Source organism: Enterobacter sp. LM3 (genome assembly GCF_046622475.1).
Lineage (GTDB): Bacteria > Pseudomonadota > Gammaproteobacteria > Enterobacterales > Enterobacteriaceae > Enterobacter > Enterobacter cloacae_P.
The window spans coordinates 217,205-258,423 of sequence record NZ_JBJURN010000005.1 but is presented as its reverse complement, the minus strand read 5'-3'; the positions used below and the strand labels follow the sequence as shown (position 1 = coordinate 258,423).

The 41,219-nt window shown below is 54.7% G+C and carries 35 protein-coding genes, 1 tRNA gene, 1 pseudogene and 1 other annotated feature (1 of these 38 cut by a window edge); of the genes and pseudogenes, 26 read left to right on the top strand and 11 right to left on the bottom strand.

Annotation, left to right across the window (positions count from 1 at the left end; genetic code table 11):
* Positions 1-105: 105 nt before the first annotated feature.
* Together ACJ9N4_RS08870 and rsmC are read right to left on the bottom strand one after the other, a co-directional pair.
* Positions 106-192: transfer RNA gene (locus tag ACJ9N4_RS08870), tRNA-Leu, on the bottom strand.
* 173 nt (positions 193-365) lie between these two features.
* A complete protein-coding gene (rsmC, locus tag ACJ9N4_RS08865) occupies positions 366-1,394 on the bottom strand; it encodes a 16S rRNA (guanine(1207)-N(2))-methyltransferase RsmC (RefSeq protein ID WP_411500404.1) in 1,029 nt (342 codons plus the stop codon).
* Between the two features lie 102 nt (positions 1,395-1,496).
* Here rsmC and ACJ9N4_RS08860 point away from each other — a divergent pair, with 102 nt between their 5' ends.
* From ACJ9N4_RS08860 to ACJ9N4_RS08830, 7 genes and pseudogenes are all read left to right on the top strand, one after another.
* A complete protein-coding gene (locus tag ACJ9N4_RS08860) occupies positions 1,497-1,910 on the top strand; it encodes a DNA polymerase III subunit psi (RefSeq protein ID WP_182919367.1) in 414 nt (137 codons plus the stop codon).
* Complete coding sequence (gene rimI, locus ACJ9N4_RS08855) at positions 1,879-2,322, top strand: ribosomal protein S18-alanine N-acetyltransferase (RefSeq protein ID WP_182273649.1); 444 nt, start codon at positions 1,879-1,881, stop codon at positions 2,320-2,322. The genes ACJ9N4_RS08860 and rimI overlap by 32 nt, the downstream gene beginning before the upstream one ends.
* 19 nt (positions 2,323-2,341) lie before the next feature.
* Positions 2,342-3,019 carry a pyrimidine 5'-nucleotidase gene (gene yjjG, locus ACJ9N4_RS08850; protein WP_182919368.1) on the top strand — a complete coding sequence of 226 codons (678 nt, stop codon included), beginning with the start codon at positions 2,342-2,344 and terminating at the stop codon, positions 3,017-3,019.
* A gap of 92 nt (positions 3,020-3,111) precedes the next feature.
* Positions 3,112-4,701: a peptide chain release factor 3 gene (prfC, locus tag ACJ9N4_RS08845; RefSeq protein ID WP_182919369.1), complete on the top strand. Its 1,590-nt coding sequence runs from the start codon at positions 3,112-3,114 to the stop codon at positions 4,699-4,701.
* 304 nt (positions 4,702-5,005) lie between these two features.
* Positions 5,006-5,383: pseudogene (locus ACJ9N4_RS08840) on the top strand (BON domain-containing protein); the annotation flags it as partial.
* A gap of 131 nt (positions 5,384-5,514) precedes the next feature.
* Positions 5,515-5,676, top strand: coding sequence for a DUF1328 domain-containing protein (locus tag ACJ9N4_RS08835; RefSeq protein WP_002887716.1), 162 nt, complete (start codon positions 5,515-5,517; stop codon positions 5,674-5,676).
* 185 nt (positions 5,677-5,861) lie between these two features.
* On the top strand, positions 5,862-6,644 hold the full coding sequence (locus tag ACJ9N4_RS08830) for a TatD family hydrolase (RefSeq protein ID WP_182919370.1): 783 nt from the start codon (positions 5,862-5,864) through the stop codon (positions 6,642-6,644).
* Here ACJ9N4_RS08830 and ACJ9N4_RS08825 read toward each other — a convergent pair.
* The gene (locus ACJ9N4_RS08825; RefSeq protein WP_182919371.1) at positions 6,639-7,499 is read right to left on the bottom strand and encodes a YjjW family glycine radical enzyme activase; all 861 of its coding nucleotides are present in this window, start codon (positions 7,497-7,499) and stop codon (positions 6,639-6,641) included. The genes ACJ9N4_RS08830 and ACJ9N4_RS08825 overlap by 6 nt on opposite strands.
* Positions 7,474-9,021, bottom strand: coding sequence for a YjjI family glycine radical enzyme (locus ACJ9N4_RS08820; RefSeq protein WP_182919372.1), 1,548 nt, complete (start codon positions 9,019-9,021; stop codon positions 7,474-7,476). Before ACJ9N4_RS08820 ends, ACJ9N4_RS08825 begins: the two co-directional genes overlap by 26 nt.
* A gap of 261 nt (positions 9,022-9,282) precedes the next feature.
* Between ACJ9N4_RS08820 and deoC the strand changes: the two genes are divergently transcribed.
* The 4 genes from deoC (at position 9,283) to deoD (ending at position 13,566) form a co-directional block, all read left to right on the top strand.
* Positions 9,283-10,062, top strand: coding sequence for a deoxyribose-phosphate aldolase (gene deoC, locus ACJ9N4_RS08815; protein ID WP_196390787.1), 780 nt, complete (start codon positions 9,283-9,285; stop codon positions 10,060-10,062).
* Between the two features lie 54 nt (positions 10,063-10,116).
* On the top strand, positions 10,117-11,439 hold the full coding sequence (gene deoA, locus ACJ9N4_RS08810; protein WP_411500403.1) for a thymidine phosphorylase: 1,323 nt from the start codon (positions 10,117-10,119) through the stop codon (positions 11,437-11,439).
* A 52-nt stretch (positions 11,440-11,491) separates the two neighbouring features.
* Positions 11,492-12,715, top strand: coding sequence for a phosphopentomutase (deoB, locus tag ACJ9N4_RS08805; RefSeq protein WP_182273658.1), 1,224 nt, complete (start codon positions 11,492-11,494; stop codon positions 12,713-12,715).
* 131 nt (positions 12,716-12,846) lie between these two features.
* Positions 12,847-13,566, top strand: a complete 720-nt coding sequence (gene deoD / locus ACJ9N4_RS08800; RefSeq protein ID WP_182273659.1) for a purine-nucleoside phosphorylase — start codon at positions 12,847-12,849, stop codon at positions 13,564-13,566.
* A 95-nt stretch (positions 13,567-13,661) separates the two neighbouring features.
* On the opposite strand, the gene ACJ9N4_RS08795 is transcribed toward deoD, so the two are convergent.
* The 3 genes from ACJ9N4_RS08795 to ACJ9N4_RS08785 all read right to left on the bottom strand — a co-directional run bounded on the left by ACJ9N4_RS08795 (position 13,662) and on the right by ACJ9N4_RS08785 (position 21,636).
* Positions 13,662-19,538 carry an autotransporter adhesin BigA gene (locus ACJ9N4_RS08795; protein WP_411500402.1) on the bottom strand — a complete coding sequence of 1,959 codons (5,877 nt, stop codon included), beginning with the start codon at positions 19,536-19,538 and terminating at the stop codon, positions 13,662-13,664.
* A 397-nt stretch (positions 19,539-19,935) separates the two neighbouring features.
* On the bottom strand, positions 19,936-20,952 hold the full coding sequence (gene lplA / locus ACJ9N4_RS08790; protein WP_395121852.1) for a lipoate--protein ligase LplA: 1,017 nt from the start codon (positions 20,950-20,952) through the stop codon (positions 19,936-19,938).
* A gap of 39 nt (positions 20,953-20,991) precedes the next feature.
* Complete coding sequence (locus ACJ9N4_RS08785; RefSeq protein WP_182273662.1) at positions 20,992-21,636, bottom strand: YtjB family periplasmic protein; 645 nt, start codon at positions 21,634-21,636, stop codon at positions 20,992-20,994.
* A gap of 117 nt (positions 21,637-21,753) precedes the next feature.
* Between ACJ9N4_RS08785 and serB the strand changes: the two genes are divergently transcribed.
* The 4 genes from serB (at position 21,754) to ACJ9N4_RS08765 (ending at position 26,559) form a co-directional block, all read left to right on the top strand.
* On the top strand, positions 21,754-22,722 hold the full coding sequence (gene serB, locus ACJ9N4_RS08780) for a phosphoserine phosphatase (RefSeq protein WP_182273663.1): 969 nt from the start codon (positions 21,754-21,756) through the stop codon (positions 22,720-22,722).
* An 11-nt stretch (positions 22,723-22,733) separates the two neighbouring features.
* Positions 22,734-24,119 carry a DNA repair protein RadA gene (gene radA, locus ACJ9N4_RS08775; protein ID WP_182273664.1) on the top strand — a complete coding sequence of 462 codons (1,386 nt, stop codon included), beginning with the start codon at positions 22,734-22,736 and terminating at the stop codon, positions 24,117-24,119.
* A 159-nt stretch (positions 24,120-24,278) separates the two neighbouring features.
* The gene (gene nadR, locus ACJ9N4_RS08770) at positions 24,279-25,511 is read left to right on the top strand and encodes a multifunctional transcriptional regulator/nicotinamide-nucleotide adenylyltransferase/ribosylnicotinamide kinase NadR (RefSeq protein WP_182919376.1); all 1,233 of its coding nucleotides are present in this window, start codon (positions 24,279-24,281) and stop codon (positions 25,509-25,511) included.
* Positions 25,512-25,662: 151 nt separating this feature from the next.
* On the top strand, positions 25,663-26,559 hold the full coding sequence (locus tag ACJ9N4_RS08765; protein WP_182273666.1) for a LysR family transcriptional regulator: 897 nt from the start codon (positions 25,663-25,665) through the stop codon (positions 26,557-26,559).
* A 101-nt stretch (positions 26,560-26,660) separates the two neighbouring features.
* Here ACJ9N4_RS08765 and ettA read toward each other — a convergent pair whose 3' ends face one another.
* The gene (gene ettA / locus ACJ9N4_RS08760) at positions 26,661-28,328 is read right to left on the bottom strand and encodes an energy-dependent translational throttle protein EttA (protein ID WP_182273667.1); all 1,668 of its coding nucleotides are present in this window, start codon (positions 28,326-28,328) and stop codon (positions 26,661-26,663) included.
* 227 nt (positions 28,329-28,555) lie between these two features.
* Here ettA and sltY point away from each other — a divergent pair, with 227 nt between their 5' ends.
* On the top strand, positions 28,556-30,493 hold the full coding sequence (gene sltY, locus ACJ9N4_RS08755; RefSeq protein WP_411500401.1) for a murein transglycosylase: 1,938 nt from the start codon (positions 28,556-28,558) through the stop codon (positions 30,491-30,493).
* A gap of 55 nt (positions 30,494-30,548) precedes the next feature.
* Positions 30,549-30,875, top strand: a complete 327-nt coding sequence (trpR, locus tag ACJ9N4_RS08750; protein WP_182273669.1) for a trp operon repressor — start codon at positions 30,549-30,551, stop codon at positions 30,873-30,875.
* A 56-nt stretch (positions 30,876-30,931) separates the two neighbouring features.
* Here the strand turns inward: trpR and yjjX are convergent, their stop codons facing one another.
* Entirely contained in the window at positions 30,932-31,447 is a 516-nt protein-coding gene (yjjX, locus tag ACJ9N4_RS08745; protein WP_182273670.1) for an inosine/xanthosine triphosphatase, read from the bottom strand.
* 50 nt (positions 31,448-31,497) lie between these two features.
* Between yjjX and gpmB the strand changes: the two genes are divergently transcribed.
* Positions 31,498-32,145 (top strand): 2,3-diphosphoglycerate-dependent phosphoglycerate mutase GpmB, encoded by a 648-nt coding sequence (gene gpmB / locus ACJ9N4_RS08740; protein ID WP_182273671.1) that lies wholly within the window; start codon positions 31,498-31,500, stop codon positions 32,143-32,145.
* Here the strand turns inward: gpmB and robA are convergent.
* Entirely contained in the window at positions 32,142-33,011 is an 870-nt protein-coding gene (gene robA, locus ACJ9N4_RS08735; RefSeq protein ID WP_182273672.1) for an MDR efflux pump AcrAB transcriptional activator RobA, read from the bottom strand. The two genes, gpmB and robA, sit on opposite strands and share 4 nt — an antisense overlap.
* 211 nt (positions 33,012-33,222) lie before the next feature.
* Between robA and creA the strand changes: the two genes are divergently transcribed.
* The 4 genes from creA to creD are packed head-to-tail and all read left to right on the top strand — an operon-like array spanning position 33,223 to position 37,230.
* Positions 33,223-33,693, top strand: a complete 471-nt coding sequence (gene creA, locus ACJ9N4_RS08730; RefSeq protein WP_182273673.1) for a protein CreA — start codon at positions 33,223-33,225, stop codon at positions 33,691-33,693.
* A gap of 14 nt (positions 33,694-33,707) precedes the next feature.
* The gene (gene creB, locus ACJ9N4_RS08725; protein ID WP_182273674.1) at positions 33,708-34,397 is read left to right on the top strand and encodes a two-component system response regulator CreB; all 690 of its coding nucleotides are present in this window, start codon (positions 33,708-33,710) and stop codon (positions 34,395-34,397) included.
* Positions 34,397-35,821, top strand: coding sequence for a two-component system sensor histidine kinase CreC (gene creC, locus ACJ9N4_RS08720; RefSeq protein ID WP_182919377.1), 1,425 nt, complete (start codon positions 34,397-34,399; stop codon positions 35,819-35,821). Before creB ends, creC begins: the two co-directional genes overlap by 1 nt.
* 56 nt (positions 35,822-35,877) lie before the next feature.
* The gene (creD, locus tag ACJ9N4_RS08715; RefSeq protein ID WP_182919378.1) at positions 35,878-37,230 is read left to right on the top strand and encodes a cell envelope integrity protein CreD; all 1,353 of its coding nucleotides are present in this window, start codon (positions 35,878-35,880) and stop codon (positions 37,228-37,230) included.
* A 45-nt stretch (positions 37,231-37,275) separates the two neighbouring features.
* Here creD and arcA read toward each other — a convergent pair whose 3' ends face one another.
* Positions 37,276-37,992 (bottom strand): two-component system response regulator ArcA, encoded by a 717-nt coding sequence (arcA, locus tag ACJ9N4_RS08710; RefSeq protein ID WP_003856501.1) that lies wholly within the window; start codon positions 37,990-37,992, stop codon positions 37,276-37,278.
* 95 nt (positions 37,993-38,087) lie between these two features.
* On the opposite strand from arcA, the gene yjjY reads away from it, so the two are divergent.
* The 4 genes from yjjY to thrA form a co-directional block, all read left to right on the top strand.
* Positions 38,088-38,228, top strand: coding sequence for a protein YjjY (yjjY, locus tag ACJ9N4_RS08705; RefSeq protein ID WP_001541509.1), 141 nt, complete (start codon positions 38,088-38,090; stop codon positions 38,226-38,228).
* A 399-nt stretch (positions 38,229-38,627) separates the two neighbouring features.
* Complete coding sequence (locus ACJ9N4_RS08700; RefSeq protein ID WP_395121859.1) at positions 38,628-39,314, top strand: tRNA/rRNA methyltransferase; 687 nt, start codon at positions 38,628-38,630, stop codon at positions 39,312-39,314.
* A gap of 211 nt (positions 39,315-39,525) precedes the next feature.
* The gene (gene thrL / locus ACJ9N4_RS08695; protein WP_072039575.1) at positions 39,526-39,594 is read left to right on the top strand and encodes a thr operon leader peptide; all 69 of its coding nucleotides are present in this window, start codon (positions 39,526-39,528) and stop codon (positions 39,592-39,594) included.
* Positions 39,533-39,650, top strand: a sequence feature (Thr leader region). (Overlaps the previous gene by 62 nt.)
* Positions 39,651-39,674: 24 nt before the next feature.
* On the top strand, positions 39,675-41,219 hold the 5' portion of the coding sequence (gene thrA, locus ACJ9N4_RS08690) for a bifunctional aspartate kinase/homoserine dehydrogenase I (RefSeq protein WP_182919380.1). Its footprint extends 918 nt past the window's final position; 1,545 of the gene's 2,463 nt are visible here — the first part of the coding sequence; its start codon is at positions 39,675-39,677; its stop codon lies beyond the right edge, outside the window.

Genomic DNA, 41,219 nt, shown 5'->3' with positions numbered 1-41,219 from the left:
GGGGGGGACTCGAACCCCCACATCCTAAGGACACTAACACCTGAAGCTAGCGCGTCTACCAATTCCGCCACCTTCGCCCAGTGCGAGCAATATCAACGTGATTTATGGTGCGAGGGGGGGGACTCGAACCCCCACATCCGTAAGGACACTAACACCTGAAGCTAGCGCGTCTACCAATTCCGCCACCTTCGCATACCATCGATACTGTAAAAGTATCGTAACCACGGAGGCGCATTCTAGATGTTTTCAGCTTTACGTCAACTGAAAAGTGCGCACCTTTTATTGATTGCTGCAAAAATGGTCGGAACAGAGACGCCTGTTTGCCGGATGGCGCTGGCGCTTATCCGGCAAACAAACATGACGAATTATTTTTTCGCCTGACGTGTCATCACGGTGCGGTAAACCTTAAAGCGGCCGGTCTGGGCGATCACTTCGTGGAAGCCAAAGGTTTCATCCAGCACTTTCGGGTACGCCAGGAAGGCGTTCGCGACGATACGCAACTCGCCGCCGCTGTTGAGGTGACGGACTGCACCACGGATCAGCGTTTGCGCCGCCTCAAGGCTGGTCTCCATCCCGTCGTGGAACGGTGGGTTAGAGATAATCATGTCAAAGCGACCAGTCACATCAGAGAAGACGTTGCTGGCCATCACTTCGCCTTCAATGCCGTTGGCCGCAAGCGTTGCGCGGCTGGCTTCCACCGCTGGAGCACTGACATCACACAGCGTTAAACGCACTTTTGGCGAGTGGCTGGCAAGTACTGTCGCCAGTACGCCCGCACCACAACCCACGTCCAGCACTTTGCCTTTGGTGTGCGGCGTCAGGGTGGACAGCAGCAGCTTACTGCCAACATCCAGACCGTCGCGGCTGAAGACGCCCGGCAGGGTTTTGATGGTCAGACCGTCAAGCTGATATTCGCCCCAGTATTTATCTGCATCAAACGATGGCTGTTTTTCCAGGCGACCGTGGTACAGGCCGCAGCGACGGGCGCTGTCGACTTTGTTCAGCGGGGCATACTCTTCGAGCATCTGCTCTGCGCTACGCACGCCGCTGCGGTTCTCACCGACAACGAAGATGTCGCAACCGACCGGCAGCAGGGAGAGCAGGTTCATCAGCTGGAACTGGGCTTCCGGTTTGTTCTTCGGCCAGTAATAAATCAGCGTATCGCAGTTGGCAACATCGCTCTGCTCTGCCACCAGGCTAAAGCGCGCGCGCTCGCCCATCTGGCGGCTCAACACCTGCCAGTGGTGGTAATATTGGGTGTGGGCACGGCTTTCAGCACAGTCGAAACGCGCAGGCAGGTCATCCTGCATATCTCCGGCAAACAGAATACGGCTTTGTTCGAAATCATCACTGTGGCGCAGCAAGACTTCACTTGCCGGGGTAAATGCAGACATGAATTGTTCCTCAATAAACTCAGGCGGGGATTATAGTAGGTAGATGGCGCACTTTCGACACATTTGCTATATTTGCGCGCCTGAGAGACAGGAGTTTTCGCTATGACATCCCGACGAGACTGGCAGTTGCAGCAACTGGGCATTACCCAGTGGGCCTTGCGTCGCCCGACGGCGTTGCAGGGTGAAATCGCGATCTCCATCCCTGCGCACGTGCGCCTGGTGATGGTGGCGGAAGAACTGCCTGCCCTGAATGAACCCCTTATCGGTGATGTCCTTCGTAGCCTGAAGCTGACCTCCGATCAGGTTTTACAGCTGACGCCAGAGCGGGTCGCGATGCTCCCTCCTGACAGTCGCTGCAATAGCTGGCGAATGGGGGAGCCAGACGAGAGCACCCTCCAGGGGAGCCAGATCAGCTCGCCCGCGCTGGAAGAACTGAAAGCCAACCCAAACGCGCGCCGCGCGCTATGGCAACAAATCTGCGAATATGAACACGATTTCTTCCCTCACGACGCCTGACCTGACAACAGCGTTCGCGATTGAAACACGCGCCCACGCATTTCCGTGGAGCGAAAAAACGTTCGCCAGCAACCAGGGTGAACGGTACCTGAACTACCGCCTGGATGTTGACGGCACAATGGCCGCGTTTGCGATTACTCAGGTCGTCCTTGATGAGGCAACGCTGTTTAATATCGCCGTTGATCCTGCGTTTCAGCGTCGTGGGCTGGGCAGGGAACTGCTTGAGCATCTCATCCGCGAGCTGGAAATCCGTGACGTTTTCACCCTGTGGCTGGAAGTGCGTGCATCGAATGTCGCCGCCATCGCACTCTACGAAAGCTTAGGCTTTAACGAGGCGACAATCCGCCGTAACTACTACCCCACCGCAGAGGGACGTGAAGACGCCATTATTATGGCTTTGCCGCTTGGATAACTAAAATAAGGTTGTAACGATGAAATGGGACTGGATTTTCTTTGATGCCGACGAAACGCTGTTCACGTTTGACGCATTCGGTGGCCTGCAGCGGATGTTTCTGGATTATAGCGTCACCTTCACCGCTGAAGATTTTCAGGACTATCAGGCGGTAAACAAACCGCTGTGGGTGGATTACCAGAACGGTGCCATCACCGCGTTACAGCTGCAGCACCAGCGCTTTGATGCATGGGCGGAGCGGTTAAACGTCAGCCCGGGTTTGCTGAACGACGCGTTCCTGAACGCGATGGCCGAGATTTGCGCACCGCTGCCAGGGGCGGTTTCCCTGCTGGATTCGCTGAAAGGCAAGGCGAAGCTTGGGATCATCACCAATGGCTTTACCGCGCTGCAGCAGATCCGCCTTGAGCGCACCGGCCTGCGCGATCATTTCGACGCGCTGGTGATCTCGGAAGAGGTCGGCGTGCCAAAACCTGATCCGCGTATTTTTGATTATGCGCTTGAACAAGCGGGTAATCCTGACCGTGAGCGTGTACTGATGGTCGGCGATACTGCCGAATCAGACATTCTTGGCGGCATGAACTCAGGTCTGTCGACCGTCTGGCTGAACGCGCATGGCCGCGCGCAGCCGGAAGGGATCGAGCCGACCTGGACCGTCACGTCATTGAACGAACTGGAGCAGCTCCTGTGTAAACAATGATTGCCTGCCCCCCATTGATGGGTAAAATAGCCGCATTTTTCGTATTCCATGATGCGCGGCCTGCTGTCGCGCTTACATAAGAAGATTTGATTATGACGTTGTCTCCTTATCTGCAAGAGGTGGCCAAACGCCGCACTTTTGCCATTATTTCGCACCCGGATGCCGGTAAAACGACCATCACCGAGAAGGTGTTGCTGTTCGGACAGGCGATCCAGACCGCCGGTACCGTAAAAGGCCGTGGCTCCAGCCAGCATGCAAAATCCGACTGGATGGAGATGGAAAAGCAGCGTGGTATTTCAATTACCACTTCCGTGATGCAGTTTCCGTATCACGACTGCCTGGTAAACCTGCTGGATACCCCGGGCCACGAAGACTTCTCCGAGGATACCTACCGTACCCTGACGGCGGTAGACTGCTGCCTGATGGTGATCGACGCCGCGAAAGGTGTAGAAGATCGTACCCGTAAGCTGATGGAAGTCACCCGTCTGCGCGATACGCCGATCCTCACCTTCATGAACAAACTCGACCGTGACATCCGCGACCCGATGGAGCTGATGGATGAAGTGGAAAACGAGCTGAAGATCGCCTGTGCGCCGATCACCTGGCCGATTGGCTGCGGTAAGCTGTTCAAGGGCGTTTACCATCTCTATAAAGACGAAACCTACCTGTACCAGACCGGTAAAGGCCACACCATTCAGGAAGTGCGCATTGTAAAAGGTCTGGATAACCCGGATCTGGACACGGCAGTCGGTGAAGAGCTGGCCGCGCAGCTGCGTGACGAGCTGGAGCTGGTGAAGGGGGCGTCTCATGAGTTCGACAAAGAGCTGTTCCTGAGTGGCGAAATTACACCGGTCTTCTTCGGTACCGCACTGGGTAACTTCGGCGTTGACCATATGCTGGACGGTCTGATTGAGTGGGCACCACGCCCGATGCCGCGTAAAACCGACACCCGTGAAGTGGAAGCACAGGAAGAAAAATTCACTGGCTTCGTCTTTAAAATTCAGGCCAACATGGACCCGAAACACCGTGACCGCGTAGCGTTCATGCGCGTGGTGTCCGGTAAGTATGAAAAGGGCATGAAGCTGCGTCAGGTGCGTATCGGTAAAGACGTGGTGATCTCCGACGCACTGACCTTTATGGCGGGCGACCGTTCCCACGTTGAAGAAGCGTATCCGGGTGACATCATCGGCCTGCACAACCACGGTACCATCCAGATCGGTGATACGTTCACCCAGGGTGAGATGATGAAGTTCACCGGTATTCCGAACTTCGCACCGGAGCTGTTCCGTCGTATTCGCCTGCGCGATCCGCTGAAGCAGAAACAGCTGCTGAAAGGGCTGGTACAGCTCTCCGAAGAGGGTGCTGTACAGGTGTTCCGTCCGATTGCCAACAACGATCTGATCGTGGGCGCTGTCGGTGTGCTGCAGTTCGACGTGGTCGTTGCGCGTCTGAAAAGCGAGTACAACGTCGAAGCGATTTACGAATCAGTCAACGTGGCCACGGCGCGCTGGGTTGAGTGTTCTGACGTGAAGAAATTCGAAGAATTTAAGCGTAAGAACGAAATTCAGCTGGCGCTGGATGGCGGTGATAACCTGACCTATATCGCGCCGACAATGGTGAACCTGAACCTGACGCAGGAACGTTATCCTGACGTGCAGTTCCGCAAAACGCGCGAACACTAATCTCCTCTCAGAGCACGGCAGCCGCCGTGCTCTTCTTTAAATCCAGTCTTATTAATCCCTTGCGGAATGTTCTTAAATCATCGCATTTTCCTGAATGCTGCTCGTTTTTTGACCTATTCTGAATGCGACACAGGGATAGTGATCTATATTTAACTCAGTGTTTAGCACCGAATGTGGATGAATTAACTATTCAGAATATATTTTCTGGTTCGCTATTTTATCCGGGTGTTTATTCGCAATATATCAATCTGTCTGTAAGGAAAATATGTTGCCCAAATAACGGGTAAAACACAGGAATATATCGATGAATATGACAAGACTGAAGATTTCGAAAACTCTGCTGGCGGTCACATTGGGTAGCATCCTCGTGAGCAGTTCTGTCCTCGCGGAAACCAACACAATGGATAACGTGCAGTCCACCGCAAATAGCGCAGGGGAAAAAATCGATAGCTCTCTGAATAAAGTCGGTAATTTCATGGATGACAGCTCAATTACAGCAAAAGTGAAAGCTGCGCTGGTGGATGATAAAAATATCAAGAGCGCTGGTATTTCCGTTAAAACCGACAATAAAGTTGTCACCCTGAGTGGTGTTGTCGAGAGTCAGGCTCAGGCTGAACATGCCGTATCCATTGCGAAAGCCGTTGAGGGTGTGAAGAGCGTCAACAACGATCTGAAGACGAAGTAAATGAGCACAATTCGCCCGTCTGGCTGAGGCCTGAGGGCGAAATAAGAACTACACCTGGAAAAACGCCGGTGAGTAGCCTGAGCGCTCATGCTTAGCGGCCGACATTAACTATGGTAAAGGAGAGGCTTATGTTTCGTTGGGGCATTATATTTCTGGTTATCGCGTTAATTGCCGCCGCGCTGGGCTTTGGTGGTCTGGCGGGGACGGCAGCGGGTGCGGCGAAAATTGTCTTTGTCGTCGGCATTATCCTGTTCCTGGTCAGCCTGTTTACTGGACGTCGCCGTCCATAGCTATGCATTACTCTGACAGCGACACTGAAGCCAGTCCTTGCGACTGGCTTTTTCTCATTTGAGTACCCGTGGGGATGTGCGTTACTGTGTCTGAACATGACCACGGGCTGGAGGAGCATAAATGGATTATCACCTCGCCAGCCAGGCGCAGCGAATGAGGCACAATTTGATAGCGAGGATCTGGCGTGATGCACTGCTTTGTCGACACCCATTGCCACTTTGATTTTCCGCCGTTTACGGGTGATGAAGAACAAAGCATTGCGAGAGCCGCCGAAGCAGGCGTTCAGGCGATCATTGTACCTGCGATCGAAGCGGCTAATTTTGAGCGTGTTCTTAACCTCGCTCAGCACCATCGCGCCATATATGCTGCACTTGGGCTGCATCCGATAGTTATTGAGCGTCATCTTGATGAGCATATTGAGAAGCTGGATGTGGTTTTGCAAACCGCCGGGAACAAACTCGTCGCCATCGGTGAGATCGGGCTCGATCTCTGGCGCGATGATCCGCAGTTTGAGCGCCAGCAGGCTCTCCTGGATGCACAGCTCAGGCTGGCAAAACGCCACGATCTGCCGGTGATCCTCCATTCCAGACGTACCCATGACAAACTGGCAATGCATCTGAAACGTATCGATCTGCCGCGAACGGGCGTTGTGCATGGTTTTTCTGGTAGCCTGCAACAGGCACAGCGGTTTATTGAACTGGGTTATAAAATTGGCGTTGGTGGGACAATTACCTACCCGCGTGCCAGCAAAACCCGGGAGGTGATGGCACAATTGCCGCTGTCAGCGTTGTTACTGGAAACGGATGCCCCCGATATGCCGCTCAACGGTTTTCAGGGACAGCCTAATCGCCCGGAGCAGGCGGCGCATGTGTTTACCACGCTGTGCGAGCTGCGTGAGGAGCCAGAAGTGCTCATTGCCGGGGCGTTGCTTGAGAATACCCGTTCACTCTTTGGCGTCACACTATAGATAAAGCGCCGGGCGGATCACCGTAATCTTTTGTTTTTCCATCGCCAGTGCCAGCGGTTCAACGTCGTCCGGCGTGGCGCTGCGCCATGACGCTGCCTCACCGTAAACCCCCTGTGCGTGAAAGGCATTGATCCGCACCGGGACATCCCCCAGAGAACGGATAAAGACGATCAGCGGTTTGAGATGTTCCAGATAATCACACTGATCCGGGATCACCAGCAGCCGCAGTTCCGTTAACCGTTGATGTTGCGCCAGCCAGCGGATGCTGTGTTTGATCTGCGGGTTTTCACGCCCGGTCAGGAAGCGGTGATGCTCATTTCCCCAGGCTTTCAGATCCAGCATGGCACCGTCAAACACCGGCAGCAGTTTTTGCCAGCCGGTTTCCCCTAACAGACCATTACTGTCCACCAGACAGGTTAAATGACGTAGCGCGGGATCGGTTTTGATCGCCGAGAAAAGGGCGATCAAAAACGGCAGCTGCGTGGTGGCTTCTCCGCCGCTTACGGTAACCCCCTCTATAAACGGTGCTGCTTTGTGAATTTGCGTGAGGATCTCTTCCACGCTGAAGCGGTGCGCCATGGGTGTCGCCTGTTGCTGGCATAAATGCAGGCAGGTATCGCACTGCTGGCAGTGGCTCTCCTGCCACCAGACGCGTCCGGCCTGAATGTTCAGCGCATCGTGCGGGCAATGGGGGACGCAATCGCCGCAGTCGTTGCAGCGACCGATTGTCCACGGGTTGTGGCAGGTTTTGCAGCGCAGGTTGCAGCCCTGCAGGAACAGCGCCAGGCGGCTGCCTGGACCGTCCACACAGGAGAAGGGGATAACCTGACTAACTAAAGCGCATCTGCTGTTCATGGCTTATCACGCGTGGCTGACGTTCCAGAATGCGGGTATTTCGCGCGGCCTCCTCGCCAAGCCACGTCGTGTTCGTGCGCGACCCGGCTTCGCGGTATTTTTCCAGATCCGACAGGCGCACCATATAGCCGGTAACGCGCACCAGATCGTTACCGGCGACGTTGGCGGTAAATTCGCGCATACCCGCGTTAAACGCCCCCAGACAAAGCTGTACGACCGCCTGCGGGTTACGTTTTACCGTCTCTTCCAGCGTCAGAATATCGCTGATCCCGGACGTGTAGTGTTGATGGTGCGGTGCTACGGCCAGCAGGTGGCTGATGGGATCGGGTTCATCACCGTAAGGCAGACGTGCGCCCGGCGTGGTGCCTGAGTCGGAACTGATCCCCGACTGTGCATGCAGGAGCGCGCGCTGTTTCCAGCCGTATTTCACCGGGGTGTTTTCAACAAACGCCGAGAGCTGCTCGCTAATGCGATAGCCCAGTGCGTTGGCCTGCTCATCCTTACCGTAACGACCTTTGATACCGCCTTTCTCACAAAGCAGGTTCACCGCTTCAGCCAGACCGTACATGCCAAACATTGGCACGAAACGATCGCTATCAATCAGCCCCTCTTTGACCAGGAAGCTATTCTCAAAGAAGCCGGATTTTTCATACAGGAACGCGCAACGCGCATCAATGATGGCTATCTGTTGCTGGCAGTAGTGCGGCAACGTGCGGGTGAAGAAGTCTTCAGGGGAATGGCTGCGTTCAGCAATCGCCTTCAGGTTGAGGCGTACCAGAGTGCTGCCACCGCCTGCGAGCGGCAGGGAGTTGTAACAACTCACCACACCATAGCGGCCTTTTGTGAAAATTTTATCATTGACTGGGCCATTAGAAACATGTGGTTTACTGCATTCACAAATGTTTTTTGCCACGCTCAGCAGCAGAGTGTCGGGCGTAACATCCGGGTCATAAATAAAGGTCAGATTGGGTGCGACCTGCTTCATTTCTGCATCCGCACGTAGAATGGCACGCGTGATGGGGGTGTCCGCCGGGCCGATGTTGGCATGCATAAAAGCATCAGGTAGCGTTCTGTCGAGGTAACGCCAGAAACGTTTTATTCGAACATCGATTTCTTCTTGTGTTAGAATTCTAACATACGGATCCAGTAACGCATCGAGTTGTCCCAGGTAGACCGGCATTGATGTGACGGATGGCACATGGTGATACAGGATGGTTAACAGCGAGAGGGCATCATCAAGATCTTTTGCCCCTTCCAGCTCCAGCCATTCCGAGCCGTTAGCCAAAAATTTTGCGTAATCCGGCAGGACGTAACGGGGTTTGTAAGGCGCATGGCCTTCGAACATGTCGCAGATAACGCCCTCGTCCAGTGCGGCACGGGCAGCCTGAGGCAGGTCTGGATAGGGGAGATTGTTCTCCGCTTCCAGCGCCAGAAAATGCCGCTTTTGCTCCGGGGTTAATACCGGGCTTGTCACAATGTTCTGACAACGTTGTTGCAGGGCGTCGGGGCCGGCGTGGGACATATTCGCTTCCTTTATTGTTCTGCGGATGATGAACGGATTGTAGGAAGCCATCCCGTCAGGGCCTTTGATCCGACAGGGGTAATCGCTGCTTTAGTCAGCAATTAGCGAACTAAAGTTTGAAGTTGATCTCATTACAGTAATGCAAATTTGTACGCAGTTTTCATTAACTGTGATGAATGTCGAAGTGTAAGTGCGGGTGAATGTTAGAATACTCACAGACCCGCAAGGTAAATTTATACGGCAATGCCGTTGGAGAATGTTATGACCGATTTAACTGCAAGCAGCCTGCGCGCGTTGAAACTGATGGACCTGACCACCCTGAACGATGACGACACCAATGAGAAAGTCATCGCCCTGTGCCATCAGGCGAAAACGCCCGTCGGTAATACCGCAGCCATCTGTATTTACCCGCGTTTTATCCCGATTGCACGTAAGACTCTGAAAGAGCAGGGCACGCCGGACGTGCGTATTGCTACCGTGACTAACTTCCCGCACGGCAACGACGATATCGACATTGCGCTGGCAGAAACCCGCGCGGCCATTGCCTACGGTGCTGATGAAGTTGACGTGGTGTTCCCGTATCGCGCACTGATCGCGGGCAACGAGAAGATTGGTTTCGACCTGGTGAAAGCCTGTAAAGACGCGTGTGCTGCGGCAAACGTGCTGCTTAAAGTCATCATCGAAACCGGTGAACTGAAAGAAGAGGCGCTGATTCGTAAAGCGTCTGAAATCTCCATCAAAGCCGGTGCGGATTTCATCAAAACGTCTACCGGTAAAGTGCCGGTTAACGCTACCCCGGAAAGCGCACGCATCATGATGGAAGTGATCCGTGATATGGGCGTGTCCAAAACCGTTGGTTTCAAACCAGCTGGTGGCGTGCGTACCGCTGAAGACGCGCAACAGTTCCTGGCGATTGCTGATGAGCTGTTCGGTGCGGACTGGGCGGACTCCCGTCACTACCGCTTTGGCGCATCCAGCCTGCTGGCAAGCCTGCTGAAGGCGCTGGGTCACGGCGACGGTAAGAGCGCAAGCAGCTACTAAGATTTGAAATGCCGGGTGGCGCGTAGCGAGCCCGGCCTACTTCGGGAGGTTACCGTGTTTCTCGCACAAGAAATTATTCGTAAAAAACGTGATGGTCATGCATTAAGCGATGAAGAAATCCGCTTCTTTATCAATGGTATTCGTGATAACACCATCTCTGAAGGGCAAATTGCTGCTCTGGCGATGACCATTTTCTTCCACGATATGTCGATGCCTGAGCGTGTATCGCTGACCATGGCGATGCGAGATTCAGGAACCGTTCTGGACTGGAAAAGCCTCGACCTCAATGGTCCGATTGTAGATAAACATTCCACCGGTGGTGTGGGTGACGTAACCTCGCTGATGCTTGGCCCAATGGTCGCGGCCTGCGGGGGTTACATTCCGATGATCTCCGGGCGTGGCCTGGGACACACTGGCGGTACGCTCGATAAACTGGAAGCCATTCCGGGCTTCGATATCTTCCCGGATGACAACCGCTTCCGCGATATTATTAAAGATGTGGGTGTGGCGATTATCGGCCAGACCAGCTCTCTTGCTCCGGCAGACAAGCGTTTCTACGCTACCCGCGATATCACCGCAACCGTTGACTCCATCCCGCTGATCACCGCCTCGATTCTGGCGAAAAAGCTGGCGGAAGGTCTGGATGCGCTGGTGATGGACGTGAAAGTGGGCAGCGGCGCGTTTATGCCAACGTATGAACTTTCTGCTGCACTGGCCGAGGCTATCGTTGGTGTTTCCAACGGTGCGGGCGTGCGTACCACTGCACTGCTGACCGATATGAACCAGGTGCTGGCTTCCAGCGCCGGTAACGCCGTTGAAGTGCGTGAAGCCGTGCAATTCCTGACCGGTGAATACCGTAACCCGCGCCTGTTCGACGTGACAATGGCACTGTGCGTGGAGATGCTTATCTCCGGCAAACTCGCCAAAGACGACGCAGACGCGCGCGTGAAACTGCAGGCGGTACTGGACAACGGTAAAGCGGCAGAGATCTTTGGCCGTATGGTTGCCGCGCAGAAAGGCCCGGCTGATTTCGTGGAAAACTACGCAAAATACCTGCCAACCGCGACGCTCAGCAAAGCCGTTTATGCTGATACCGCTGGGTTTGTTTCTGCGATGGACACCCGTGCGCTCGGCATGGCGGTGGTCTCAATGGGCGGTGGTCGTCGTCAGGCGTCGGACACCATTGATTACAGCGTCGGTTTTACCGATATGGCCCGCCTGGGTGACAGCGTCGACGGACAACGCCCACTGGCGGTGATCCACGCGAAAGATGAAAACAGCTGGCAAGAAGCGGCAAAAGCCGTGAAAGCCGCCATCCAGCTCGACAATAAAGCACCAGAAAGCACACCAACGGTCTATCGTCGTATTACCGAATAGCAGTATACTGATCTGATCACTTACTTTTGAGCACTACGTACGGAGAACAATTATGAAACGTGCATTTATTATGGTGCTGGACTCCTTCGGCATCGGCGCGACAGAAGATGCAGAACGTTTTGGTGACGTGGGTGCCGATACGATGGGTCACATCGCTGAAGCCTGTGCCAAAGGCGAAGCGGACAACGGTCGTAAAGGCCCTCTGACTCTGCCAAACCTGACGCGTATGGGTCTGGTGAAAGCGCACGAAGGTTCTACCGGTAAGATTGCAGCCGGTATGGATGCTAACGCGGAAGTGGTGGGCGCGTACGCCTGGGCGCATGAGCTCTCTTCCGGTAAAGATACCCCGTCTGGTCACTGGGAAATTGCCGGTGTGCCGGTTCTGTTTGACTGGGGCTACTTCTCCGATCACCAGAACAGCTTCCCGCAGGCGTTGCTCGACAAACTGGTTAAGCGCGCCAACCTGCCGGGTTACCTCGGTAACTGCCACTCTTCCGGTACCGTGATCCTGGATGAACTCGGTGAAGAGCACATGAAAACCGGCAAGCCGATTTTCTACACCTCTGCTGACTCCGTGTTCCAGATCGCCTGCCACGAAGAGACTTATGGCCTGGATAAACTTTACGAGCTGTGTGAAATCGCCCGTGAAGAGCTGACCGAAGGCGGCTACAACATTGGCCGTGTTATTGCGCGTCCATTTATCGGTGACAAAGCAGGTAACTTCCAGCGTACCGGTAACCGCCACGACCTGGCCGTTGAGCCTCCAGCGCCAACCGTGCTGCAAAAACTGGTCGAAGAGAAAGACGGTCACGTGGTTTCCGTGGGTAAAATTGCGGACATCTATGCCAACTGCGGTATCACTAAAAAAGTGAAAGCCACCGGCCTGGATGCGCTGTTTGATGCCACCATCAAAGAGATGAAAGACGCGGGCGATAAGACCATTGTCTTCACCAACTTCGTTGACTTCGACTCTTCCTGGGGTCACCGCCGTGACGTGGCTGGCTATGCTGCCGGTCTGGAGCTGTTCGACCGCCGTCTGCCAGAGCTGATGGAGCTGGTCGGGGAAGATGACATTCTGATCCTGACTGCTGACCACGGCTGCGACCCAACCTGGACCGGAACCGACCACACGCGTGAGCACATTCCGGTGCTGGTGTACGGCCCGAAAGTGAAACCTGGTTCGCTCGGCCACCGTGAAACCTTCGCGGATATCGGTCAGACGATTGCAAAACACTTTGGTACGTCCGACATGGATTATGGCAAGGCCATGTTCTGAGTCACATTGGGTGAGGCCTGATGCTCTCACCCAGGTCCTCTCCCACGGGAAATACGGGTGTGGCCTGATGCCCTCACCCCAACCCTCTCCCACAGGGAGAGGGAGAACACATAACGAATAAGGAACTGAAGATGGCAACTCCTCACATTAACGCAGAAATGGGTGATTTCGCTGACGTCGTCTTGATGCCGGGTGACCCGCTGCGCGCGAAGCACATTGCAGAAACTTTCCTCGAAGACGTGCGTGAAGTGAACAACGTTCGCGGCATGCTGGGCTTCACCGGTACCTACAAAGGCCGCAAAATCTCGGTAATGGGCCACGGTATGGGTATCCCGTCCTGCTCCATCTACACCAAAGAGCTGATCACTGATTTCGGCGTCAAGAAAATCATTCGCGTGGGTTCCTGCGGCGCTGTTCGTATGGACGTTAAACTGCGTGACGTGGTTATCGGTATGGGTGCCTGCACCGATTCCAAAGTGAACCGTATTCGCTTCAAGGATCACGATTTTTCCGCGATTGCTGACTTCGATATGGTGCGTAACGCGGTAGATGCGGCAAAAGCGCTGGGCGTTGATGCGCGCGTGGGCAACCTGTTCTCGGCTGACTTGTTCTATTCCCCGGACGGTGAAATGTTCGACGTAATGGAAAAGTACGGCATCCTGGGCGTGGAAATGGAAGCGGCGGGCATCTACGGTGTGGCGGCAGAGTTTGGTGCGAAAGCCCTGACCATCTGCACAGTGTCTGACCACATCCGTACGCACGAGCAGACTACGGCTGCTGAGCGCCAGACTACCTTCAACGACATGATTAAAATCGCGCTGGAATCCGTTCTGCTGGGCGATAAAGCGTAAGAAAGTTTGTGCCCGGAGGTGCTAGCTTACCGGGCCTGCATATAACCGGGGAGGCGTTTACGTCTCCCCGGTTTTGCGTTTTATCCGCCGGGTAATCAGAAGGTTTTCTTCAGGTTCAGCATAAAGCCTTTATCGCTGATGTTGTCTTCCTTCCACTGGTAAGCATCGACGCTCAGGCGGGTATCTTTGGCGCTGTATTTCACGCCGACCGTCGCCAGACCGTTGATGCCACCGCCTTTCTGACCATCATCGACGCTGAACTGCTGGCCTGCCGCGCCCTGAAGCGAGGCGGTACGCTGGCTTTTGGCGTAGCTCAGGTTCGGGCCGCCTTCCAGCGTGGCGCTGGCACCCCAGCCGTTTTTACCGGCGTAGTCCAGCTTCAGGCCAAACACGGAATCCACCGCCGTTTCGCTGCTCGCATTCATACTCAGGTTAAAGTCCCCGGCGCTGTGCTCCTGATAACCGTCTTCCAGCGTATGACGGAACTTCACTCCGGCATACGGCGTCACTTTCAGCGCATCATCCAGCAGGGAGAAGGTTTTTGCCCCTTCGCTGCGGAACTCCATGTACTGCTGACGGGCGCTGGAATCTGCGACTTTACTGACGTCGCCGTAGGAGACGGCGCGGCTGCTGTCGAGGCTGTGTACATCGTAGCGTAGGGCGTTGTTCCAGGCGAGACCGCTGTCAAACGCCATGCTGTGCTTCAGGCCGAAGAACTGGCTGTAGCCGCCGGTCAGACCGTTGTCGCCTGCACTCTGCGAACCGTTACCGTCGATGCGGGCGATGCCGTACTCCAGCGTCAGGTTCTGGTTTTCCGTTAAGTCCAGCGTCTGGCGCAGCGCCAGCATGTCGTACTGGGTGTCGTTACCCAGCTCGGCACGCGGATCGCCTTTTGCCACCGCGTTAAACGACAGACCCTCTTTCACCTGCGGCGCAGCATCGGCCAGCATGTTAAAGCGGTTGCTGAGTATGCGCGCCTCGCGGAAGGCGGTGGTGGCCTGGCTGCCGCTTACCTGCTTCAGGGCGTTGTTCAGCTCGGCGGTGGTACCCACGTTGAGGCTGGTGTACAGCTCGTTGTTGGTGTAGCCCGCATCCAGCGCTTTTGCCACGCTGTTCACGCTGGTGTCAGTGGCGACAGCGGTGTAGGCGTTTTTGGTCATGGTCACGTCAACGTTGCCGTCGGTATCGGTGCTGCCCTGCGCATTCCAGACCACGGAGGTGGACTGGATGGCGCTGGCATCGGTCAGATTACTGCCTTCGACCACGTTATCAAACGTGACGGTGGTGTCAGCGGTGCCAGCGGTAAAGCCGGTGTTAATGCCAACACCATTCATGCTGGCGTTGCTGACCTGGAGCTTACCTGCGCTGCCGTCGGTGTTAGTGCCGACCACGTAGCCCGACAGGTCGTTCATATCGGAGGAGGAAGCGGGGGTGGAAGACGACGAGCCGGATACCGTGGATGGCGTCCCCGGCAAGGTATAGTCGGTGTAATGCACCTCGCTGCTGTTGCCGTTATTGCCGTTTGTGCCTTCCACGTTAACGGTATCGCCCTGTTTGATAAGACCGGAACCGGCCACTGTCGGGTCAATTACCACCGTACCGTTGTTGACGACATGTCCCGCGCCCGCCACGCTGAAGGCGTAAGAGTTGCTGGCATGGATATTGATGGTGCCGTTGTTTTCAATCACCGCATCTGCCGTGGCGTTCGCGTCCAGCGCCATAGCGACCATGCCGGTATCGGTGGTACCTGTGGTACCCAGGTTGATGGTGCCGTTGTTCACCAGTTGGGCGTTTTTGCTGCCGTTCATCGCGATGGCATTGTTGCCGCTGATGTTCATGGTGCCGTCGTTCTGCGCCACGTAGTTATTGTGGGTGAAGTTGACGGCTTTACCGTTATCGACGTCGTAGTTAACGATACCGCCATCCTGGTTCCAGAAGAAAGCGTGACCGCTGTCGGCATTCCCGGCGCTTGCCATCATGGACTGCGCCGTAGCGTTCACCACGCCGGCGTTGATGAACGTGCCTACGCCTTTCTGAACCGTGATACCGGCACCCGCTATGGCATTGGTGATCTCGATATCTCCAGCGCTGGTGTTATAGAGCACGCCATTGTAAGAGATGTTAACGTTGTTTTGCGCGTTATTAATAACCAACTTGCCGCTGTTGTTGAAGACCGCGCTACCATTGATGTCGAGCGTGCCTTTGTAGTTCCCTTCTCCCATATAGCCGAGAGTCCAGATGCCGCTGTTATTGACCACCGTCTTGCCATTCAGTTGCGCGCCACGCAGTACCTGACTACCTGAACGCGTGTTTAACGTGCCGCCGTTCGTGATGATATGTTGGGTTATCGTGCCGTCATTATTGAATGTTCCACCATTAAGGGCGACGCTATTCACCGTCCCTTCGTTGTTCACGATGCCATCGTTGAGGGTGATTTTGCCGTTAATGATGCCGGACGCGTTGTTGGTCATGGTGCCTTCATTGACGGTAACGCTGGTGTTGATAACGCCGGTGGCATCGTTGGTCAGCGTACTGCTGCTGTCGCTGAGGGTTAACTGACCGCTGCCGCTCACCGTCCCGTCATTGGTGACGTCGCCCTGAATCAGCCCACCACCGGTAAGCGTGACCGTTTCACCTGTGGCGGCGATCACCCCACCGGAATAGAGTATGCTTACATAAGGGTCTGTTGGGTTATAGGCTGCGCTGTCCTGGCAGACTCCCTGAATACAGATGGTGCCGTAGTTAAGGACGATGCCGCCCCCGGTGGACAGGAATGGCTGGCCGTAGGCGGCGTCAATATTGATGATGCCGGTGGTGTCATTGATGACTTCGCCGCCCGAGAGCGCCGCCATGCCGACCAGTTGATTCGCCTCCCCGGTATTGCCGTCGGCGGTCAGGGTGATGGTTCCCTGGTTAATCGCCGTACCGCCGTACATGGCGCTCATGCCGTAGCCCGCGTTATGCACGATGATGGTGCCGGTGTTCGTGGCGGTGGCTTTGCTGCCGTCATTGTTTTCCGAACCGGCGACCATGCCCGTGCTGGGCAGTTGAGCCGAAGAGGCTTTCCAGTATTGTTCACCGGTGATATTACCGTCGGCATCCAGTATCTGCTTAAAGCCATCAACATAGATGTCGCCCGCATTGCTTGCCGTCCCGTCGGTCACACCCATGCCGTACAGACCTGCGCCAGACACCGAGATCTCGCCCCCGGCCTGGTTGTTGATTGCGCCGTCATCAAACGCCATCATGCCGTAGGCGGTATTGTCATAGCCCGTCATTGGGTAGCCGCCGATATCACCTCCCCAAAAGGGTGTCGCGCCGCTGACCAGCGTCACGCTACCGCCCGTTGCGTTGGTTGCCGTTGACCCATTGTTTTTGGCGATCATACCCACGCCGCGCCCGTAATTCACTGCGTCAGTTTTAGCGGTTATCTCACCGCTGTTTTTGATCGCTGCGCCATTCTGCGCCTGCATCATCAACATGATGCCCTGAGAGTTGATCGCCCCCTGGTTATCGATTGTTGATCCCTGATCGTCGGCCGTCAGCAGGACGCTTGAGCTGATGACTGCGGTTTGTGGCAGCAGCTCATACGTGATATCCACCACGGAACTGTCCGAGAACACCATATCGCCGCCGTTTTTGACGGCGGCCAGGGTGAGCGGCCCTCCGATGATACTCAAAGTATCGATTTGCGAATGACCGCTCAGCGTGACGCTACTGTTACCGTCAATCTTCACACCGTAGATCGAGGCGGCTGGCGTTGCCGTTGTCGTCAGGGTTAAATCAATACCGCCGGTCAGATTGACCGTATTGCCATCGCCCTGAATATCGAGACCGACAGAGTCCAGCGATTCTGTAGACCCCATGGTGTGATCATTCATCTCAATCGTCAGTGAGCCGCTTAACGATACGTTATTGTTGTTGCCCTCAATGCGGAGGCCGGTGAGACTTTCGTCCGTTAGCTTCTTTTCGGCAAGGTTGCCCGTCAGCGTGACGTTGCCCTGAATGTTGGTGGTGGTGCTATTTCCTGCTATGTCGACACCCGTTGCGCCGCGGTACAGGCCGCTGCTGTCCTGCACGGCCGTGACGTTGATGTTGCCTTTTTGTGTCACCTTCGAACCATCGCCGCTGACCAGCGCGCCGGTGCCGTTCAGGCTGACATCGACATCACCTTTATTGGTGAAGGTGCTGTTCTTACCCGCCACAATAAACGCAATGGAGTCTTCGTCATGCACCGTGGTATGACCGGTGTTGGAGAGCGTGTTGTTCTCACCGTGGGAGAGCAACCCCCACGCGCCATTGGTGACAACCAGATCGCCCGTTTGCGTCATCCTGGCGTCGTTGCCGTCAAGGATGACGACGGCGGAGCCTGACCCGTCAACGCTGATATCGCCGGTGCTGGACAGCGTAGCACCGTCGCCGGTAATTTTGGTGCCGGTGCCGCCGCCTGAAATCGTCTGATCCCCTTCGTTGAGCACCAGCGCATTATCGCCGTCAATGAACATCGCGGTGGAGCCGGCGTCTCTGACGGTCGTCTGGCCGGTATTATTGGCAATGGCGTCGTTGCCGGTAATTTTGGTGCCGGTACCGCCGCCGCTGATCGTCTGTGCGCCATCGGTGGTCACGCGCGCATTATCGCCGTTGATGGCGATACTGGTGCCGCCATCGGAGACGGTCTGGCTCCCTTCATTGATGAGGGTCGCGTTGTTGCCGTCGAGGGTCATCGCCGTTGAGCCTGAGCCGCCGGTCGTTGAGTCCCCTTTGTTATTGATGGTGACATTGTCGCCGGTAATGGCACCGCCGGTCGCGCCATCGGTGATGGTCATGTCACCGGAGTTGACAATATTCGCGTTATCGCCATTGACGATGACGCCGGTGGAACCTTTGCCACTGGTACTCGATGTCCCGGCGTTATTGATATCGACGTCGTCGCCGTCAACAATCAGCCCGGTGCCGCCGCCGGTAACGTCGATACCGCCGGAGATATTAAGGCTTGAGCCGTCGCCTGAAATCAGCGCGCCGATGGCGTTATCCACGGTGGACTGCCCCGAAATAACATTGGTGGTGTCATCGCCGGTGATCACAATGCCGGTCGCGCCATCGGTGATGTGAGAGTTTCCGTTCAGGGTGTTGGTCGTTTTGTCGCCGGAGATAATGACGCCGGTTTTGCCCTGGCCGCTGACGTCCTGTCCGCGATCGAAGGCATGGGTTGCGTTATCACCCGTAATTACCGCAGTTTGAGCATCGGCGAGGATCAGGTAGCCGCGGCTGTCATACTTCCAGTAGTCGCCGTTTGCCTGCGTGCCTTCAATGATGGCGGCATTGTTGCCGTCTACATGCCAGCCGGTGATGTAGAGCGTTTTACCGTCCTGGGTGGTCATCTGCCACTGGTCGTTTTGTTTTGAGTAGCTGAAGGTAGCTGGGCCGGGATGTTCACCGTTATCCAGTTTGATATCGTCGAACGCCAGCGTATCCTTACCTTTGTCGATGGTGACGCCATTGCTGAACGTTTTCACGGTGTTATCGGTTGGCGTGTCGTCGCCACCGTCATCGTCAGGTGGTGTTACGTCGCCGCCGCCATCGTCGGGAGGCGTTACGTCGCCGCCGTCGTCGTCCGGTGGTATGACGTCGCCGCCGCCATCGTCCGGCGGTATGACGTCACCGCCGTCATCGTCCGGCGGTGCAGGGGGGGATGAGTGATGGTCAGAGCCGCCGCTGTCGTGGTTACCAATGGCGATGCCGGTAATCAACGCTGCTGCGCTGCCAGCGATCCACGCCCAGTCATGATTGGCTTCCTGTCCGACGAGGCAGGTCGCCGGAAGCTTTTCGCGTGCTGTTTCAGATAATAAAGAAATATTGGTCGGACATTTTTTCTTGTCATCATTATTATCATTATCGGCAGCCATGACCGGGTAATAATAGGTTTGCAGCGCAATAGCGATAGCAGCGGCAATTAGCTTTTTCTTTTGCATAATCGAGCCTGATTAGTACGAGGTATGAATTCTCGTAGTCATATCCTGTATATGAAATAAAATATTATTCGGTGGTCGGTTATTATACTCTCCATTATCTATGCCCTCGAATGTTGCCAGGTGTTGCCAGGTATAAAACAATTCATTAAATGAATTGTTTTATACAGTTACTGAAGGGGTGAGGGCGCTTTTGGACGGGGTGATGGGTTATTTAATTGGTTTGGTGAATATGTGTAGGGGATTTAAATTGTAAATGTATTAATTATAATTAATAACATTGCAATGAAGGGCTTAATTTATTTAGATGAATATAATTTATTTAATCGATGTTCTCATAGCGGGTTTATAACCCGCTATTTACTCACTGGTGTTTTTTCGCTGTTGGTTTCCGCGTGGTTCAACGCACTGCCCCAGCCATCCATACCGACAGTTCCCGCAACGCCTTTTCCTGCTCAGGGAAGTCGGTCAGCAATGCCTCACATGCCTGCTGCAGCCTGTCCGCTCTGTACAAACAGCCTTGCAAACGTACTGCCAGCGCTTCTAATGGTGCCGGATTCAGGCTGTCGGTAAAGACCTGCGTGCGGGTGATATATCCTTTTTCAACGTCGAAGTGCAGTTCGACGCCGCCCCAGCTAAAGCGCTCATCCAACTGATGGGAGAAGGCGGGGGCCTGACCGAAGTTCCACTCCCAGCTGCTCTGGCGAGCAAAGGTTTCCGCGAAGTTGGGGAGATCCGGGGTCTTGTCGGGGGAAATCACTTCCGCTTCCACGCGCTCGCCGTAATGATCAAAGAATGCTTCGCGGATCGCTTCGCAGATTTGGGCGTGCGTAACCCCCGGCAAGAGTTCGACCAGGTTCGCCACGCGGCCACGTACGGAGGTTATACCTTTCGCCTGCAGCTTTTTTTTATCCGGATTGAGGTAGTTTGCCAGACGGCTCAAATCGGCATTCAGCAGCAGGGTACCGTGGTGGAACCCTCGATCTATCGTTTCCCGATAGGCTGAACCGGAAACCTTTCGATCTCCCCCGGTGGTTTTCACGACCAGATCGTTACGCCCGGAGGCCTCCGCCGTGGCACCAAGAGTACTCAGCGCGCTAAGCACAATTGCGGTCGAGACGGTTTTATCGTATTCCGGCTTGCCGGCCATAAAGGTAAAGCAGGTATTGCCGAGATCGTGAAACACCGCACCGCCGCCGCTACTGCGGCGCGCAAGCCGGACATTGTCTGCTTCCATGCGTCGCGTGTTGCACTCTTTCCACGGATTTTGTGCACGCCCAATGACCACCGTATCGGCGTTGCGCCACAGGAACAGTACGCGTTGAGTGGCGGGCATCTGGCGGAAGATGCACTCTTCCACCGCGAGGTTAAACCAGGGATCGTAAGAGTCAGAGATAAGCAGGCGTAACGTCGTCATGGCAAAGTTCCTTTTCTGAATCGCCAGCCTACTTTATCACTAATCTTTCTTCTCGCTCTCTTCCTCTTCGGGAATCGATGAGCTTGCGGTCAGCAGGAACGGTGATTGCTGCCAACGGCTGCGTTTACCTCGCAGCAGGGTGCGCGCCAGCACCACGCCGATGGCCAGTGAAAGCAGCAGCATCAGGCGAAGAATGTTGGTGGTGTTATCCACCTGTTTGGCTTCGGTAGGCAAGGTGTGGGTGTCGAGGGTCAGGCGCAGATACCCCAGCGGGCCATTTTTCCCCTGAATAGGTTCAACGATCTGCTGGTTGAAATAGCCCCCGGCTTTTTTGCCGTCCAGCGCCAGCCTGTCGCGCACGTCAACGTGCTCGCCAGCACGGGCTATCAGGTCACCCTGCTCGTCATACACACCGGCATCCAGAATGCGGCTGTTCTCCGTTAACAGGCGTAAGATCTGGCTTATTCGCTTATCGTCCGGTGTTTCGGTACGCATGGACGGGGCGATGTTAAACGTCACCTGACGTGCCAGCGTGCGGGCCAGCTCTTCAAACTGCGGGTTGCGTTGCCGTTGATGATTCTGGCTAAACCACGATGCCCCTTGCATCAGCACCACTAATAGTGCGAGACAGGAAAGGACAATCACGGCACGGTGAAGCCGAAATTTCAGTTTTGCGCGAGCCATATTCCACCTGCTGAAAATTTACGGCTTAATGTTGCCAGAAGTGATGGTTACAGGGTAGCCTCATGCGTTATTTTCCCCGTGGAACCAACCGCTGCGAACGAAATTACAGGAGCTTCAATGCCGAACATTACCTGGTGTGACCTGCCAACGGATGTCTCTTTATGGCCAGGATTGCCACTCTCTTTAAGTGGCGATGAGGTGATGCCTCTGGATTACCACGCCGGTCGTAGCGGCTGGCTGCTGTACGGACGCGGCCTGGATAAGCAACGCCTTACCCAATATCAAACCACGCTGGGTGCTGCGATGGTGATTGTCGCCGCCTGGTGTGTGGAAGATTTCCAGGTTATCCGCCTGGCGGGTTCTCTGACGCAGCGCGCGACGCGTCTGGCGCATGACGCCGGGCTGGATGTTGCGCCGCTCGGTAAAATTCCGCACCTGAAAACGCCGGGGCTGCTGGTGATGGACATGGACTCGACGGCTATTCAGATCGAGTGCATTGACGAGCTCGCGAAGCTGGCGGGCAGCGGCGAGCTGGTGGCTGAAGTCACGGAACGTGCCATGCGTGGCGAACTGGATTTCACTGCCAGCCTGAAACAGCGCGTCGCGACCCTGAAAGGGGCTGATGCCAACATTTTGCGTCAGGTGCGTGATGAGCTGCCGCTGATGCCAGGGCTGACACAGCTGGTGCTGAAGCTGGAAACACTTGGCTGGAAAGTGGCTATTGCTTCCGGCGGGTTCACTTTCTTCGCTGATTACCTGCGCGACAAGCTGCGTCTGACCACCGTGGTGGCAAACGAGCTGGAGATTATCGACGGTAAACTGACCGGCCACGTGATTGGTGATATCGTGGATGCGCAATACAAAGCCAATACGCTGACCCGTCTGGCGGAGAAATATGAAATTCCAGTCACGCAGACCGTGGCGATTGGTGACGGGGCCAACGATCTGCCGATGATCAAGGCTGCCGGTCTTGGTATCGCCTATCATGCCAAACCAAAAGTAAATGAAAAGACGGAAATCACTATCCGTCATGCTGACCTGATGGGAGTGTTCTGCATTCTCTCCGGCAGCATTAATCAGAAATAACGAGGTAAACCGTGGCGAAAGCTCCAAAACGCGCATTTGTCTGTAACGAATGTGGTGCAGATTATCCGCGCTGGCAGGGGCAATGCAGCGCCTGCCATGCCTGGAATACCATCACCGAAGTGCGTGGTGTGGCGGCTTCGCCGGGCGTGGCCCGTAACGAACGTCTGAGTGGCTATGCGGGCAACGCAGGTGTCGCGAAAGTACAAAAACTTTCGGACATCAGCCTTGAAGAGTTGCCACGTTTTTCCACCGGGTTTAAAGAGTTTGACCGCGTGCTCGGCGGTGGTGTGGTGCCGGGCAGTGCCATTCTTATTGGCGGTAACCCGGGTGCGGGTAAATCAACCTTACTGTTGCAAACACTCTGCAAGCTCGCTGAACAGATGAAAACCCTGTACGTCACGGGTGAAGAGTCCTTGCAGCAGGTGGCGATGCGTGCGCACCGTCTTGGCCTGCCGACCAGCAACCTGAATATGCTCTCGGAAACCAGCATCGAGCAGATCTGTATGATTGCGGAAGAAGAGCAGCCGAAGCTGATGGTCATTGACTCCATCCAGGTGATGCACATGGCGGACATTCAGTCCTCACCGGGCAGTGTGGCGCAGGTGCGTGAAACGGCCGCCTACCTGACGCGCTTTGCCAAAACGCGCGGCGTGGCGATTGTGATGGTTGGCCACGTGACCAAAGATGGCTCGCTGGCGGGGCCAAAAGTGCTCGAACACTGTATCGACTGCTCCGTGATGCTCGATGGCGATGCGGATTCCCGCTTCCGCACCCTGCGCAGCCACAAAAACCGTTTCGGCGCGGTAAACGAATTAGGCGTATTTGCCATGACCGAGCAGGGGTTGCGCGAGGTCAGCAACCCGTCGGCCATCTTCCTGAGCCGTGGCGATGAAGTAACCTCTGGCAGCTCGGTAATGGTGCTGTGGGAAGGAACGCGTCCGCTGCTGGTCGAAATTCAGGCGCTGGTGGATGTCTCGATGATGGGTAACCCACGGCGCGTGGCGGTCGGTCTGGAACAGAACCGCCTGGCGATCCTGCTGGCTGTGCTGCACCGTCATGGCGGCCTGCAGATGGCGGATCAGGACGTTTTCGTCAACGTGGTCGGCGGGGTTAAAGTCTCTGAAACCAGTGCTGACCTGGCGTTGCTGTTGGCGATGGTCTCCAGCCTGCGCGACAGGCCATTACCGCAGGATCTGGTGGTCTTTGGCGAAGTGGGTCTGGCCGGCGAGATCCGCCCGGTGCCAAGCGGCCAGGAGCGTATTTCCGAAGCGGCAAAACACGGTTTCCGTCGTGCGATTGTCCCTGCGGCCAATGTGCCGAAAAAAATCCCGGAAGGGATGCAGGTTTATGGCGTAAAAAAACTCGCAGATGCATTAAGTGTCTTTGACGACTTATAATTATACCCGTCATACTTCAAGTTGCATGTGCGTTGGCTGCGTTCGCTTACCCCGGTCACTTACTTTAGTAAGCTCCCGGGATGCGCTTACTTGCCGCCTTCCTGCAACTCGAATTATTTAGGGTATATGTATTCGATGTTGCAGGAGGCACCGTAATTTATGTCATCATTTGACTATCTCAAGACCGCAATCCGCCAGAATGGCTGCACGTTGCAGCAGGTGGCGGATGCCAGCGGCATGACCAAAGGCTACCTGAGCCAACTGCTGAACGCTAAAATCAAAAGCCCCAGCGCGCAAAAGCTGGAAGCGTTGCACCGCTTTCTGGGGCTTGAATTCCCGCGTATACAAAAGAACATTGGCGTGGTGTTCGGCAAGTTCTATCCGCTGCATACCGGACACATCTACCTGATCCAGCGCGCCTGTAGCCAGGTCGACGAGCTGCACATCATTATGGGTTACGACGAAACCCGTGACCGTCAGCTGTTTGAAGACAGCGCCATGTCGCAGCAGCCGACGGTGCCCGATCGCCTGCGCTGGCTGCTCCAGACGTTTAAGTATCAGAAAAACATTCGTATTCATGCTTTTAACGAAGAGGGCATGGAGCCGTATCCGCACGGCTGGGATGTGTGGAGCAACGGCGTTAAAGCGTTTATGGAAGAGAAGGGCATTGCCCCGAACTGGATCTACACCTCTGAAGAGTCCGATGCGCCGCAGTTCCGCAAACATCTGGGTACTGAAACTGTGCTGATCGACCCTAAGCGGACCTTTATGAACATCAGCGGGGCACAGATCCGCGAAAACCCGTTCCGCTACTGGGATTACATCCCGACAGAAGTGAAGCCGTTCTTTGTGCGTACGGTGGCGATCCTCGGTGGTGAGTCGAGCGGTAAATCAACGCTGGTCAACAAGCTGGCGAACATCTTCAACACCACCAGCGCATGGGAATACGGGCGTGATTATGTTTTCTCCCATCTGGGCGGTGATGAGATGGCGTTGCAGTATTCCGATTACGATAAAATCGCGCTCGGCCATGCTCAATACATTGATTTTGCGGTGAAATATGCCAATAAAGTGGCATTCATTGATACCGATTTCGTCACTACCCAGGCATTTTGTAAAAAGTACGAAGGGCGAGAACACCCGTTTGTGCAGGTGCTGATTGATGAATACCGCTTTGACCTGGTGATCCTGCTGGAGAATAACACCCCGTGGGTGGCGGATGGTATGCGCAGCCTCGGCAGCTCGGTGGACCGAAAAGAGTTCCAGACCATGCTGGTGGGGATGCTTCACGAAAACAACGTGGAGTTTGTGCACGTAGAAGAGCCAGATTACGACACCCGTTTCCTGCGCTGCGTCGAGCTGGTGAAGGAGATGATGGGGGAGCAGAAGTAAGCCCTGACGCCGGCCCTCTTCCCAAAGGGGAGAGGGCGCATACACGTCATTACCCGACCATCACTTTCCCCCGAACCCACCCCACAGTCCCGTTCATCTGCGTGATAATATGAACAATCAGGAATGAAGTGTTCGCACGGGATGAACAATCATGTTTAAACAGCTCCAGGATATGGCATTGTTCGCACTGGTCGCCGAGATGGGTAGCTTCACTGCTGCAGCACAGAGGGCCGGGCTACCGAAATCCAGCGTCAGCCTGCGGATCAGTCAGCTTGAGCAGCAGGTGGGGATCCGGCTGCTTAACCGCACCACGCGCAGGCTCAACCTGACTTTTGCGGGTGAGCACTATCTGGTGCATTGCCGCGAGATGCTGGCAGCCAGCGAGCGAGCAGAGTACGCCATACAGCGGCTGCGCGAAAACCCCAGTGGGCGGCTGCGGATCACCTGTCCGGCAGGGATCGGCGCAACGTTGCTGGCGCACATGAACGCGGAGTTCCAGCTGCACTATCCGGATGTCTCACTGGATGTTTCAATTTCCGACGACGTGCTGGATCTGGTGGAGTCTGGCTTTGATGTTGCCCTGCGCACCGGCAAACCGCAGGACTCTTCTCTGATTGGCCGAATGATTGGGCACTGCCCGCGCTATATGCTGGCCTCTGCGGACTATCTGTCCCGCCGGGAGCCGCTGACGCATCCCCGCCAGTTGGTGGAACATCGCTGTATTACCCACAAGGCCTGGTCTGAATGGTTGTTGCAAAGCGAGAGTGAGGATTACCGCTATCTGCCGGACAACATCCACATGACAGATAACCTGGTGTACGCCCGCGAGTGTGCTATTGCCGGAGCCGGGATCACGCTGTTACCCGCCTTTCTGCTGGAAGATAAAATCGAGAAGGGGGCGCTGGTTCAGGTGCTGCCGGAGTGGAATGTCGAGGGGAATGACCTGTGGCTGGTCTACCCGAGTCGTAAGCTGAACTCACCTGCACTGATGAGCTATATTGACTTTGCGATGCAGTTTGATGAGGTGAAACGGTTTTACGTGGGGTAGTGAAACTGTGCGGCCTGATGCCCTCACCCTGACCCTCTCCCTCAGCCCACAGGGAGAGGGAACAAACATAAAAAACGGCAACCGAAGTTGCCGTTATGCGTTTATTTTGCAATACGCTTGTACTTAATACGCTTCGGCTCCAGCGCATCTGCACCCAGCGTGCGTTTCTTGTACTCTTCGTATTCGGTGAAGTTACCTTCGAAGAACTCCACTTTACCTTCATCCTGGTAGTCCAGGATGTGGGTGGCGATACGGTCAAGGAACCAACGGTCGTGCGAGATAACCATTGCACAGCCCGGGAACTCCAGCAGGGCGTTTTCCAGTGCGCGCAGGGTTTCGATGTCCAGGTCGTTGGTAGGTTCATCGAGCAGCAGTACGTTACCGCCAACCTGCAGCAGTTTCGCCAGATGCAGACGACCACGCTCACCACCGGACAGCTCGCCTACGCGTTTGCCCTGGTCGGTACCTTTGAAGTTAAAGCGGCCAACGTAGGCGCGGCTTGGCATTTCGGTGTTGCCAATACGCATGATATCCAGACCGCCGGAGACTTCTTCCCACACGGTTTTGCTGTTATCCATTGCGTCACGGAACTGGTCAACGGAGGCCAGCTTCACGGTATCACCCAGGGTGATTGAGCCGCTGTCAGGCTGTTCCTGGCCAGACATCATGCGGAACAGGGTGGACTTACCCGCACCGTTCGGGCCGATGATGCCGACAATCGCGCCTTTTGGCACGGAGAAGCTCAGGTCGTCAATCAGCAGGCGGTCGCCGTAGGACTTACGCAGGTTGCTGACTTCAACCACTTTATCCCCCAGACGTGCTCCAGGTGGAATAAACAGTTCGTTGGTTTCGTTACGTTTCTGGTATTCGGTATTGTTCAGCTCTTCGAAGCGTGCCAGACGGGCTTTACCCTTAGACTGACGGCCCTTCGTGCCCTGACGAACCCACTCCAGCTCTTTCTCGATAGACTTACGACGTGCCGCTTCAGCCGAAGCTTCCTGCGCCAGACGTTGATCTTTCTGCTCCAGCCAGGAGGAGTAGTTACCTTCCCACGGAATACCTTCACCACGGTCAAGCTCCAGGATCCAGCCTGCTACGTTATCGAGGAAGTAACGGTCGTGGGTAATCGCCACTACGGTACCTTCGAAATCATGCAGGAAGCGTTCCAGCCAGGCCACGGATTCTGCATCCAGGTGGTTGGTTGGTTCGTCGAGCAGCAGCATGTCTGGTTTTTCCAGCAGCAGACGGCACAGCGCCACGCGGCGGCGTTCACCACCGGACAGGTTGGCGATTTTCGCATCCCAGTCTGGCAGACGCAGGGCATCAGCGGCGCGTTCCAACTGCACGTTCAGGTTGTGACCGTCATGCGCCTGGATAATCTCTTCAAACTTACCTTGCTGTGCGGCCAGTTTGTCGAAATCCGCATCCGGCTCCGCGTATTTGGCATACACTTCATCCAGACCTTTCAGCGCGTTAACCACTTCAGCAACCGCTTCTTCGACGGATTCACGCACGGTGTGTTCCGGGTTCAGCTGAGGTTCCTGCGGCAGGTAGCCAATCTTGATGCCTGGCTGAGGACGGGCTTCACCTTCGATGTCTGTATCGATGCCGGCCATGATGCGCAGCAGGGTAGACTTACCGGCACCGTTGAGACCCAGAACACCGATTTTCGCGCCCGGGAAGAAGCTCAGCGAGATATTTTTAAGAATATGACGTTTCGGCGGTACCACTTTGCCGACACGATGCATGGTATAAACGAATTGAGCCACGTTGGACTTCGCCTCTTTTATCGTGATGAGAATAGTTAACAGCCCCGAAGTGTAGCCTTTTTCACGACCTAATCCCAGCAAGGAACGTCGGGAGTGTTAAAACGCGCAAGAAAGGTAAAAAAGTGTCCATGACGTGGCGCGTTGCCGGATGCCTGGTTAGCATAAGTTGATTAGACTTTGACGTGGCAAGACGCTGCAATTGACGAAAAAACAATGAGGAAGAGCTTGTGGAAAAAGCCAAACAGGTGGTCTGGCGTCTGCTGGCTGCCAGCGTATGCGTAATGGCGGTAAGCCAGGCGGTGCATGCCGATTCACTGGATGAACAACGTAGTCGCTACGCCCAGATTAAACTGGCGTGGGATAACAAGCAGATGGATACCGTACAGGCGTTAATGCCGACGTTAAAAGACTATCCACTGTATCCGTATCTGGAGTATCGCCAGATTACTGACGATCTCATGAACCAACCCACCGTCACCGTGAATAATTTTATCCAGGCGAACCCAACCCTGCCACCTGCGCGTACCCTGCAGTCCCGTTTTGTGAACGAACTGGCGCGCCGTGAAGACTGGCGTGGACTGTTGGCCTTCAGCCCGGAAAAGCCGAATACAGCGGAAGCCCAGTGTAACTATTACTACGCCAAATGGGCCGCGGGGCAGCAGGAAGAAGCCTGGATCGGAGCCAAAGAGCTGTGGCTGACCGGGAAAGATCAGCCTAATGCCTGTGATTCGCTCTTTGGCGCATGGCGTGCCTCTGGCAAACAAGATCCACTGTCTTACCTTGAACGCATTCGCCTGGCGATGAAGGCCGGGAATACGCGTCTGGTCACCGCGCTGGCGGGGCAAATGCCATCGGATTATCAGGCAATTTCCACTGCGGTGATTGGGCTGGCGAACGATCCCAACTCGGTGCTGACCTTTGCGCGTAGCACGGGGGCGACTGATTTTACCCGCCAGATGGCGGCAGTCGCTTTTACCAGTGTGGCGCGTGATGATGTCGAAAACGCGCGGCTAATGATCCCACAGCTGGTGCAGGCACAGCAGCTTAATGAAGATCAAACTCAGGAGCTGCGCGACATTGTGGCGTGGCGACTGATGGGTACCGATGTGACCGATGAACAGGCTCGCTGGCGTGATGATGCCGTTATGCGTTCAAACTCCACATCGCTGGTGGAGCGTCGCGTGCGCATGGCGCTGGGTACGGGCGATCGCCGTGGGCTTAATACCTGGCTTGCACGGTTGCCAATGGAAGCCAAAGAGAAAGACGAATGGCGTTACTGGCAGGCTGATTTGCTGCTGGAGCGAGGTCGTGATGAGGAAGCCAAAGAGATCCTCCATTCTCTGATGCAGCAGCGCGGGTTTTACCCGATGGCGGCGGCACAGCGTCTGGGTGAGGAGTACACCTTCCGTATTGATAAAGCTCCGGCCAGCGCTAATCCAGCGTTAACGCAGGGGCCAGAGATGGCGCGCGTTCGCGAGCTGATGTACTGGAATATGGATAACACCGCGCGCAGTGAGTGGGCCAACCTTGTCACCAGCCGGACGATGGACGAGAAAGCGCAGTTAGCCCGCTACGCCTTTGATAACCACTGGTGGGATCTGAGCGTGCAGGCAACGATCGCAGGTAAGCTGTGGGATCATCTTGAGGAGCGTTTCCCGCTGGCTTACAAAGATCTGTTCGATCGCTATACCAGCGGCAAAGATATCCCGCAGAGCTACGCAATGGCGATTGCCCGTCAGGAGAGTGCCTGGAACCCGAAAGTGCGTTCCCCGGTGGGAGCCAGCGGCCTGATGCAGATTATGCCAGGTACGGCGACGCACACGGTGAAGATGTTTAATATCCCTGGCTACAGCAGTCCGTCACAACTGCTGGATCCGGATACCAACATCAATATCGGTACCAGCTACCTGCAGTATGTTTATCAGCAGTTTGGCAATAACCGTATCTTCTCTTCGGCGGCGTATAACGCAGGTCCTGGCCGCGTGCGCACCTGGCTTGGTAACAGCGCCGGGCGCATTGATGCCGTGGCGTTTGTTGAGAGCATTCCGTTCTCGGAAACGCGCGGCTATGTGAAGAACGTGCTGGCGTATGATGCCTACTACCGTTACTTCCTGGGGCAGAAAGATACGCTGATGAGCGATACGGAGTGGCAGAGACGTTACTGATCGGCGTGGGTTGTGTTATGCTGTACTCGCTAATGAGTACAACAGGCGGCATAACATGACCCAGCATTCCCCGTATTCCTCGGCGATGGCCGAACAACGTCATCAGGAGTGGCTTCGTTTTGTGGAGCTGCTCCGCCAGTCATATGACAAGGATCTGCATTTACCGCTTTTGCAGTTGATGCTGACGCCCGACGAGCGTGAAGCGCTGGGCACGCGTGTGCGGATCATTGAAGAGTTGCTGCGCGGCGAGATGAGCCAGCGTGAGCTGAAAAATGAGCTGGGCGCGGGTATCGCGACCATTACCCGCGGCTCAAACAGCCTGAAGTCTGCACCGGTTGAGCTGCGTCAGTGGCTGGAACAGGTTCTGTTACATAACGCCTGACGGTGCTTTTCGTCGGCCGGATAAGGTGAAGCCGTCATCCGGTGATGAACAGGCATTCAACGATAAATCGCGTTATGGAACGGACTCAGTGCCAGAATGACCGCCTGGTGATAAACGCCTGAACGCGTCAGCGCGCCCGCGGTAAAGACGCCAATTGCCCCTTCCTTACGACCAATCTCATCAATGCCGGTGTACTGTGACATCACCGGCCCGAGCGCCTCGCCCTCACGCACTTTTTCCAGAATGACTGCCGGCAGCGGTAGCGTTGCCGAACGTGCCTCACCACGCTGTTCGCGGCTCTCGATCACCACCCAGCTAAACGTCGCACCGTCGTCGATTCCCGCTTCAATCGCCACCCAGAAGTCAGCATTTGGGGAGACCGCCTTTGCATTGGCCACGCGATTTCGTGCGCCAGCGCGCGTTTCCTCGCTTCCAAACGGCTGTTCGGGAACACCACTCTCGACGCCGACGGCGTCTATATGGCAGGATCCTTCGCCGAAGATCTCTTCAAATGCCCTTAGAATTGCCTGAATTTTGGCAGGATTAGTGGTAGCAGAGACAACATGGTGCATAATTAAGCTCGATTCAAAAAAAACTCATCGCAGTATAACGGAAAAAAAGCATGTTACAGGTATACCTTGTTCGCCACGGTGAAACGCAGTGGAACGCCGAGCGACGTATTCAAGGCCAGTCAGACAGTCCTCTTACCGAAAAGGGTGTGCAGCAAGCGTGGCAGGTGGCGGAACGCGCCAGAACGCTGGGCATTACTCATGTTATTTCAAGCGATTTAGGTCGCACGCAGCAGACTGCACGCATTATCGCGGATGCCTGCGGGTGTGACGTCATGCTTGAGCCGCGCCTGCGCGAGCTGGATATGGGCGTACTGGAAAAACGCCATATTGATACGCTGACAAAAGCAGAAGAGGACTGGCGTCGCACGCTGGTGAACGGTACTGAAGATGGCCGTATTCCTGAAGGTGAATCCATGCAGGAGCTGAGCGTGCGTATGCATGCGGCACTGGCAGAATGCCTGAAGCTTCCGGCGGGGAGCCGTCCGCTGCTGGTGAGTCACGGTATCGCGCTGGGCTGCCTGGTCAGCACCATTCTGGGGTTACCGGCCTATGCTGAACGTCGTTTGCGCCTGCGCAATTGCTCGATTTCCCGTATCGATTATCAGGAAAGTCTGTGGCTGGCGTCGGGTTGGGTGGTGGAGATGGCAGGGGACATTTCGCATCTTGATGCCCCTGCACTGGATGAACTGCAGCGTTAACGGCGTATCGGGATCAAGAATTCCATACGCAGATTGATAGGGCCTTCTTCCGGTTTTGCATCTTTTGCCGGGTAGTAACGCTCAATATCCTGACCTTTACGGCGATTCAGATTCAGCATTGGCATGCAGGTTCCGTAAACGGTCAGGATAAACTCCTGCACGCCCGTCCCCAGCCCTTCATACGAGAACATCACGTATTCGCCGCCTTGCAGCACGACCGGCTTAGAACCCTGAACGTGGCCATTTGCCATCTCAGGCGTTAATGCGGTGGTGTAGAACACTTCCTGCTCGTCGTCTTTTTCCTGGCTTGGATGCGTTTCGTTGAGACCGTACAGAATCGGCGGAATGGCCGGGGCATGACTCAGGAAATCACGCCAGAACTGAACGCGCATCTGATGGCGGAACTCGGAAATCTGCTCCAGAGAACAGGAGTAACTCTGCGTTGTGCCAATCAAGTGGGTCTCAGGCAGGGTGAGTATTTCATATTTTGGCATCGCAAATTCGCCCAGGCGTAGCGGCGGACGTATACCAAATGAGCTCCAGTCTGGCGAGCGACGATACAGCGCTGGCGTCAACGAGAACTGTTTTTTAAAGGCGCGGGTGAACGTTTGCTGCGAATCGAAACGATACTGCAGGGCAATATCCAGAATCGGGCGCGCGGTCAGGCGCAATGCCACAGCAGACTTTGATAAACGACGTGCGCGAATATAGGCACCGATAGCATGACCGGTGACATCCTTGAACATCCTCTGCAGATGCCACTTGGAATAGCCTGCTTTAGCCGCCACATTATCCAGTGACAAAGGCTGGTCAAGATGACCTTCCAGCCAGGTTAACAGGTCGCGAATAATTCCAGCCTGATCCATATACTATCCTCATCCTTAAAACAGCAGGTACCTGATAACAGGTTAGCGGATAATAGCATTTTTTGATGTTTTAGCATTCAGTGTTTTTTTTGCACATAAATGCCTTTTGCCGCATATTTTGGGCAAATATATTCTAATCCTGTGATCTTGCTACATTTTTATCTAAAGTGTTGAATAATCACCCAGCGTAAATTTAAAGAATGGTAACAATATGAAATACAAGACTTTACTCTTTACCGCGTTGATGTTGATGGTGGGGCGCGTCGCCCAGGCAGAGCAGATCGGCTCCGTCGATACCGTGTTTAAAATGTTTGGTCCGGACCACAAAATCGTGGTGGAGGCGTTTGACGATCCGGACGTGCAAAACGTCACCTGCTACATCAGTCGGGCGAAAACGGGCGGTATTAAAGGCGGTCTGGGGCTGGCGGAAGATACCTCAGACGCGGCCATTTCGTGCCAGCAGGTTGGCCCGGTTGAGCTGAGCGATAAAATCAAAAACGGTAAAGCTCAGGGGGAAGTGGTATTCCAGAAACGGACCTCTCTGGTGTTCAAAAAACTGCAGGTTGTGCGTTTTTACGATGCAAAACGTAACGCTCTGGCATATCTGGCTTACTCCGACAAAGTGGTCGATGGTTCGCCGAAAAACGCGCTGAGTGCAGTGCCGATTATGCCGTGGCATTAATTCAGGGACGAACCATGCAACAACCTGTGGTCTGGCTGGTTGAAGACGAAATCAGCATCGCTGATACGCTGGTCTATATGCTCCAGCAGGAGGGGTTTGCGGTAAAGACGTTTGAACGGGGCTTACCGGTGCTGGAGGAGGCGCGGCGGCAGGTTCCCGCGCTCACCATTCTGGATGTCGGGTTGCCGGATATCAGCGGCTTTGAGCTGTGCCGTCAGTTGCTGGCGCAGCATCCGTCACTGCCGATACTGTTTCTGACAGCGCGCAGTGATGAAGTGGACAAGTTGCTTGGCCTTGAAATGGGGGCGGATGATTACGTCGCCAAACCTTTCTCCCCACGAGAAGTGTGCGCGCGGGTGCGGACAATTTTACGACGGATGCAAAAGTCGGCCGCACCCACAGAGATTGTTCGTATCGGCCAGTTTGAACTGAACGAACCCGCTGCGCGAATTAGCTGGTTTGACGAACCGTTGCCCCTGACCCGCTACGAGTTTTTGCTGCTCAAAACCTTGTTACAGGCACCGGGGCGCGTATTTTCCCGTCAACAGTTAATGGACAAGGTGTGGGGCGAAGACGGCGACAGTTTCGATCGTACCGTGGATACCCACATCAAGACCCTGCGTGCCAAGCTGCGAACGGTGAACGAGACGCTTTCACCCATCAGCACCCATCGGGGTATGGGCTATAGTCTGGGGCTTTATTAATGCGCATTGGGATGCGGTTGTTGTTGGGGTACTTCCTGATTGTGGCTATCGCCGCGTGGTTTGTGCTGTCGATCTTTGTTCAGGAAGTGAAGCCTGGCGTTCGCAGGGCAACCGAGGGCACGCTAATCGATACCGCCACTTTACTGGCCGAAGTGGGGCGTGATGATGTGCTCTCGGGTAATGCGCAACAAGGCAAACTGGCGCAGGCATTTTCACTGCTCCATCAGCACCCTTTTCGCGCCAGTATCGGCGGCATTCAAAAAGTCCGTAACGAGTATCACGTTTACATGACCGATGCGCAGGGCAGGGTGGTGTTTGATTCTGCTGGTCTGGCCGTGGGTAAAGATTACTCGCGATGGAATGATGTCTGGCTGACGCTTCGCGGGGAATACGGGGCACGTAGTACCCAGAGCCGTCCGGGTGATCCAGAGAGCACGGTGATGTATGTTGCTGCGCCCGTTGTGGATCAGGGCAAAATCATTGGTGTGCTCTCTGTGGGGAAACCCAATAGCGCGATGGCACCCGTCATCCACCGTAGTGAGCGACGGATCCTGTGGGCAGGAGGGGCACTGCTCGGTATTGCTTTGCTGATAGGGTTGGTGGTGGCAGCGTGGATCAACCGCTCGATCGGTACCCTCTCGCGCTATGCCGATTCCGTGAGCAATGATATACCTTTGCCGTTACCTGACCCCGGCAGCAGTGAACTGCGCAAACTGGCGCAGGCACTGGAGAACATGCGTATTCGCCTGGAAGGGAAAAACTATATTGAACACTATGTTCACGCCCTCACCCATGAGCTGAAAAGCCCGATCGCGGCCATTCGAGGCGCGGCAGAAATTCTCTCCGAGCAGCCACCGCCGCAGGTGGCCGCGCGGTTTATCGATAATATTCTGGTACAAAATGCGCGCATGCAGTTGCTGGTTGAAAAACTGCTCACCCAGGCGCGGCTTGAAAATCGGGTAGAGATTGTCCCCGCGAGTGTCAGTATCGACACGCTGTTTACGCGACTGAGCGATGCGCGCTCGGCGCTACTGGCAGCTAAAAATATCACGCTGACCTGTGAAAGCACGGCGTTACAGGTGGAGGGGGATGCGGACCTGCTCGAACAGGCGCTGGGTAATTTACTGGATAACGCCATCGACTTTACGCCGCAGGGCGGAGCCATTGAACTGTCGTCCAGAGAGGGGCACAGGCAGGTACAACTGACTGTCACCGATAGCGGAAGTGGGATCCCGGATTATGCGCTTGAGCGTATTTTCGAACGTTTTTATTCGCTTCCGCGTGAGAACGGGTTGAAGAGCAGCGGGCTTGGGCTGGCATTTGTCCAGGAAGTCGCACGTCTGCATCAAGGGGAGATCGGTCTACACAATCGGGAAGAAGGGGGCGTGATTGCCACGCTGACACTTCACCGTCCCTTCACATAACTTCAAACTGACCCCACACAGCCTGGTTACGCTCTCCTCATCACAAAGGAGACGTTATGATGAAATCCCCCCTGTTCTGGAAAGTAAGCACCCTACTGGGGTGCATCCTGCTGCTTTTAGTTCCGTTGTTTATGGTCAGTAACCTGATTTCAGAGCGTGAAAGTTACCGCAACGATGTCGAAAACACGCTTCGTCAAAGTACCAGTGGACCGCAAAAACTGGTCGGTCCGTTGATTGCCATTCCGGTGACGGAGATCTTTTACAAGTTAGAGGATGAGAAGAAGGTCGAATACAAGAAAAGCTATATGCACTTCATTCTGCCAGAAACTCTGCTTGTTGAAGGAAACCAGCACGTAGAGTCCCGCAATATTGGGATCTATGACGGGCAAATCTGGAACACGGATCTGAAGATAAACGCGCAATTTAACACAGAGAAAATGGCGCAACTGAAAGGGGAAACGGTGACCCTGGGGCAGCCGTTTATCGTTGTCGGCGTTGGTGATGCCCGGGGAATTGGCACGGTGAAGGTTGCAAATATCAACGGTGAGACGCCAGACGTAGAGCCGGGTTCAGGCGTATATGGGACGCTTTCCGGTATTCATATCCCGCTGACCGATAAAGCACTTGAGACAAAAACGTTTGCATTCGGGATGTCGCTAAACCTGGCGGGAACCGGTAGTTTTGCGGTTGTCCCGGTGGGACGTAATAGCGAAATGCAGCTTACCAGCAACTGGCCGCATCCGGGCTTTATGGGCGACTATCTGCCGGTGAAACACAAAATTGGTGATTCTGGTTTTCAGGCAAACTGGCAGAGCAGTTGGTTTGCTAACAATATGGAAAGCTGGTTTCATGGCGATGGGTCGCCTGAATGGGCTGAAATCCCGGCCTTTAGCGTGACGGTGGCAACACCTGCCGATCAGTATCAACTGACCGACCGCGCGATTAAGTACGCAATTTTGCTGATTTCACTGACCTTTATGGCTTTCTTTGTTTTCGAGACCTTAACCGGGCTGCGCCTGCACCCGATGCAGTATCTGCTGGTGGGGTTATCGCTGGTGCTGTTCTATCTGGTATTACTGGCGTTGTCTGAGCACGCAGGATTTACCCCCGCCTGGATTATTGCAAGCCTTGTCGGTGCGTTGATGAATAGCGTATACCTGCAGGCAGTGCTGAAAAGCTGGAAACGAAGCGGAATGTTTGTGCTGGCTCTGCTGGGGCTTGATGTGGTGATGTGGTTTCTGCTGCGTTCTGAGGACAGTGCGTTACTGCTGGGTTCCGCTGTCCTTGCAATGGCGCTGTTTGCGGTGATGTATCTGACCCGTCACTTCGACTGGTATTCACTCTCGCAGTCGAAGCGACCGATGCCTCCGGCCAACCCGGATGACGACACAATGCGGATCTGGAAATAAAAAAACGGCGCAAAAGCGCCGTTTTTTTATGGTCTGACTGCGGGATTACTCCTGCAGATCTCCGCAGAAACGGTACCCTTCGCCGTGAATTGTGGCGATGATTTCCGGCGTATCTGGCGTAGATTCGAAATGTTTACGAATACGGCGGATAGTCACGTCTACGGTACGGTCGTGTGGCTTAAGCTCGCGACCGGTCATTTTCTTCAGCAGCTCTGCACGGGACTGAATTTTGCCCGGGTTTTCACAGAAGTGCAGCATCGCGCGGAATTCGCTGCGCGGCAGTTTATACTGCTCACCGTTCGGGCTGATCAGTGAACGGCTATTGATATCAAGTTCCCAGCCGTTGAATTTGTAGCTGTCTACGCTACGACGCTCTTCACTGACCGTGCCCAGGTTCATGGTGCGGGACAGGAGGTTGCGTGCACGAATGGTTAACTCGCGAGGATTAAACGGTTTGGTGATGTAATCATCCGCACCGATTTCCAGACCAAGAATTTTATCAACTTCGTTGTCACGGCCTGTCAGGAACATTAACGCAACGTTCGCCTGTTCACGCAGCTCGCGTGCCAGAAGAAGGCCGTTTTTGCCCGGCAGGTTGATATCCATAATGACCAGGTTGATATCATTTTCAGAAAGGATCTGATGCATCTCTGCGCCATCGGTCGCTTCAAAGACATCGTAGCCTTCTGCTTCGAAAATGCTCTTTAACGTGTTGCGTGTTACCAACTCGTCTTCAACGATAAGAATGTGCGGGGTCTGCATGTTTGCTACCTAAATTGCCAACTAAATCGAAACAGGAAGTACAAAAGTCCCTGACCTGCCTGATACATGTCGCAAATTAACATGACCGGCTTAACGTGACTAAAGTACGTAATTGCGTTCTTGATGCACTTTCCATCAACGTCAACAACATCATTAGCTTGGTCGTGGGTACTTTCCCTTTGGACCCGACAGTGTCAAAAACGGCTGTCATCCTAACCATTTTAACAGCAACATAACAGGCTAAGTGACACCAGACACCCAATAAAACTACGCTTCGTTGACATATATCAAGTTCAATTGTAGCACGTTAACAGTTTGATGAAATCATCGTAGCTGAATGCTAGCCTTTGTCACAAATTTTCAATAAACCAACTAGTTGCGGACATTGATTGATAAACAATACGAATCCAATCATAGAAAGGTATTCATATGGTCATTATCATTATAAAACATAAGGATAATGAGTATTTGTTAACATTCTAACTGATTGTTCAGCCTCAGAATAGTTTAGTATTTTTAATTTATTAAAAAGCGCTATTTCGGTGATTTCTGTTGCAAATTTGTAAATTCGTGCTGCGTAATATGTTGAGACGCATCACATTTTTACCCGCTAACTGATTAAAAAGAGAGCATAAATGCATCTGTCGATTGTACTGGTTGCCCCAGCCAGAGCAGAAAATATAGGCGCTGCGGCGCGCGCCATGAAGACTATGGGTTTTACCGATTTGCGTATTGTCGGGAGCGAGGCACACCTGGAACCCGCGGCCCGTTGGGTGGCACATGGATCGGGTGATATTCTTGATAATATAACCACTTACGACACGCTCGCCGATGCGCTACACGATATTTCTTTTACCGTTGCAACCACGGCGCGCAGCCGGGCGAAGTTTCATTTCTACGCCACACCGGCTGAGCTGGTTCCCGTGTTGCGTGAGAGAAGCCAGTGGTTAACGAAAGCGGCGCTGGTCTTTGGCCGTGAAGATTCTGGATTAACCAACGAAGAACTGGAGCTGGCAGATGTCCTGACCGGTGTGCCGATGGTGGCGGATTATCCGTCTCTTAATCTGGGCCAGGCGGTGATGGTCTATTGCTATCAATTAGCATCTTTAATGCAAACTGCACCCGCTCAGCCGACCGGGACAGATGAGAACCAGCTCGCCGCCTTGCGTGTGCGTGCACAAACGCTGTTAACGCAGCTTGGTGTTGCGGATGACCTCAAAATGGCCGACTGGTTACAACAGCGGCTTGGGCGTCTTGAGCAACGAGACACGGCAATGTTGCACCGTTTGCTGCACGATATTGAAAAAAAATTAGCCGAGTAAAATGCTGTCATATTTTTTTATTATGGCGTAACCGTCTAATGTCGTGAGGTGTATCAGGGGGAATCGGATGAAAATAAATCTGCAAGCAGCGGGACGTGAAAGTGTCCCGAATTGTGATCAAATTAAAAATTAATTGACTTAACGAGCCTGATCCTTTAACCCTAAAAGAATACAGCACAGACAGATAATAATGACAGAGTACACAACATCCATGAAACGCATCAGCATCACCACCATTACTACAACCACCATCATTACCACAGGTAACGATGCGGGCTGACGCGTACAGGAAAAACAGAAAAAAGCCCGCACCCAAACAGTGCGGGCTTTTTTTTCGGCTAAAGGAAATGAGGTAGAACCATGCGAGTGTTGAAGTTCGGCGGTACATCAGTGGCAAATGCGGAACGTTTTCTGCGTGTTGCCGATATCCTGGAGAACAACGCCAGGCAGGGGCAGGTTGCAACCGTGCTCTCTGCTCCGGCGAAAATCACGAACCATCTGGTGGCGATGATTGAAAAAACCATCGGTGGCCAGGATGCACTCCCGAACATTAGCGATGCCGAGCGTATCTTCGCCGAGCTGCTGCAGGGTCTGGCGGAGGCTCAACCCGGCTTCCCGCTTGCACAGCTGAAAACCTTCGTTGAGCAAGAGTTCGCCCACATCAAACACGTTCTGCACGGTATCAGCCTGCTCGGCCAGTGCCCTGACAGCATCAACGCCGCGCTGATCTGCCGTGGTGAGAAACTCTCGATTGCCATCATGGCGGGACTGCTGGAAGCGCGCGGTCATAACGTCACGGTGATCGATCCGGTTGAAAAACTGCTGGCGGTAGGTCACTACCTCGAATCTACGGTCGATATTGCCGAATCGACCCGCCGCATTGCCGCGAGCAAAATCCCGTCTGACCATATGATCCTGATGGCGGGCTTCACCGCCGGAAACGAGAAGGGTGAACTGGTGGTGCTGGGTCGTAACGGCTCTGACTACTCCGCCGCCGTGCTGGCAGCCTGTTTACGTGCAGACTGTTGTGAGATCTGGACTGACGTTGACGGTGTCTATACCTGTGACCCGCGCCAGGTGCCAGACGCCAGACTGCTGAAGTCGATGTCTTATCAGGAAGCGATGGAGCTTTCCTACTTCGGCGCTAAAGTGCTTCACCCTCGTACCATCTCCCCGATTGCGCAGTTCCAGATCCCTTGCCTGATTAAAAATACCGGTAACCCGCAAGCACCAGGTACGCTGATTGGGGCCAGTACCGATGAAGATGGCCTGCCGGTGAAAGGCATTTCTAACCTGAACAATATGGCCATGTTTAGCGTGTCCGGCCCAGGCATGAAAGGGATGGTTGGCATGGCGGCGCGCGTGTTTGCAGCCATGTCCCGCAACGGCATCTCCGTGGTGCTGATCACCCAGTCCTCTTCCGAATACAGCATCAGCTTCTGTGTGCCGCAGGGCGACTGCCTGCGTGCCCGTCGCGCGCTGGAAGAAGAGTTCTACCTGGAGCTGAAAGAAGAGTTGCTGGAGCCGCTCGCCATTCAGGAACGTCTGGCGATCATCTCCGTGGTGGGCGACGGTATGCGCACGCTGCGCGGTATCTCCGCCAAATTCTTTGCCGCGCTGGCGCGGGCCAATATCAACATCGTGGCCATTGCGCAGGGCTCATCCGAACGCTCAATCTCGGTCGTCGTGGATAACGACGACGCGACCACTGGCGTACGCGTGGTGCATCAGATGTTGTTCAACACCGACCAGGTGATTGAGCTGTTCCTGATCGGCGTAGGCGGAGTGGGTGGCGTGTTGCTGGAACAGGTTAAGCGTCAGCAGGAGTGGCTAAAGAAGAAACATATTGATCTGCGCGTCTGCGGAATTGCCAACTCCAAAGCGCTGCTGACCAACGTACATGGC

Coding starts and splice junctions, on each gene's coding strand:
- rsmC (WP_411500404.1), bottom strand. CDS start 1,394: ATGTCTGCATTTACCCCGGCAAGTGAAGTCTTGCTGCGCCACAGTGAT.
- ACJ9N4_RS08860 (WP_182919367.1), top strand. CDS start 1,497: ATGACATCCCGACGAGACTGGCAGTTGCAGCAACTGGGCATTACCCAG.
- rimI (WP_182273649.1), top strand. CDS start 1,879: ATGAACACGATTTCTTCCCTCACGACGCCTGACCTGACAACAGCGTTC.
- yjjG (WP_182919368.1), top strand. CDS start 2,342: ATGAAATGGGACTGGATTTTCTTTGATGCCGACGAAACGCTGTTCACG.
- prfC (WP_182919369.1), top strand. CDS start 3,112: ATGACGTTGTCTCCTTATCTGCAAGAGGTGGCCAAACGCCGCACTTTT.
- ACJ9N4_RS08835 (WP_002887716.1), top strand. CDS start 5,515: ATGTTTCGTTGGGGCATTATATTTCTGGTTATCGCGTTAATTGCCGCC.
- ACJ9N4_RS08825 (WP_182919371.1), bottom strand. CDS start 7,499: ATGAACAGCAGATGCGCTTTAGTTAGTCAGGTTATCCCCTTCTCCTGT.
- ACJ9N4_RS08820 (WP_182919372.1), bottom strand. CDS start 9,021: ATGTCCCACGCCGGCCCCGACGCCCTGCAACAACGTTGTCAGAACATT.
- deoC (WP_196390787.1), top strand. CDS start 9,283: ATGACCGATTTAACTGCAAGCAGCCTGCGCGCGTTGAAACTGATGGAC.
- deoB (WP_182273658.1), top strand. CDS start 11,492: ATGAAACGTGCATTTATTATGGTGCTGGACTCCTTCGGCATCGGCGCG.
- deoD (WP_182273659.1), top strand. CDS start 12,847: ATGGCAACTCCTCACATTAACGCAGAAATGGGTGATTTCGCTGACGTC.
- ACJ9N4_RS08795 (WP_411500402.1), bottom strand. CDS start 19,538: ATGCAAAAGAAAAAGCTAATTGCCGCTGCTATCGCTATTGCGCTGCAA.
- lplA (WP_395121852.1), bottom strand. CDS start 20,952: ATGACGACGTTACGCCTGCTTATCTCTGACTCTTACGATCCCTGGTTT.
- ACJ9N4_RS08785 (WP_182273662.1), bottom strand. CDS start 21,636: ATGGCTCGCGCAAAACTGAAATTTCGGCTTCACCGTGCCGTGATTGTC.
- serB (WP_182273663.1), top strand. CDS start 21,754: ATGCCGAACATTACCTGGTGTGACCTGCCAACGGATGTCTCTTTATGG.
- nadR (WP_182919376.1), top strand. CDS start 24,279: ATGTCATCATTTGACTATCTCAAGACCGCAATCCGCCAGAATGGCTGC.
- ACJ9N4_RS08765 (WP_182273666.1), top strand. CDS start 25,663: ATGTTTAAACAGCTCCAGGATATGGCATTGTTCGCACTGGTCGCCGAG.
- trpR (WP_182273669.1), top strand. CDS start 30,549: ATGACCCAGCATTCCCCGTATTCCTCGGCGATGGCCGAACAACGTCAT.
- yjjX (WP_182273670.1), bottom strand. CDS start 31,447: ATGCACCATGTTGTCTCTGCTACCACTAATCCTGCCAAAATTCAGGCA.
- gpmB (WP_182273671.1), top strand. CDS start 31,498: ATGTTACAGGTATACCTTGTTCGCCACGGTGAAACGCAGTGGAACGCC.
- robA (WP_182273672.1), bottom strand. CDS start 33,011: ATGGATCAGGCTGGAATTATTCGCGACCTGTTAACCTGGCTGGAAGGT.
- creA (WP_182273673.1), top strand. CDS start 33,223: ATGAAATACAAGACTTTACTCTTTACCGCGTTGATGTTGATGGTGGGG.
- creB (WP_182273674.1), top strand. CDS start 33,708: ATGCAACAACCTGTGGTCTGGCTGGTTGAAGACGAAATCAGCATCGCT.
- creC (WP_182919377.1), top strand. CDS start 34,397: ATGCGCATTGGGATGCGGTTGTTGTTGGGGTACTTCCTGATTGTGGCT.
- creD (WP_182919378.1), top strand. CDS start 35,878: ATGATGAAATCCCCCCTGTTCTGGAAAGTAAGCACCCTACTGGGGTGC.
- arcA (WP_003856501.1), bottom strand. CDS start 37,992: ATGCAGACCCCGCACATTCTTATCGTTGAAGACGAGTTGGTAACACGC.
- ACJ9N4_RS08700 (WP_395121859.1), top strand. CDS start 38,628: ATGCATCTGTCGATTGTACTGGTTGCCCCAGCCAGAGCAGAAAATATA.